This is a genomic window from Streptomyces sp. NPDC127097 (assembly GCF_042724075.1).
In the GTDB taxonomy this organism is placed as follows: Bacteria; Actinomycetota; Actinomycetes; order Streptomycetales; family Streptomycetaceae; genus Streptomyces.
The window spans coordinates 1-48,827 of record NZ_JBHXFI010000058.1 but is presented as its reverse complement, the minus strand read 5'-3'; the positions used below and the strand labels follow the sequence as shown (position 1 = coordinate 48,827).

Here is a 48,827-nt window from a genome sequence, read left to right as displayed (position 1 = left end):
TGTCCGTACTAAACGCTAAGCTGCCCGCACACCCGGCCCCGGAGGTCCGTCACCGCACCCCGACAGCCCCGCGCAGCGGACCCCGCCCGCCGCAGGCGCAACGGCGAGAACCCACCACGGCGGGGAAGCCGACCACGTGGGGACGAGGGCAAAGCGCAGCGAACCGGCTACCCCGACGGCATGCGCCCACGTACGGTGAACCCATGACGAGCATCGGTGGAACCGAGATGGTCGACTGGAACCTCGCGGTCGCGACCGCGACCCGGTTCGTGCGGCCGGGGCCAGAGGTGAGCCGGGACGAGGCGCGGGCGATCGTCGCCGAGCTGCGCAAGCACGCCAAGTCCTCCGAGGCGCATGTCCGGGCGTTCACGCGGATGGCACAGCCCGACGCGACGGGCGAGGAGCCGCATGACACGCCGGTCCTCGTCGTGGACCGGCCCGGCTGGATCAAGGCGAATGTCGCGGGGTTCCGGGCCGTGCTCAAGCCGCTGCTGGCCAAGATGGAGGACCGCCGCTCGACGGTCCCCGGGGGCGCGGTGCTCGGCGCGGTCGGCGGCAAGGTGACCGGCGTGGAGCTGGGCATGCTGTTGTCGTTCCTGGCCTCGCGGGTCCTCGGCCAGTACGAGACGTTCGCCCCGGCCTCCCGGGATCTGCCGGCCGCGGCGCAGGGCGGCCGGCTGCTGCTCGTCGCGCCGAACATCGTGCATGTGGAGCGCGAGCTCGAAGTGGCCCCGCACGACTTCCGGCTGTGGGTGTGCCTCCACGAGGAGACCCACCGCACCCAGTTCACCGCCGTCCCGTGGCTGCGGGACCACATCGAGGGCGAGATCCAGTCGTTCCTCGGTGAGACGGACATCGACCCGGGCGCCCTCCTGGAGCGGCTGCGCGAGGCCGCCCAGTCGCTGGCCGGTGCCAAGCCCGAGGGCGAGGAGGGCGAGGACGAGGGCCGCTCCCTCGTCGATCTCGTCCAGACGCCCGCGCAGCGCGAGATCCTCGGCCGGCTGACCGCGGTGATGTCCCTGCTGGAGGGGCACGCGGATTATGTGATGGACGGTGTCGGGCCCGATGTCGTGCCGTCGGTCGCCGAGATCCGGGAGAAGTTCCAGAAGCGCCGGGCCAGCGGCGCCGGCCGGCTGGACCAGGCGCTGCGCAAGCTGCTCGGCCTGGACGCCAAGCTGCGGCAGTACCGCGACGGCGAACGGTTCGTCAGCGCCGTCGTCGAGGAGGTGGGCATGGAAGGCTTCAACCGCGTGTGGACGTCGCCGAACACCCTCCCGACCAAACAAGAGATCGCCAAACCGGCGGACTGGATCGCGCGGGTGCACCGCAAGACGGACGGGGCACCGTAAGCGAATGGTGTGAGCTGGGCACGCCACGTGGCAGTAGAGCGCCCCTTCAATCACCCGTCTGAGGGACCGTTACCGAGGGATAGGCGTGCAATGCTCGGGGAACCGCTCGCCTCTGTCACCATCTAGGCACTCTGTGTGACGAAGCCGTCCACGGCCCGAGGCTCCCCAGCTGAACGATTGGAAACGGACATGGGTCCCCATCCAGCGGTCGCCGCGATACGCCTGGCGGTCCGCCGCGTACTCCACGACGTGCTCACCCACCACTCCGCGCACGACCGGCACGAGCCCCCGCTCGTGCTCGTCGCGTGCTCCGGCGGCGCCGATTCGATGGCGCTCGCCTCCGCCCTCGCCTTCGAGGCCCCCAAGCTCGGGGTCCGCGCCGGGGGCGTGACCATCGACCACGGCCTTCAGGAGGGCTCGGACCTCCGCGCCGCCGAGGTCGCCCTGCGACTGCGGGCCCTGGGACTCGACCCCGTAGAGGCCGTCGCCGTCGACGTGGACGAACCGAACAGGGTGGCGCACGGCACCGGTTACCGCGGGAGCGGCGGCCGGCAGTCGGGCGGGCCGGAGGCCGCCGCCCGGGACGCCCGCTACGCCGCCCTGGACGCCGCCGCCGAGCGCCATGGCGCCACCGCGGTCCTCCTGGGCCACACCCGCGACGATCAGGCCGAGACGGTGCTGCTCGGCCTCGCCCGCGGCTCCGGGACCCGCTCGCTCTCCGGTATGGCCGCGACCAGCGGCCGGGACGGGCGCTATCGCCGGCCCTTCCTCGACGTGGACCGCCAGACCGCCCGTAAAGCCTGTCTGATCCAGGCGCTGCCCGTCTGGGACGACCCGCACAACGCCGACCCCGCCTACACCCGCTCACGGCTGCGGCACGAGGGCCTGCCCGCCCTGGAGAAGGCGCTCGGCAAGGGCGTCGTCGAGGCGCTGGCCCGTACCGCCCAGCTCTCCCGTGACGACGCCGACGCCCTGGACGCCTGGGCCGCCGACGCCGAGGGCTCGGTCCTCGACGACAGCGGCTCCCTCGACATCGCCGCCCTGTTCGCGCTGCCCCCCGCGGTGCGCCGCCGGGTGCTGCGCCGGGCGGTCATCGGCGCGGGCTCACCGGCCGGTTCGCTCTTCGCCCGCCACATCGAGGAAGTGGACCGGCTGATCACCGCCTGGCGGGGGCAGGGGGCCATCAACCTCCCCGGGCGCGTAGGTGTGCGACGGCAGGGTGGCAGACTGGTCATTCGGCAGGGCTGAGCCGCAGACGCTGCCCCGCACCGAAGTCTCACGACTGACGCGAACACCGAACAGAGCGAGAGTGGCACGGGTGGACGACAAGGACATGGGCTCCGACCTTCAGTCGGTACTCATCAGCAAGGAAGAGATCGACGCGAAGCTGGCGGAGCTGGCCGCGAAGATCGACGCGGAGTACGCGGGCAAGGACCTGCTCATCGTCGGCGTCCTCAAGGGCGCCGTGATGGTGATGGCGGACCTGGCGCGCGCGCTGTCCACCCCCGTCACGATGGACTGGATGGCCGTGTCGTCGTACGGCGCGGGCACCCAGTCCTCCGGTGTGGTCCGCATCCTCAAGGACCTCGACACCGACATCAAGGGCAAGCATGTCCTGATCGTCGAGGACATCATCGACTCCGGTCTGACGCTGTCGTGGCTGCTGTCGAACCTCGGCTCGCGCGAGCCGGCCTCGCTGGAGGTCTGCACGCTGCTGCGCAAGCCGGACGCGGCCAAGGTCGCCATCGACGTGAAGTGGATCGGCTTCGACATCCCCAACGAATTCGTCGTGGGATACGGGCTCGATTTCGCGGAGAAGTACCGCAATCTGCCGTTCGTCGGTACCCTCGCGCCGCACGTCTACGGCGGCTGAGGGCGTTCCGCGCTCGTCCGGCCGTGGCGGCCGGGCGGGCCTCGGACCGTCCGCTGCGGCCCGGCGGGAACCCTTCGGGGCCTCCCGCCGTTGGAGCAGGGAGAGCGGTTTCCCCGGCTGCATGTTCACCCTCGGCGCAGGCGCCGGGTGACAATGCTGGGGTACCGTCCGAAGGCAGTTCTTTTTCGGGCCAGTAATACACCGTACGCAACGCACGACCAGCCCTCCCGAGGGCGTTGTGCCTCACTGTGGCAGGAGGGACGGGGCCTCAGCGGCTCCGTATGGATGGACGTGAAGCGATACTTCCGTGGGCCGGTCATGTGGATCGTGCTGGCCGTCCTCGCCGTGGTCGTGTTGATGCAGGTCGTCGGCTCGTCCGGCGGCTACAAGACGGTGGACACCGGTCAGGTCGTCAAGGCGATCGCTGACAACAAGGTGAAATCCGCCGAGCTGACGACCGGTGACGAGAACAAGATCAAGATTGAGCTGTCGGGCTCCAACAAGATCGACGGCTCCAACAAGCTCCAGGCGAGCTACATCGGCGACCAGGGCGTCGACGTGGCCAAGAACCTTCAGGCCAAGTACCAGACGGGCGAGATCAAGGACGGGTACACCGTCGAGCCGTCGAAGCAGAACCCGTTCGTCGGTGTGCTGCTCTCGCTGCTCCCGTTCGTCCTCATCGTGGTCGTCTTCCTGTTCCTGATGAATCAGATGCAGGGCGGCGGCTCCCGGGTGATGAACTTCGGGAAGTCCAAGGCGAAGCTGATCACCAAGGACACCCCCAAGACGACCTTCACGGACGTCGCGGGGTCGGACGAGGCCGTCGAGGAACTCCACGAGATCAAGGAGTTCCTCCAGGAGCCGGCGAAGTTCCAGGCCGTCGGCGCCAAGATCCCCAAGGGCGTGCTGCTGTACGGCCCGCCCGGAACGGGCAAGACGCTGCTCGCGCGAGCCGTCGCCGGCGAGGCGGGCGTCCCGTTCTACTCGATCTCCGGTTCCGACTTCGTCGAGATGTTCGTCGGTGTCGGTGCCTCCCGGGTCCGTGACCTCTTCGAGCAGGCCAAGGCGAACGCCCCGGCGATCGTCTTCGTCGACGAGATCGACGCCGTCGGCCGGCACCGCGGTGCGGGTCTGGGCGGTGGCCACGACGAGCGTGAGCAGACCCTCAACCAGCTGCTGGTCGAGATGGACGGCTTTGACGTCAAGGGCGGCGTGATCCTGATCGCCGCCACGAACCGCCCGGACATCCTCGACCCGGCGCTGCTGCGTCCCGGCCGTTTCGACCGGCAGATCGCCGTCGACCGTCCGGACCTCCAGGGCCGTCTGGAGATCCTCAAGGTCCACCAGAAGGGCAAGCCGGTCGCGCCGGACGTCGACCTCTCGGCCGTCGCCAAGCGCACCCCCGGCTTCACCGGTGCCGATCTGTCCAACGTCCTCAACGAGGCCGCGCTGCTGACGGCCCGGAGCGACGAGAAGCTGATCAACAACCACTTCCTGGACGAGGCGATCGACCGCGTCGTGGCCGGCCCGCAGAAGCGGACCCGGATCATGTCCGAGAAGGAGAAGAAGATCACCGCGTACCACGAGGGCGGACACGCCCTGGTCGCGGCGGCCTCACCGAACTCCGACCCGGTCCACAAGATCACGATCCTGTCCCGCGGCCGGGCGCTGGGCTACACCATGGTCCTGCCCGACGAGGACAAGTACTCCACCACCCGCAACGAGATGCTCGACCAGCTGGCGTACATGCTGGGCGGCCGCGCGGCGGAGGAGCTGGTCTTCCACGACCCGACCACGGGTGCCGCCAACGACATCGAGAAGGCCACCGCCACGGCCCGCGCGATGGTCACGCAGTACGGCATGACCGAGCGGCTCGGCGCGATCAAGTTCGGCACCGACAACTCCGAGCCCTTCCTGGGCCGTGAGATGGGTCACCAGCGCGACTACTCGGAAGAGGTCGCCGCGCTGGTCGATGAGGAAGTCAAGAAGCTCATCGAGACCGCGCACAACGAGGCGTGGGAGATCCTGGTCGAGAACCGCGATGTGCTCGACAACCTCGTGCTGACGCTCCTGGAGAAGGAGACCCTCGGCAAGGAGGAGATCGCCGAGCTCTTCAAGCACGTGGTCAAGCGCCCGGCCCGCCCGGCGTGGACCGGCTCGTCGCGCCGTACGCCCTCCAGCCGTCCGCCGGTGCTGTCGCCGAAGGAGCTGGCCCCGGCCAACGGCGCGGTGACCACCACCGCCACCGTTTCCACGGAGAAGGCGGAAGTACCCGAGGAGCAGCGTCCCGAGAGCTGATCCCGTGGCCCTCAGGGGCCCCGGAATAAATGCCGCGCCCCCCAGGTTTAGCCTTGGGGGGCGCGGCATTCCGTGCTTCACCGCGATTCGAGCGGGCGCAGAAGGAACGAGGCACCACATGACGGACCCTGTGACGCTGGACGTCGGCGGCAAGATCGGCACTTTCGACGAGAAGCGCGCCGAGAACGCCGTGCGAGAGCTGCTCATCGCGGTGGGCGAGGACCCGGACCGTGAGGGGCTGCTGGAGACGCCGGCGCGGGTGGCACGGGCGTACCGGGAGATCTTCGCCGGGCTGTGGCAGAAGCCGGAAGACGTGCTGACGACCACCTTCGACCTGGGCCACGACGAAATGGTGCTGGTCAAGGACATCGAAGTGGTCTCCAGCTGTGAGCACCACCTCGTCCCGTTCGTCGGTGTGGCCCATGTCGGCTACATCCCGTCCACCGACGGCAAGATCACCGGTCTGTCCAAGCTGGCCCGGCTGGTCGATGTGTTCGCCCGTCGCCCGCAGGTCCAGGAGCGGCTGACCACGCAGATCGCGGACTCGCTGATGCAGATCCTGGAGCCGCGCGGCGTGATCGTCGTCATCGAGTGCGAGCACATGTGCATGACCATGCGCGGGGTGCGCAAGCCGGGTGCCAAGACGACGACCTCGGCCGTGCGCGGCCAGCTGCGGGACGCCGCCACGCGCGCCGAGGCGATGAGCCTGATACTGGCCCGCTGAGGCCCCGGGCCGCGGGCCCGTACGGCCGGTCCGTCGCGCGTCCTTCCTCATAGACGACCGGACGGCCGGGCCCCTCCCAGGAGGGACCCGGCCGTCGTCGGTGCCGGGGCGCGACGCCGGCCTCAGGCCCGGAGGTGGTTGCCCAGCCACTCCAGGGCGGCGGGGATCTCCCGGCGCCAGGTGTTGAAGTTGTGGCCGCCGCTGTCGAGGATGATCGACGAGACCCGGCTCGGCGACTTCGTCTGCTGGATGAACCGCAGCGTCTCCTGGTAATTCCCCTCGCCCTGCTTGCTGCTGGTGACCAGCAGGTTCACCGGGGGCGCGGGCAGATGCCGCTGACGCCACAGCAGATTGTTCTCGCGCTCCAGCTGCCGGCTGCCGCCGAAGAGGTCGCCGGTGGTGGCGTCCCGCGGGGCCTTGTAGGCGCCGGAGAGGGCGACGGCGCTGGAGTACGCCTCGGGGTGGCGCATGGTCATCTTCAGCGCGCAGTAGCCGCCGGTGGAGTCACCCACGACACCCCAGCTCTTGGCCTCGCGGCCTATTCGGTAGTGCTCGGAGATATCCGCGCGCAGATCCTTCGTGAAGAAGGTCTCGGTCTGCGGGCCGTTCGGTATGTCCATGCACTCCGTGTCGCGCGGCGGTGCGACGGTCGGGCGCATCATGACCAGGACGGTCGGCCGCATCTTCTGGTTCTTGAGCAGTTCGTGCTGGGTCTGCGGGAAATGCAGCTTTTTGTAGAGCGCCTCGGCGGTGCCGGGGTAGCCGGTGAGCACCAGGGCCGCCGGGAATTTCTTCCCGGCGTATTTCTTCTGGAAGTACTGCGGCGGCAGATAGACATACGCGGGGCTGGCGATCTGCGAGTGTTCGCCGCGGACCAGCACCTTGTCGATCCGGCCGCCGGTCGCCGGCCGGGAGCCGTTCTGTACGCTGACCCGCTCGGTGCCCAGCATCCGCAGCTTGGTGCCGCCCGGCCCGGTCTGGTAGTCGGTCACCACGCCCGGCTCCTGCTCCTGGCCGAAGAGGTCGGCCCAGGACGCGTAGAAACCGAAGGAATTGTTGGCGTACAGACCGATGGCGGCGAAAAGGGAGAGCTGCGTCGCCACCAGGAGCCCGATGCGCCCGAGCACGGTGCGCCAGTTCCCCTTGGAGAGGCGCGGCCAGAGCCAAATGGTGAGGACGAACAGTGCCACCGCTACGAGGACGGCAAGAAGCAGCACTTTCTGACTGGTGAGACCCATGTGGTGCTTTCTTCCGGGCGGCCGGGCCATCCGTACCGCTGGTGGAACCCCGAGCCCTGAAACGCCGTCATACAGGGCGCAAAAAGTCCAGATGCTGCGACAAGGCTCGCACGTTCTCTCGACCGGGGCGACGGGAAAGTGATGTCTGACAGGCTAGATGGCGAAAAGTCGGAGACGGTTGCGTGGCGTGGACCACGCTGGCTCCGCGGCCCGCGGCCCGAAACGGTGCCGCGGATCGTCGGTACGGCCGGCGCGGTCGTCGGCCTGCTGAACCTGGCGGCAGGGGTGTTCCCGCGGTTCCGGCACAGCCGGATGCACGCCCTGGCGGAGGTGCTGCCGGGCGCGGTGAGCCCGCTGGCGGCCGCCGCCTCCATCGTCGTCGGCATCCTGCTGCTCCTTCTGGCCCACGGGCTCAAGCGGCGTAAGCGGCGGGCCTGGGGGGCGGCCGTGGCGCTGCTGCCGGTGGGGATCGCCGCCCAGCTGGTCTACCGCCACTCCGTGTTCGGGGCGGTGCTCTCGCTGGCGCTCCTGGTGTTCCTGGTGTGGCACCGGCGGGAGTTCGCGGCCCTGCCCGACCCGCGCAGCCGCTGGAAGGCGCTGGCCAACCTCGTCGTCCTCGGCGGGTTCAGCTTCGGCATCGGGCTGGTCATCGTCAGCTCGCACCCTCACAAGACGATCGGCTCGCCCTCCCTCTGGGAGCGCGCCGAGCACGTCCTGTGGGGCCTGTTCGGCTTCGAGGGCCCGGTCGCCTACACCCACCACGTCGACTACACCGTCGGCTACTCGCTCGGCGCGCTCGGCCTGCTGACCGTCGCCACCACCGCGTACCTCGCCTTCCGCCCCGAGCACCCGGCGGCCCGGCTGACCGACGAGGACGAGCAGCGGCTGCGCGCCCTGCTCGACCGGCACGGCGCCCGGGACTCGCTCGGCTACTTCGCGCTGCGCCGTGACAAGGGCGCGGTCTTCTCCCCGACCGGCAAGGCCGCGGTCTGCTACCGGGTGATCTCCGGGGTGATGCTCGCCAGCGGCGACCCGATCGGCGATGTCGAGGCATGGCCGGGCGCCATCGAGCGCTTCATGGAGGAGGCGAAGGCGCACTCCTGGACCCCGGCGGTCACCGGTTGCAGCGAGACCGGCGGCCAGGTGTGGACCCGGGAGACCGGCATGGACGCGCTGGAGCTCGGCGACGAGGCGATCGTGGACGTCGCCGACTTCACCCTCACCGGCCGTGCGATGCGCAACGTACGGCAGATGGTCAAGCGCATCGAGCGCAACGGCTACGAGACGCGGGTGCGGCGGGTGCGCGACCTGGCGCCGGACGAGCTGGCGCAGCTCCAGAAGGCCGCGGACGCCTGGCGGGACACCGACACCGAGCGCGGCTTCTCCATGGCGCTGGGCCGGATCGACGCGGTGGCCGACGGCGACGCGGTGATCGCCACCGCGCATCTGCCGGCGGCCGAGGGCGAGGAGCCCGGCCCGTACGGCGACCTCAAGGCGATGCAGCACTTCGTGCCGTGGGGCGACAGCGGCATCTCCCTGGAGCTGATGCGCGCGACCGCAGCGCCGACCCCGGGATGAACGAGCTGCTGATCGTCGCCGCGCTCCAGGCCGCCCCAGACCTCCGGATCAAGCAGGTCTCGCTGAACTTCGCGGTCTTCCGCTCCTCTCTGGAGCGCGGCGAGAAGCTCGGCGCGGGGCCGGTCATCCGGGTCTGGCGCGGGATGCTGATCTTCCTGTCCCGCTGGTACCAGATCGAGTCGCTGTACAAGTTCAACGACAAGTTCCGGCCGCGCTGGGAGCCCCGCTTCGTGGTCTTCCGCAACAGCCGCGACATCCCCCGGATCGGCCTGGCGGCGCTCCAGGCCGAGGGCTATCTGGAGCTGGGCCTGCCGCGCGTACTGCGGCGCCGGAAGACCGTGGAGCCGCGGCCGTGCGCACACATGCCGCGGCCGGCCGCCGCGCCGGGCGCGGTCGAGCGGGCCGCCTGACCGAAAGGCCCGCCGGCCGGCCCCTCCGGCACGGCCTCCGGGGGGCCGGCGCCGCTGAAGTCCCCGCATGCGGTGGCCGCAATCCGGCCGGTCGGCACACGGCCTACGCTGGTGCCATGAGTACCTTGCGTGGCCGGGTGGCCGGACTGCCGGACTGGGACCGCTGCGCGGTGCTGGGCGTCGTCAATGTGACGCCCGATTCGTTCTCCGACGGCGGCGACTGGTTCGATACCGAACTCGCCGTCAAACACGGTCTCGACCTGGTGGCGCAGGGCGCCGACATGGTGGACGTGGGCGGTGAGTCGACCCGGCCGGGCGCGGCGCGGGTGGACGAGGCCGAGGAGCTGCGCCGGGTCGTGCCGGTCGTCCGGGAGCTGGCCGCGGCCGGTGCCGTGGTCTCCGTGGACACCATGCGGGCCTCGGTCGCCGAGCAGGCCGTGGCGGCCGGGGCGCGGCTGGTCAACGACGTCAGCGGGGGCGCCGCCGACCCGGCGATGGTGCCGGTGGTGGCCGCCCACCATGTCCCGTTCGTCGTGATGCACTGGCGCGGCCAGTCCATCGACATGAACAACCGCGCCGTCTACGGGGACGTGGTCGCCGAGGTCGTCGACGAGCTCGGGCGGAGCATGGAGCGCGCGGTGTCCGGCGGGATCGACCCGGACCGGATCGTCATCGACCCGGGCCTGGGCTTCGCCAAGGAGGCCGGGCACGATCTCGCGCTGGTCGCCCAGCTGGCGCGGCTGCGGACGCTGGGCCGCCCGCTGCTGGTGGCCGCATCGAGGAAACGGTTCCTGGGCAGGGTGCTGGCAGGTGGCGAGGGAGCCGCCCCACCGCCGGCCCGGGAGCGGGATGCCGCGACGGCGGCGGTGTCGGCGATCGTGGCGCGAGAGGGGGCCTGGGCGGTGCGGGTGCACGAGGTCAGGGCGAGCGCGGATGCGGTACGGGTGGCCCGTGCCGTGGAGGGCGCGGCAGCGGCCGGCGGCAGTGAAGCGAGCGGGACGACGGCGAACACGACGGGAACGGTGTGAGCGGCTTGGGCCCTCAGACGGACATCGAACTGGTTGAACAGGCGAACACCACCCTGTACGAGACCATCGAGCGCGGTGATCACGAGGCGCTGTCCGAACTGTGGCTGGACGGCCAGGTGAGTGTGGTCCACCCGGGGTGGCCGGTGTTGCGGGGGCGCGGCGAGGTGCTGCGCTCGTACGCCCTGATCATGGCGAACACCGAGTACATCCAGTTCTTCCTCACGGACGTGGAGATCGACGTCGTCGGGGACACCGCGCTGGTGACCTGCACCGAGAACATCCTCAGCGGCGGGCCCGCCGAGGACGACGGCTCGGTGGGGCCGCTGATCGGCCAGCTGGTCGTGGCGACCAATGTCTTCCGGCGCACGGAGGACGGCTGGCGGGTGTGGTCGCACCACGGCTCGCCGGTGCTGGCGGACCGCGAGGACGAGGACGAGGACGACGAGGGCGGGGGAGCCGGCGAGGGCGGCGAGGAGGCCCTCTGAGCGCCTTCCCGGGAGTCGGGGCGGGGAGCCCCGGCCGGCTCCCGGAGAGCGTGGCGGGCGGCCCCCGGCGCGGGCCGGTGTGAGCCTTGCCATGGCCGCCCGCCCTTGCGTCCGGGGCGCGGGCCTGTGCGGCCTTCCTGGGCGGACGTCAGCCGTCCGGGTGAGGGCGCACCCGTTCGAGCCAAGTGCGGCACGGGTAGGGGTGGGGCGTGGGCAGGGGGGTAAGAGGGCCGCGCGGACGATCTCCCGGCCCGCTGGCCGCTGCCCCGCCAGGTAGCGCTTAGCAGCAGGACGGGGTCTTGTCCATAGCCCCCGTGGGCGAGGACTGCCGGTACTCGAAGGTAGATTCGACGGCGGGGCAGTGTTGCCGGATCGCTCCGGCGGCTGCCCGGAATCCGACGAACAGTGGCGCCAGAGGTGCCGTGGACCAGTGGGAGTGATTCGCGTGGATCGTGTCGCGCTGCGTGGGCTGAAGGCCCGAGGCCACCACGGGGTGTTTCCCCGGGAGCGCGAGGAGGGTCAGACCTTCATCGTCGACGTGGTGCTCGGTCTGGACACCCGCCGGGCCGCGGCGAGCGACGATCTCGCGAAGACCGTGCACTACGGCGTCGTGGCCGAGGAGGTGGTGGCCGTCGTCCAGGGCGAGCCCGTCGACCTCATCGAGACCCTGGCTGAGCGCATCGCCGAGCAGTGCCTCAAGCACGAGGGCGTGCAGGAGGTGGAGGTGGTGGTGCACAAGCCGGACGCGCCGATCACCGTCCCCTTCGACGACGTGACCATCACCATCACTCGGAGCCGAGTATGAAGCCCACCCGCCACCCGACCACCACTCCGCACGGGGCCGCCGCCGGGCATCCCGGTATGGGTGATCCGACCGTGCAGCCGGTGCCCGCCTCCGTAGTGGAGCAGGTGGACGCCGCCGATGTGACGCTCTCCAACCCCAAACGCGCCGTGATCTCCCTCGGCAGCAATCTCGGCAACCGCCTGGAGACCCTCCAGGGCGCCGTCGACGCGCTTGAGGACACCCCGGGGCTGCGGGTCAAGGCCGTCTCCCCGGTCTACGAGACCGTGCCGTGGGGCGTGGACCCCGGCTCCCAGCCGTCGTACTTCAACGCCGTGGTGCTGATCAAGACGACGCTGCCGCCGTCCTCCCTCCTGGAGCGCGGGCAGGCGATCGAGGAGGCTTTCGAGCGGGTCCGCGACGAGCGCTGGGGCCCGCGCACCATCGACGTCGACATCCTGGCGTATCAGGACGTGGTCTCCGACGACCCGCGGCTGACGCTGCCGCACCCGCGCGCCCATGAGCGGGCGTTCGTGCTGGTGCCGTGGCACGACATCGACCCGGAGGCCGTGGTCCCCGGGCGCGGCGCGGTGGCCGAACTGCTGTCCGCGGTGGGCCGCGACGGTGTGGAACCGCGGGCGGACCTGGAACTGCGGCTGCCGGAGTAGTCGTTAAGGTTGCGGGCCGGCTCCCTGCGGGATGCATCCGTACGGACCGGACGAGGCGGCCAGGACGACAAGGACGGCCGTGACGGCACAAAAGGTCATGACGGCGCGAGGGGCGATCGCTCGGTGAAGCAGCTACACATCAAGGTGCTGGTCGGGCTGTTTCTGGCGGCCGGGGTGCTGGCCTGGGGCGGCGCCCGGCTGTGGGACTCGTTCGGCACCCTGCCCAGCGTTCCGGTGGCCGCCCCGATCGTGCTGGCGCTGATCGCCGCGGTGCTCGCCGCCACCGCGTTCTCGCTCCGCTCGCGGCTGCGCGCTCAGCGGGAGCGCCGGCCGGGCGCCAAGGGCGTCGAGCCGATGATGGCCGCCCGGGCGGTGGTCTTCGGGCAGGCCAGCGCGCTGGTGGCGGCGCTGGTCGCGGGGCTGTACGGCGGCGTCGGCGTCTTTCTGCTGACCGCCGGGCTCGATGTCGCACCGCGCCGGGACCAGGCGATCTACGCCGCGCTGTCGGTGGTCGCCGGAGCGGCGGTGGTCGCCGCGGCGATCTTCCTGGAGCGGGTGTGCAAGCTGCCCGAGGACGACGGCAACGGGAACGGCGGGGTCGACGCCTCGGTGTGACGCCGGTCGGGGCCCGTGGGCGTGGTCCGGGCCCGCGGAGGCGTGCTCCGAGCCCGTGGAGCGGCGCCGCGGTGGGCCGCCGCGCGGATCAGCCGGCGGAGCCCTGGGCCGGGACGCCGGGGCCCGGGACCGTATCGAGTGACACCTCGCCGCGCGGGACCCGCGCGGCGTCCGCCGTGGTGGCACGGCGCAGCGCGGTGTGCAGCCGCGCGGGGGTGAGGACCCCCAGGAAACGGTCGCCGTCCTGGACCGCGACCCAGCCCGCGTCGTGCTGGAGCATCGTGCTCAGCGCCTGCCTGAGCGGGGCGCCGAGCGGGAGCCGGGCGTCCATCCGCCGGGCGTGCGCGCGGACGGTGGTGCCCCGTGGGGCGCGCTTCTCGAATGCCGGCCCGGCTCCGTCCGCCGGCGCCGCGCCGGCTCCGGTGAGCGCCGCGGCCGGGACCCAGCCGTGCAGCGCCCCGTCGGCGTCCAGGACGACCGCCCAGGAGGCCCCGTCGGCGGCGAGCAGCGCGGCGGCGCGGTCCGCGGGGTCGTCGAGGCGGACGACCGGGGGCCGTTCCAGGTCGCCGGGCTCGACGGGCGTGACGGAGAGCCGCTTCAGGCCCCGGTCGGCGCCGACGAACTCGGCGGTGTAGGGGGTCGCGGGGGCGCCCAGCACCGTCGCCGGGGTGTCGAACTGCTCGATGCGCCCCGCCCCGTAGACGGCGATCCGGTCACCGAGCCGGACCGCTTCCTCAAGGTCGTGGGTGACGAAGAGGACCGTCTTGCGGAGCGTGGACTGAAGCCGCAGGAACTCGTTCTGGAGGTGCTCGCGCACGACCGGGTCGACCGCGCCGAACGGCTCGTCCATCAGCAGGACGGGCGGATCGGCGGCGAGCGCGCGGGCCACTCCGACGCGCTGGCGCTGCCCGCCGGAGAGCTGCTCGGGGTAGCGGTCGCCGTAGGCGGACGGGTCCAGGCCGACCAGGTCGAGGAGTTCGGCGGCGCGCGCCCGTGCCTCCTTGCGGGGCCGGCCCAGAAGGTGCGGGACGGTGGCGGTGTTGTCCAGGACGGTCTTGTGGGGGAACAGGCCGACCTGTTGGATGACGTAGCCGATACGGCGCCGCAGTTGCACGGGGTCCAGGGTGGATATGTCCTCGCCGTCGAGGAGGATGCGGCCGCTGGTGGGCTCGATGAGCCGGTTGACCATCTTCATCGTCGTGGTCTTGCCGCAGCCCGAAGGCCCGACGAGCGTGACGAGTTCGCCCTCGGCGACCTCGAACGAGAGGTCGTCCACGGCCGTGGTGCCGTCGGGGTAACTCTTGGTGACGTGCTCGAAGCGGATCATGCATCCCCCCAGTGGTGTACGGCCCATTGTGGCCGGGCGGTCGTGAACGCGGTGTTGCGGGTGCATGGCGAAGCGGCCGGTGAGCTGCGGGAGCGGGCCGGTTGTCAGTGGTCGGGGTTAGGGTCGCAGACAGTCACCGGATCGGTGAGCGACCGGGGCGGGGGAGGTGACGCGCCATGCGTGGTGGTGCTGCCGGGCCGAGCTGCCTGGAGACGAACGACTGGATCTGCGGTGAGTATCTGCGCACCCGCAGCCAGGAATTGGTGGACGCGACGGTCCAGCATCTCGGTATCACGGCCGTGTCCGTGCTGCTCGGCCTGCTGGTCGCCTTTCCGCTGGCGCTGGTGGCCCGGCGGTGGCGGGGCGCCGCGGGGCCGGTCCTGGGGCTGACGACGGTTCTCTACACGGTCCCCTCGCTGGCGATGTTCGCGCTGCTGACCCCGGTCTTCGGGGTCTCGGCGGCCGTGGTCGTGACGGGCCTGGTGCTGTATTCGCTGACGATCCTGGTGCGCAACATCCTCGCCGGTCTTCAGGCCGTGCCCGCCGAGGTGCGGGAGGCCGCCCGGGGGATGGGCTACGGTCCGGCGCGGCTGTTGTACGAGGTCGAACTCCCGCTCGCCCTGCCCGCGTTGGTGGCCGGACTGCGGATCGCCACGGTCTCGACGGTGGCGATGACGACCATCGGCTCCGTCGTCGGCTACGGGGGCCTGGGCAATCTGATAGCCGACGGCATGGCGGGCTTCTTCAAGGCGGAGGTGCTGACGGCCTCGGCGCTGTGTGTGCTGCTGGCGCTGCTCGCCGATCTGCTGCTGATGGGGCTCCAGCGGCTGCTGACGCCCTGGACGCGGGTGCCGGGACGGGCGGCGAAGGCCGGTGCGCGGCGCGGCGCCCGTACCGCGAAGGTGGTGGGCTGAGCGATGGGGGCGATCACGGGCGCGTGGCAGTGGCTGGCGACGGCCGCCAACTGGGCCGGGGAGAAGGGGGTGTGGCACCGGCTCGCCGAGCATCTCTGGCTCAGCGGGCTGTGCCTGGTCCTCTCCTGTCTGATAGCCCTGCCGGTGGCGCTCTGGCTGGGGCACCTCGGCAAGGGCGGGGCGCTGGCGGTCAATCTCTCCAACGTGGGGCGCGCGGTACCGACCTTCGCGGTCCTGGTGCTGCTGACGCTCAGTCCGCTGGGCAGGCAGGGCGACTGGCCCACGGTCATCGCGCTGGTGCTCTTCGCGGTGCCACCGCTGCTGACCAACGCCTATCTGGGCATGCGGGAGGCGGACCGCGATGTGGTCGAGGCGGCGCGCGGGATGGGCATGTCGGGGCCGCAGCTGCTGCTGCGGGTCGAGATACCGCTCGCCTATCCACTGATCATGACCGGTCTGCGGTCGGCCACGGTCCAGGTGATCGCGACCGCGACGCTGGCCGCGCTGGCCGGCGGCGGAGGGCTGGGCCGGATCATCACCGCCGGCTTCGGCAACTACGACACCGCGCAAGTGGTCGCGGGCGCGGTGCTGGTGGCCGTGCTCGCGCTGGCCGTGGAGGGCGTGCTCGTCCTGGCGGAGCGGCTGCTCGACCCGATGCGGGGCCGGCGGCGCGCGGCGCGTACGGCGTCGCGGCCCGCCAAGGGAGCGGGCACGGGCGCGGCCCCTGGTGCACCGGGTGCCGGCGTACCCACGCCTGGCGTACCCCCGCCTAGCGCACCGGCCCCTGGCCCCGCGACCGCTGGCGCACCGACCCCCGGCGCACCGACTTCGGCGAGCGCCCCCCGGGCGACGACCCGACCCGATCCGGCACGACTCGACCGGACCTGATCCGAACGGACTGAATGGTGGCATCCATGAGCAGCACGTCGCGTGTGGCGCGCACCGCGGTGGCCGCGGGCGCAGTGATCACCCTGGCGGCCGGCCTGGCCGCGTGCGGGGGCCAGAGCCTGGAGGAGAAGGGCGGCGGCGGGAAGGGCGGTGGCAAGGGCGAGCTCGTCATCGGCTCGGCGGGTTTCACCGAGTCGAAGGTGCTCGCCGAGATCTATTCCAGGGTGCTGACCGATGCCGGATACCGCACCCGGGTGCAGACCCTGGCCAATCGCGAGCTGTATGAACCGGCCCTGGAGAAGGGCCAGATCGATGTCGTTCCGGAATACGCCTCCACCCTCGCCGAATTCCTCAACGCGAAGGCGAACGGCAGCAAGGCGAAGCCCGTCGCCTCCAGTGACATCGGCAAGACGGTGACGGCCCTGGAGAAGCTCGCTTCGCCGCGTGGGCTGAAGGTGCTGCCGGCGGGCGGTGCGACGGACCAGAACGCGTTCGCGGTGAGCCGGGAATTCGCCGCCGAGAACAGCCTCAAGAACCTCTCCGACCTCGGTAAATCGAAGCAGAAGGTGAAGCTCGCGGCGGGGGAGGAGTGCGAGACCCGGGTGTTCTGCAAGCCCGGCCTGGAGAAGACGTACGGCATCGACATCACGGCGCTGGATCCCAAGGGCGTCGGGACCCCGCAGGCCAAGCAGGCGGTCAAGGACGGCACCGATCAGCTGGTGCTCACCACGACCACGGACGCCACGCTCGGCACCTTCGGTCTGGTGCTTCTGAAGGACGACAAGAAGCTTCAGAACGCCGACAATGTGCTGCCGGTGGTGAATGCCAAGAGCGCCGGTGACAAGGAGATAGCCGGCGCGCTCGGGAAGCTCACCCGGACGCTCACGACCGAAGACCTGATCAACTTGAACCGCAAGGTCGATGCCGAACGACTCAAGCCCGCGGATGTCGCACAGGCTTATGTGGAGTCCAAGAATCTGGTCAAGAAGTAACCAGCGGGAAACGGATCGGCGTGCGGGGCCCCACAGGTCCCGCACGCACGGTAAGTTTCTGGCCATGCCACGAGGACGCCACCGCCAATCACCACCCCTCCACCGGCTGCTTCCTCCCGCGACGGTCGCCGGTGCGTCAATTGCCTGCGCCGCGGGCGCGTGGTTTGTCGGCGACGATCTGGTGCAACGGGTGCTCGCCGCGGGCGCGGCCGCCGCCGCACTGACCGGCGCCGTCCTTCTGCGGACCTGGGACCGTACGGCCGGCCGGCAGGTCGCCGAGCTCCACCGCGCCCGGGTGCGCGACGAGTGGCGTACCGAGGAGCGGATAGCCGAGCTCGAAACGGACGTCGAGGAATCCCGCGAGATCCGGGCCGGCCTGGAGGCCAAACTCCGCGCCAAGCGCGCCGAGTTGGCCCGACTGCGCAGCGAACACGCCGATCTGCTCCGCCGCTACGCCACCGCCGAGACCGAGCGGGCCAGCGCCCTGGAGGGCCGTCGGCTGCTCGCCATCGAGGCCGCCGCCCCTGCCAAGGCGCTGCCGGCCGTCGCCGGTCTCTCCCTGGCGCTCCACGCGTCCCCCAAGCTCGCGACCGCGCACCCCAGTTCCCCCCTGCGTCCGGACAAGGGCGACGGCCCCGCGCAGGGCGGAGCGTCCCGCGCAGGGGCGACCGCCGTCCCGGCCCGGCGCGCGCCCGCCACGACCCCGGACCGCCCGGCCCCCGCCACCTTCGCGCAGGCCGACCAGGCGCTGCGCCGGCTGGCGCGCAACGCCGCCCGGCAGCGCGCCGTCCAGAAGGCCGCGCAGCTGTCGAAGACCGGTGCCGGGGCCGACGGGGCCGGCCGCTCCGGACCGCCCGCCGCCCGCGACGCCCAGGGCGGCCAGGATGGTGAGCAGGGCCGGGGGAAGGCCCCGGCGGCAGCCGCACCGCGCGCGGGCGAGACCGACCCCGCCCGTACGGCCACCGCCGCCGGACCCGCGCTCCGCCCGGTGCCGGCCACCGCCGCTGCCATCGCCCCGTCCCGCCCCACCACGTCCCGTGCGACGGGCGGCTTCGACTTCTTCGGCAACGCGACCGACGCCGGCCCCCGGCAGCTGACCGCCCCGCTGGAGGAGGACCTGGCGGACGTCGTCGGGGAAGAGGCCCTCGCCGAACAGTCCGCCCGTACGCGGCCGGTGGAGTCCGACGCGGCCGAGGACACACGGACCGACGGGGCGACGACCACCGGCAGCGGCGAGGTCATCGACCTGACCGCCCACGACGAGACCGAACAGCTCGACCTCGCCCCCCTGCGCACCGCCATCTCCTGACCCGGCCGCACAGGCCGGCCGCACGGCTCGACCGCAGAGCTCGACCGCACAGCCACCCGGCCCCGGAGCGTTCCTCAGCTCCGGGGCCGGACCGGTTTCCGGGGCGGCGGACCGCTGTCCACAGGCTGTGGACGGCCGTCGGCGAATGCGGACGCCGAGCAGCGGCCCCCTACTTGTCGATGTCCCCGACCACGAAGAACAGCGAGCCGAGAATGGCGACCATGTCGGCGACCAGGGTGCCCGGCAGAAGCTCCACCAGGGCCTGGATGTTGTTGAAGGACGCCGAGCGCAGCTTGAGGCGGTAGGGCGTCTTGTCGCCCTTGGAGACGAGGTAGTAGCCGTTGATGCCGAGGGGGTTCTCGGTCCAGGCGTAGGTCGCGCCCTCGGGGGCCTTCAGGACCTTGGGGAGCCGCTGGTTGACCGGGCCCGGCGGCAGCTCCGCGAGGCGGTCCAGGCAGGCGTCGGCCAGATCGAGCGCATTGTGGCTCTGTGCCAGCAGGCACTCGAAGCGGGCCAGGCAGTCGCCCTCCTCCCGGGTGACGACCCGGAGCGTGGAGCGGAGCTCCCCGTACGCCAGATACGGCTCGTCGCGCCGCAGGTCGAAGTCGACACCGGAGGCGCGGGCGATCGGCCCGGAGACCCCGTACGCATGCACCGTCTCCGGCGCGAGCACCCCGACCCCGCGGGTCCGGCCGCGGAAGATCTCGTTGCCCAGGACCAGGTTGTCGTAGACGTCCATCCGGGAGCGCACATCGGCCACCGCCTGCCGGGCCCGGCCGAGCCAGCCGGCCGGCAGATCCTCCTTGAGGCCGCCGACGCGGTTGAACATGTAGTGCATCCGGCCGCCGGAGATCTCCTCCATGACGGTCTGGAGTTCCTCCCGCTCCCGGAAGGCGTGGAAGACGGGGGTGATGCCGCCCAGCTCCAGCGGGTACGAGCCGAGGAACATCAGATGGTTCAGCACGCGGTTCAGCTCGGCGAGCAGGGTCCGCGTCCAGACGGCACGCTCGGGCACCTCCATGCCCAGCATCCGCTCGACGGCCATCACCACGCCCAGCTCGTTGGAGAACGCCGACAGCCAGTCGTGCCGGTTGGCGAGCATGATGATCTGGCGGTAGTCGCGCGCCTCGAAGAGCTTCTCGGCGCCGCGGTGCATATAGCCGATCACCGGCTCGGCGTGCTGGATGCGCTCGCCGTCCAGGACGAGGCGCAGCCGCAGCACGCCATGCGTCGAGGGATGCTGCGGGCCGATGTTCAGCACCATGTCGGTGCTCTCCGCCGCGCCGCCGATGCCGACCGTCGTCTCCGTCATGGGAACAGTCTTGCAGGACGCCCGCCGGGCAGAAGCCCTGGCCCTCAGGCGTCCCACCCCTTGAGCAGCCCCGCACACTCCCCGCCCACCGGCTCCACGAGCCAGCCGAAACCACCCAGGCCCGCCGGGTCGGTCAGCTCCGCCGCCGCGCCGGCCGCGCCGAGCGCCCGCACGTACCCGGCAGGGTCACTGGAGGCCAGGGTCAGCGGCGGGCGCCGGCCCGTCACCCCCAGGGCGTGCAGCGCCGCGCGCTGGGTCAGCCGCTCCGCCGACGGCCCGGCGCAGGCGTCCAGCGCCACATGTGCCGTGATGTCGCAGCTGCCGTCCGGGACGGGCGGCACCTCGCGGCCGTCCCGGAAGCCGGTGAGCGTGCCGAACAGCGGACGGTCGCCCCGTTCGTGCGCGTAGTCGGCGGCGACGGCCAGTCCGGCGCGCAGCGTACGGACGGCCCGTGCCCAGGCCGCGTCCCGGGGGCGGCCGATTTCGGCGCGCAGCCCGGGGGCGCCGCCTCCGGTGGCGTCGGCAGACAGGGGCGGGGCCCACCAGCGGCGGAGCCAGTCCGCGTCCGCGCCGTCCACCGGCTCGCCCAGCCGCTCCGTGCCGTCGGCGCGGACGAGCACCCGGCGCGCCACACCGTTCTCATCCGTCTCGACGACCTCGACCGGCACATTGTCGAGCCATTCGTTCGCGAACAGCAGCCCGGTGACCGAACTCGGCGCGGGCAGCTCGCCCCGCCAGTCGATCCGCGGATCGAGCCCCTGGGGGCGCGACGCGCGCTCGACGGCATACGGGCGCACCCGTGCGGACACCTCCGCGGGCAGCGCCGCCAGCACGCCCGTGAGCAGTTCGCCGCGCCCCGCGCCCACATCGACCAGCGCCAGCTCGTCCGGCCGGCCGAGCGCGGCGTCGACACGTCCCAGAAGTGCGGCGACGGCGCCCGCGTAGAGCGGCGAGGCATGCACGGAGGTGCGGAAGTGGCCGGCCGGGCCGGGGCCGCCGGGCCGGGTGTAGAAGCCGTTGTCCGGGCCGTACAGCGCCCGCTCCGTGGCCTCGCGCCACCCGCACCACTCGTTCGTCATCTGCCCCACGGTACGGGCGGGCGCCGGGCCGGCCGACGGCACGAGGTGCCGGGCGTCCAGCGGTCCACCACACGTGGTGCAGGGATTCTCCACCTTGGGGAGTAGGCCCGGCGCACAGGATCGCTCGTGCGGTTGACTCGTACACGTATTCACGGTGCCTACGCTGGGTTACGTGCAGCGCCTCTACGACTTCCTCCGCAGGCACCCGACAGGGGTGGACACCTTCTGGGCCGTCCTCCTCTTCGGGTTCACCAGCCTGTGGGTCGGGTTCCGGTTCTCCGGCGCCCATCAGGCCATCGGCATGATCTTCACGATCGGTCTGTGCGTCGTCGTCGCGCTGCGCCGCAAGGCCCCCGTGAAGATGCTGCTGCTGACGGCCGCCATCGGCGTCGGCCAACTGGTCTTCAGCATCGGGACCTACCCCGGCGACGCCGCGATGTTCGTGATCACCTACACCGTCGCGTCCGGGCCCACGGTCCCCCGCTGGGCCTCCCGCTGTGCGCTCGTCGGCGCCATCTTCGGTCCTGCGCTCTCCTACTGGCGCTTCGGTGAGTTCGCCGACGGCCGGCGGATGGTGACGAACCTGTTCGTCACCGTGCTGCTCACCGTGCCCTTCGTGCTGGCCTGGGTGCTCGGCGACTCCATGCGCACCCGCCGCGCCTACTGGGCCCAGCTGGAGGAGCGGGCCGCCCGGCTGGAGAAGGAGCGCGAGGCACAGGCCCGGATCGCGGTCGCGGCCGAGCGCGCCCGTATCGCCCGCGAACTGCACGATGTCGTCGCCCACAACGTCTCGGTGATGGTCGTCCAGGCCGACGGCGCCGCCTATGTGCTCGACAGCGCACCCGACCAGACCCGGCAGGCCCTGGAGACGATCTCCGGCACGGGCCGCCAGGCACTGGCCGAAATGCGCCGCCTGCTGGGCGTCCTCCGCACCGGCGAGCAGCCCGAGAGCGGCGAATACGTCCCCCAGCCGGGCGTCGAGCAGCTCACCGACCTCATCGACCAGGTGCGCAGTGCGGGGCTGCCGGTCGACTTCCGGCAGGTGGGCGAGCCCCGCGAGGTGCCCAGCAGCGTCGAGCTGACCGTGTACCGCATCGTCCAGGAAGCGCTCACCAACACCCGCAAACACGGCGGCCCCGATGTCGGCGCGACCGTCCGGCTCTGCTACCGGGACGACGAACTCGATCTGCTGGTCGAGGACGACGGGCGCGGCGCGCAGCGCGAGCTCTACGAGGAGGGCGGGGCGGACGGCCTCGGCCACGGCCTCATCGGGATGCGCGAGCGGGTCGGCATGGTCGGTGGCACCCTGACCGCGGGGCCGCGGCCGGGCGGCGGCTTCCGGGTCAGCGCCGTGCTCCCGTTGAAATCGGCCCGGTGAGGAGGCCAACCGGTCCGGCCGGGACGGCGTCCTTTGGTGCGGACCACCGACGCACCCGCCACCCGCACCCACCCCGTACGCTCAGCCCCACTCCTGTCCGAAGGGACCCTTGCACATGACCATCCGCGTGATGCTCGTCGACGACCAGGTGCTGCTGCGCACCGGTTTCCGGATGGTGCTGGCCGCACAGCCCGACATGGAGGTCGTCGCGGAGGCGGGCAACGGTGTGGAGGCCCTGGAGGTGCTGCGCGGCACCCAGGCCGACGTGATCCTCATGGACGTCCGCATGCCGCATCTGGACGGGGTGGAGACCACCCGCCGGATCTGTGAGGGCGGGCAGAAGAAAGACGCCCCCAAGGTGCTCATCCTGACCACCTTCGACCTCGACGAGTACGCCTTCTCCGCGCTGAAGGCCGGGGCCAGCGGCTTCATGCTCAAGGATGTGCCGCCGAGTGAACTGCTCGCCGCGATCCGGGCGGTGGAGAGCGGCGACGCGGTCGTCGCGCCGTCCACCACCCGCCGGCTCCTCGACCGGTTCACGCCGATGCTGCCCGCCACCTCCGGCGAACCGTCCCGCCCCGAACTGGACCGGCTGACGGACCGCGAGCGGGAGGTACTGCTGCTGGTCGCCCAGGGCCTGTCGAACGGCGAGATCGCGGCGCGGCTGGTGCTCTCGGAGGCCACGGTCAAGACCCATGTGGGCCGCATCCTGACCAAGCTGAGCCTCCGCGACCGGGTCCAGGCGGTGGTCCTGGCCTATGAGACCGGGTTGGTCCGGGCGGGAGGGACGGGGGCTTAGGGGGCTGCCTGTGGGGGCCGCCTGTGGGGGCCGCTGGGCCCTTGGCTCTCAGCGGAGCACGCCTTCGAGGAAGTCGCTGCCCAGGCGGGCCACCACCTGGAGGTCCAGTTGGTGGAGCACATAGCGCCCGCGGCGCCGGGTCTGGATCAAGCCGGCCTTCTTCAGCGTCGCGATGTGCCGGGACACCTCCGGCGAGGTGATGCCGAACGCCTCCGCCAGCTCCCCCGTCGAATGCGGCCCGCGCGACAGCGTCCGGCACAGCTGCATCCGCATCGGGTGGCCCAGGGCCTCCAGCCGCTGCTGGACGAGTTCCAGGGCGGCCGGCGCAGGCAACTCCGGGCTCGCGACGGGGTACTGGAGCACCGGGCGCCAGCCCTGGGCATGGGCGAACACCAGATGCGGCCAGCCGAACGACGTCGGCAGGAAGGTGACGCCGGGATCCGCAGGGTCCGCGAACGCCGTCGTACGCCCCTGGGCGAGCTTGTCCAGGACGATGCGGGTGCTGCTGCCGCCGCCACCGTCCCGGGCGTCCTCCAGCCACAACGCCCGCGAGGTCGCGGACAGCGTCTCGGCCAGGCCCTTGCGGCGCAGCAACTCGGTCTTGTGCCGGGCATCGGCCGCCAGCTGGATGCCCACCCGTCGCCAGATGTCCCCGAAGAACGCCTCCTCGCAGTCCTCGAACAGCCGGCGCAGCCACACCCGCAGGCCGTCGGGGTCGGTGAGCATCCGGTCGGTGAAGGCCGCCTGCCGGGGGCCGCGCGCGGCGGCCATCTCCCGTATGCGCGCCCGCTCGCCCGCGTCGACCAGGGGCGACGGGGTGGGCTGGGTGTAGCGCGGCGAGCAGGTGATCTCGAACGCGGCGGCCACGAACCGCTCGTCGTCGATCTTGTCCAGCTCGTCCAGGTCCTCGGCCAGCGTCGCCCCGGGGCGGGCCGGCAGCAGGATGTCGGAACGGGAGGACCGCCACAGGATGTCCGCCTCGCACAGCCGGTCGGCGAGGTCGGTCTTCAGCGCCGCGTTGGTGGCGGTGACCCAGCCGTGCAGCCCGGGGTGGTGTCCCGGCTCGGACAGCGCATGCAGCGCGGCGCCCAGCTCCGCCAAGGGGGACGGGGTGAACACGACGCGCTCCGGCGGCAGCCCGGTGATGTCGATGACGTTGGCCATGCGCCCATCATGCGCGAGGCCCCCACCTGCGCGGACGCCGATTGACGGCTCTCGTCAATCGACGCGCCCCGAGCGGCCGGACCGCCGCACAGTGAGGCACATGAACGCCGGTCAGCAGCACCTCCTCGACCTCTACCGCGCCGCCCAGCGAGGCGAAGCCGCACCGCCCGCCCCGGGCACCCACACCGTCCGCACCGCCCGCGAGATCCGGCAGTGGCACCGCTTCCGAGCCGTCGTCACGGCCCCCGCCGGCCACCTGCCGTCCCGCATCCGCCGCGCCGTACGCTCAGCCGCCACGGCCCTGCTCCACCGGGAGGCCGGCGCCGCGGGTGCCCGGGACGGCGCACCCGCCCGCCTCGGCTCCTGAACGCCCCCTCTCGGCTCCTGGCCGCGCGCACTACCTCGTGACGACCCACCTCACCTCCTGGCCACGTGCCTCACCTCGTGATCACTCCCCAGCTCCTGACACCCCCTCATCTCCTGTCGACACGCCTTGCCTCGTGACGACCCGCCCCGGCTCCTGACGCCCCACCTCCCCGCCAGCCGTGCCCACCCACCTCAGCTCTCGCCAGGCCCGTTCACCTCACCCGCCTCGTGCCGTACGAAGTCCATGAACTCCCCGGTCGCCGACCTGATGTCCCCCTCCGCCCAGTCCAGGGCACCGGCGCCGACCGTGAGTTCCGTCATCGACACCCCCGGCGGGCCGGCCGGCCCCGCCTCGTCCCAGGGCCCGAACAGCGCTGTGCCGGTTTGCTCCGCCTGGCGCACGACGGCCTCGTTCAGCAGCTCGGGCGGGTGCGGCAGCCACACCTGGAACTGGTGGGTGTGCGGCACCGCGGGGTGCACCCGGAACCACGGCACACCGGCCGCGGCCAGGCCCTCGCCCAGCGCACGGGCCACCACCTTCGCGTGGGCCACGTACGCGGGCAGCCGCGGCAGCTCACGGTCCAGCCCGGCCAGGGCGGCCAGCGCGACCGGCCACTGCTGGAACAGCCGGCCGCCGTACCGGTGGCGCCAGGCCCGCGCCTCCTCGGCGAAGTCCTCGGTGCCCGCGAGCGCCGCGCCCGATATGCCGCCCAGCGACTTGTAGAAGGAGACGTACACACTGTCCGCGAGGGCCGCGATCTCCGGGAGCGGGCGGCCGAAGTGCGGGCCGCACTCCCACAGGCGCGCGCCGTCGAAGTGCACCACCGCCTCGCGGTCCCGCGCGGCCTCCACCGTCGCGGTCAGCTCGTCCCACGTCGGCAGCACGAATCCGGCGTCCCGCAGCGGGAGTTCGAGGGCGAGGGCCCCGAACGGCTCCGGCAGGTCGTAGATCTCCGCGGCGGTCGGGGGCCGCGGAGCGTGGGTCGGATGCACCATGCGCAGCCCGCTGACCACCGCCCAGGCATCGCCCTCGTGCACCTCCATGTGCGACAGCGGATGGCCGGCGACCGTCGCATTGCCCGTACGCCCCGCCCAGCAGCGCAGTGCCACCTGCTGGGCCATCGTGCCGGTCGGGAAGAAGACGGCGGCCTCGGTGCCCAGGGCGCCGGCGGTCCGGCGCTCCAGCTCGCCGATGATGCCGTCGTCGTTGCCGTAGAGATCCGTCCAGCAGTCCAGGTCGTAGGCGGCCGGGGCGTCGGCCACCAGGCGGTCCAGCCGCTCGCGGACCGTCTCCCTCCGCGCGCCGGCCGGCAGCACCCGCCGCGCGCCGCGGAACGCCGCACGCATCCGCTCCCGCCGCCCTACGCGAGCGCCACCCGCCCCGGCCGCCGCGGCACCGCGGGGCGTACCGACCCCGCCGGCCCCGCCGCCCTCCGAGCCCCCGCCTGACTCCTCCCGCGCCACGCCGCTCGCCGAACTCCCCGAGCCCTGCCGAGTCACCCCGCTCGAAGCCCCGCCCGAAGCTCCCCCCCGAGCCCCCGTCCGTGCCGCGTCCGCCTGCTTCCCTCATCCGCCTCACACCCCCCGGTCCTGCCCTCGCCCCGCGCCTTCGCGCGCCGTCGCATCGATGGTCGCCCAGCCCCGCGCGGCCCCGCGACCCCTGTGGATAACTCCCGGGCGAGACCCAGGTCTCACCTTCCGCACAGCTCTGAAGTCACCGGAAACACTCGCGTAGCATGGCGAGGAATCGTCCGGTACCCCCCGCGGACTGGAACGGAAGGCCATAGCCGCGTGAATGCACCCCCACCCCTCGAGGCCCAGGACCGACCCGCCCGGCTGACCGTCGGGGTCGTGGGCGCGGGCCGTGTCGGGCCCGCCCTGGCCGCCGCGCTTCAGCTCGCAGGTCATCGCCCGGTTGCCGTGTCGGGTGTGTCCGACGCCTCCGTACGCCGCGCCGCCGAGCTGCTGCCGGACGTTCCGCTGGTCCCCCCGGCCGAGGTCCTCGCCCGCGCCGACCTGGTCCTGCTGACCGTCCCCGACGACGCCCTGGCGGGCCTGGTGAGCGGCCTCGCCGAGACCGGTGCCGTACGGCCCGGCCAGCTGCTGGTGCACACCTCGGGGCGGTACGGAACGGGGGTCCTGGACCCGGCCACCCGGGCCGGCGCCCTGCCGCTCGCCCTGCACCCGGCCATGACGTTCACCGGCACCTCCGTGGACGTCCAGCGGCTGGCCGGCTGCTCGTTCGGGGTGACCTCGCCCGACGAGCTGCGGATGGCCGCCGAAGCGCTGGTCATCGAGATGGGCGGGGAGCCCGAGTGGATCGCGGAATCCGCCCGTCCGCTCTACCACGCGGCGCTGGCCATCGGCGCCAATCACCTGGTCACGCTCGTCGCCCAGTCCATGGAACTGCTCCACGAGGCCGGGGTGCAGGCCCCGGACCGGATGCTGGGACCGCTGCTCGGCGCCGCCCTGGACAACGCGCTCCGGTCCGGTGACGCGGCGCTCACCGGACCGGTCGCACGGGGCGACGCCGGCACCGTCGCCGCCCACATCGCCGAGCTGCGCCGGCACGCGCCGCAGAGCGTCGCCGGGTATCTCGCCATGGCCCGTACGACCGCGGACCGGGCGCTGGTCCACGGTCTGCTGAAGCCGGAGCTGGCCGAGGACCTGCTCGAAGTGCTCGCGGACTCCGGCGACGGCCCCGGCACCACCCCGGGCGCCCCCGACACCTCCGGCCCGGACCCCGACGCCCCCGGCCACGGCCCCGAGGGAGGCGACCGATGACCGCCTCGCCCCTGAGCCCGCCCCCCGAACCGGGCCCCCACCCGGACGCCACTCCGGCACCGGACACGTCCGTGCCCCAGGAGCCCGTGAACCAGGAGCCGGACCAGCCCATGGACGAGAGCCGCCCCACCCAGCCGGCCCGCCCCGCCCAGCCCGTGCGGCTCCTCCACACCGCCGCCGCCCTCCGCGAGCAGCCCCGGGGCAGCGGAGCCCGCGCCGTCGTCATGACCATGGGCGCGCTCCACGAGGGCCACGCCACCCTGATCCGCGCCGCCCGCCGCCGGGTCGGCCCGCAGGGCCAGGTCGTCGTCACGGTCTTCGTCAATCCGCTCCAGTTCGGGGCGGGCGAGGACCTGGACCGCTATCCGCGCACCCTGGACGACGACACCGAACTGGCGGCCGCCGCCGGCGCGGACGTCGTCTTCGCCCCGTCCGTCGACGAGGTCTACCCGGGCGGAGAACCGCAGATCCGGGTCGCCGCGGGCCCCATGGGCACCCTCTTGGAAGGCGCCAGCCGCCCCGGGCACTTCGACGGGGTGCTGACCGTCGTCGCCAAGCTGCTGCATCTGACCGCGCCGGACCTCGCCTTCTACGGGCAGAAGGACGCCCAGCAGCTCGCCGTCATCACCCGCATGGCCGCCGACCTCAACTTCCCCGTCGAGATCATCGGCGTCCCCACGGTGCGCGAGGAGGACGGCCTCGCCCTCTCCAGCCGCAACCGCTACCTCTCCGCCCCGGAGCGGCGCACCGCGCTCGCGCTGTCCGCCGCGCTGTTCGCGGCCCGCGACCGGCTCACCGCCGAGGAGGCGCTGCGCGCCCGCGCCGCCTCCACGGGCCACGCGGCACAGGACCGGGCCGCGGCGCTCGCCGCCCTCGGCGAGGACCGGGCCGCCGCCGACGCGCACGCCGTCGCCTACGCCGCCGCGGGACCCCCGCACGGCCCGTCCGTGGCCCGCGCCGCGGCCCGCGCCGTCCTGGACGACGCCGCCCGGCTGGAGCCGCCGCTCACCCTCGACTACCTGGCCCTGGTCGACCCCTCCGACTTCACCGAGATCCCGGACGACTACGAGGGCGAAGCCATCCTCGCGGTCGCCGCCAAGGTCGGCACCACCCGGCTGATCGACAACATCCGTCTCGACTTCGGAGCCGGGCGCTCCGGGCCGGCGCCCGCCCACCAGGACGGCACCCGCACGGACACCGCCCCTTCCGACGCACCCGCCACACCTCCCCCCACTCCCCAAGGCCCCCTCGGAGCGACCCGATGACCGGCACCGGAACAAGCACCGACCTCAGCCCCGCAGCAGGCACCGGCATACGCCTGACCGCCCCCGCCCCCGGCTGGTCCATCGCGGCGGATGTCGTCGTGGTGGGCTCCGGGGTGGCCGGGCTGACCGCCGCGCTGCGCTGCGCCGCGGCCGGCCGCCGGACCGTCGTCGTCACCAAGGCCCGTCTGGACGACGGCTCCACGCGCTGGGCACAGGGCGGGATCGCGGCCGCGCTCGGCGACGGCGACACCCCGGAGCAGCATCTGGCCGACACCCTCGTCGCGGGCGCCGGACTGTGCGACGAGAACGCGGTACGCACCCTGGTGACCGAAGGCCCGGACGCCGTCCACCGGCTGATCGGCACCGGAGCCCGCTTCGACACCGCACCGGGCAGCGACGAGATAGCGCTCACCCGGGAGGGCGGCCACCACCGCCGTCGTATCGCGCACGCCGGCGGCGACGCCACCGGGGCCGAGATCTCCCGGGCGCTGGTCGAGGCGGTCCGCACCGCCGGGCTGCGCATCATCGAGAACGCGCTGGTCCTCGACCTGCTCACGGACGCCGAGGGCCGTACGGCCGGTGTCACCCTGCACGTCATGGGGGAGGGCCAGCACGACGGGGTCGGGGCGGTACACGCCCCGGCGGTGGTGCTCGCCACCGGGGGCATGGGGCAGGTCTTCTCCGCGACCACCAACCCGGCGGTCTCCACCGGCGACGGGGTCGCCCTGGCGCTGCGGGCCGGCGCCGAGGTCTCCGACCTGGAATTCGTGCAATTCCACCCCACCGTCCTGTATTTGGGGCCGGAAGCGGAAGGCCAGCAGCCGCTGATCTCCGAGGCCGTACGGGGCGAGGGCGCCCACCTCGTCGACGCCGACGGCACCCGCTTCATGGTCGGCCGGCACGAACTCGCCGAGCTGGCCCCGCGCGACATCGTCGCCAAGGAGATCATGCGCCGGGCGCACGAACAGGGCGTCGAGCACATGTATTTGGACGGCCGGCACTTCGGCGCCCAGATGTGGGAGACCCGTTTCCCGACCATCCTCGCCGCCTGCCGCAGCCATGGCCTCGACCCGGTCACCGAGCCGATACCGGTCGCCCCGGCCGCGCACTACGCCTCCGGCGGCGTCCGCACCGATCTGCGCGGGCGCACCACCGTCCCCGGCCTCTACGCCTGCGGCGAGGTCGCCTGCACCGGCGTGCACGGCGCCAACCGGCTGGCCTCCAACTCCCTCCTGGAGGGCCTGGTGTTCGCGGAGCGGATCGCCGCGGACATCGCCGCGACCCCGGCCCCGCAGCCCGCGGCGAGCGGCGCGCCCGGCGCACCGGCGGACGGCGCACGCACCGCCCCGCAGACCGCCCCGTCCGCGCCCCGCACCACCCTTCCGCTGCTCGCCCCGGAGACCCGTACGGCCGTGCAGCGGATCATGGCCGCCGGTGCCGGTGTGCTGCGCAGCGCGGAGAGCCTCGCCCGTGCGGCCGCCGAACTGGACCGCCTCCAGCGGGAGGCGACCGTGGTGGGCGGCCCGTCGGGCCGTGGCGAACCGGCCGGTGCGGCCGCCACCGGGAGCGCCGCCGGCCGCGCCGACCGCAAGGCCCCCGAGCCCGGCGTCGATGCCTGGGAGGCCACCAACCTCCTGTGCGTGGCCCGGGTGCTGGTCGCCGCGGCGCAGCGCCGGGCGGAGACCCGCGGCTGCCATTGGCGCGAGGACCACCCGGACCGGGACGATGTCTCCTGGCGCCGCCATTTCCGCATCACCCTGGATGCGGACCGCGCGCTGACCCTGCATACGACGGAGACCGCCGAGTTCCCGCCGACGGCCACCTCGTAGCCACCGATCCCACCGCCCGCCAAGACACACCGCACCGCACACCCCACCTCCCCAAATACGGAGCGCACCCCGTGAGCAGCACCCCCGACGACCTCCCCCTCCTCCAGATCGGCGGGCCCACCGGCGGCGCCTCCGCCGGTGGCTGCGGCGATGCCTGCGGCTGCGGCGGCGACGACGGCTCGTTCGACCTCGACCCGCTGAGCTGCGGTCTCGACCCCGACCTGGCCGCGCTCCTGGTGGCCGCCGGTCTCGACCCCGTCCAGGTCGAGGACGTCGCCCATCTCGCCCTTGAGGAGGACCTCGACCAGGGCGTGGACGTCACGACCGTGGCGACCGTCCCCGAGGACGCCGTCGCCACCGGCGACTTCACCGCCCGCGAGGCCGGTACGGTCGCCGGTCTGCGGATCGCCGAGGCGGTGCTGTCCCTCGTTTGCACCGAGGAGTTCGCGGTCGAGCGGCACGTCGAGGACGGCGACCGGGTCGCGGCCGGCACCAAGCTGCTGAGCGTCACCACCCGCACCCGCGACCTGCTCACCGCCGAGCGCAGCGCGCTCAACCTGCTGTGCCTGCTGTCCGGCATCGCGACCGCGACCCGGGCCTGGGCGGACGTCCTGGAAGGGACGAAGGCCAGGGTCCGCGACACCCGTAAGACGACGCCGGGGCTGCGCGCCATGGAGAAGTTCGCGGTGCGCTGTGGTGGCGGCGTCAACCACCGGATGTCGCTGTCCGACGCGGCGCTGATCAAGGACAACCACGTGGTCGCGGCGGGCGGCATCGCCGAGGCGTTCACGGCCGTACGGACCGAGTTCCCCGGGGTGCCGATCGAGGTGGAGGTCGACCGGATCGACCAGATCCCGCCGATCCTCGCCGAAGGTGCCGACCTGATCCTGCTGGACAACTTCACCCCCGAGCAGACCCGGGAGGCCGTGGCCCTGGTCGCCGGCCGGGCGATGCTGGAGTCGTCGGGCCGGCTGACCCTCGACAACGCCCGCGCCTACGCCGAGACCGGCGTCGACTACCTCGCGGTGGGCGCGCTCACCCACTCCTCCCCGATCCTCGACATCGGCCTCGACCTGCGCGAGGACGACGGCGAGGGCGAGCGGGGCGCAGCCGACGATGTGCGTGAGGACCGCTGACCGCCATGCTCCTGACCATCGACGTGGGCCCACCCGTCGCCCCACCCACCACCCCAGGCGAGCCCTTCGTGCGTGACATGAACCGGAGGCGGTGCGGAGCATGCTCCTGACCATCGACGTGGGAAACACCCATACGGTTCTCGGCCTGTTCGACGGCGAGGAGATCGTCGAGCACTGGCGGATCTCCACCGACGCCCGGCGCACCGCCGATGAGCTCGCCGTCCTCCTCCAGGGCCTGATGGGGATGCACCCGCTGCTCGGCGACGACCTGGGCGACGGCATCGAGGGCATCTCCATCTGCTCCACGGTGCCCTCCGTCCTCCACGAGCTGCGCGAGGTCACCCGCCGCTACTACGGCGACGTGCCGGCCGTCCTGGTGGAGCCGGGCGTCAAGACGGGCGTGCCGATCCTCATGGACAACCCCAAGGAGGTCGGCGCCGACCGCATCATCAACGCCCTGGCGGCCGTCGAGCTCTACGGCGGTCCCGCGGTGGTCGTCGACTTCGGTACGGCCACCACCTTCGACGCGGTCAGTGCGCGCGGCGAGTACGTCGGCGGCGTGATCGCCCCGGGCATCGAGATCTCGGTGGACGCGCTGGGCGTCAAGGGCGCCCAGCTCCGCAAGATCGAACTGGCCCGGCCGCGCAGCGTCATCGGCAAGAACACCGTGGAGGCCATGCAGTCCGGCATCCTCTACGGGTTCGCGGGCCAGGTCGACGGGGTGGTCCAGCGCATGGCGCGGGAGCTGGCCGACGACCCGGACGACGTGACCGTGATCGCCACCGGCGGACTGGCGCCGATGGTGCTCGGTGAGTCGTCGGAGATCGACGAGCACGAGCCGTGGCTCACCCTGATCGGTCTGCGGCTCGTCTACGAGCGGAATATCGCCCGCTCCTAGGGAACGCCGCCGCTCCTAGCGGAAACCGCCCGGTCCGCGGACGTCATTCCCGCGCCGGATGATCGGTGGTGCGGCTCGCGGCCGCGCCACCGTTCACGAATTAAGCGGCTTTTGTCGGAATTGGTCGTAAAGTCGCCACATGCCAATGCCAAACGGAACCCGCGGCGGCATGGCGTTCAGCGCCGATGAGTTGCGTGTGCTCCGTCGCGCCCTCGCCCATGCCCTGAAGACGACGTCCCCGTCCGCCCCGCTCGGCGCCCTCGGGCCCGAGTGGTCCCAGGACATCCAGGAATACCTCCGGCTGGCCGAGGCGGTCGACGAGGCGGTCCGCGAAGGCGGCCGGCTGCGCGCCTTCCTCCTCGCCGACCTCGCCCGCTACCGCGAAGCCCTGCCCGGCTCGGCCACCGGATATCTCGCGCAGCTCAAGGAGGCGCTGGCAGTGGGCCATGTCCCCGGCCCCGACGATCTCGCCGCCCTCCGCTCGCTGCCGGGCTCCGGCGGAACGGCCGAGTGCGAGCGCCGCAGCGCCCTGCTGCGCCACTGCGAGCAGCTCGCCGAACAATCCGTACGGACCCGGCTGCGCGCGCTGCCAGGCGGCCGCTCGGCGACCCGTGGCGGGCGGGAACCGGAGCCCGGGCGGGAGCCGAAGCCGGAGCCGGAGCGCAAACCGGAGCCCGCACCGGCGCCGCGCCCCAAGGGACCGCAGCGCGACCGGCCGATCCCCACACCGGGCGAGGTGTTCCCGCCCCGCCGCAAGCCCGCCCCGCCCCCCGAGAGCCGCACCGCCTGAGCGCTGCGTACTCTGGAATCTCACGCCCCAAAGGAGGCCAAACGCCATGGATTACGTCGCAGCGCTGCTCCCGCCCGTAGTGATGGCCGTGGCCTTCACCGCCCTGATCGTGACGATCATCAAGAGCCAGGGCGGAGAGAACAAGGCCAAGGAGGACGCCGCGGTGGACGCCGCCCTGGCGCGCGCCGAATCCGCTGGTCAGGAGCCCACGGCGCACGGCGCCTGAGCCGCCCGCCGCCCTTTCGGCGGCCCGCGCGCACCGTACGACCCGGGATTGACCGTCCCGGGTCGTACATCCTTTTTCCGGCCCAAACGCAACGAGATCAACGGGCATTCGCGACATCTCCCACTATTGTTCTTGTGTGCCGAGACGCTTGGGTGATCTGGAAGACGCGGTCATGACGCGGGTCTGGGAGTGGAACCGCCCGGTCACCGTTCGAGAGGTCCTGGAAGACCTACAGAAGGAACGGTCCATCGCCTACACCACGGTCATGACCGTATTGGACAACCTTCACCAGAAGGGCTGGGTGCGCCGCGAAGCAGAAGGCCGCGCCTATCGATATGAGGCGGTCTCCACTCGCGCCGCCTACGCGGCCGCACTGATGAACGAGGCATGGTCCGCCAGCGACAACCCCGCGGCCGCTCTTGTCGCCTTCTTCGGCATGATGTCGCCGGAACAGCGGCAGGCCCTGCGCGACGCCGTACGGATGGTCCAAGTCGACGAACCGGCGGAAGACGCGGAACAACCGCCACAAGAGACGGAAGAGAGCACGCCGGCGGAAGAACCCGCGGCAGAAGCGGCACCACAAGGGGCCGATGAAGCCGGGCCCGCCGAAGGGGATGAACCCGGGGCCGGCGCCCCCGGCAAGGGGCGATAGCGTCCCGGCATGCCTCCGCATTCAAAAGGGCTCACCGTCCGCCGGGCCAGGACCAGCGATGTACCGGCCGTACGCCGCCTCATCGACTCCTACTCACGCGACGGCATCCTGCTCGACAAAGCCACCGTCACGCTTTACGAGGACATCCAGGAGTTCTGGGTGGCCGAGCGGGACGAAGACGCCGAGGTCGTCGGCTGCGGAGCACTCCACGTCATGTGGGAAGACCTGGCGGAGGTCCGCACCCTGGCCGTGGATCCGCGGCTGAAGGGGTCCGGAGTCGGCCACCAAGTCCTCGACAAGCTGGTGCGCACCGCGAGCTGGCTCGGAGTGCGGCGCATTTTCTGTCTCACCTTCGAAGTCGACTTCTTCACCAAGCACGGCTTCGTGGAGATCGGCGAAGCTCCGGTAGACGGTGATGTCTACAGTGAGCTGCTGCGTTCCTATGACGAGGGCGTTGCGGAGTTCCTGGGCCTCGAACGAGTGAAGCCCAACACCCTGGGTAACAGTCGGATGCTTCTGCACCTGTGATGAGTGTTCTATGTCCGAATCGCTCCCCTATCTCATGGCTACGGAAGCATGCGTTCCCCGGTCTGCGGGCAAGTGAACCCTACCCAAGGGTTTGTGTTTTTCCCGGAAAAGCGGTTTGCTTTCCGTCGTAATCCGCATTCGATGAAAGGGAAACCGGTGGCACAGAAGGTTCAGGTTCTTCTTGTCGACGACCTCAACGGTGGCGAGGCGGACGAGACGGTGACGTTCGCTCTCGACGGCAAGTCCTACGAGATCGACCTCTCCGACAGCAACGCCCAGAAGCTGCGCGACTCCCTCGCCGACTTCGTGAAGGCGGGTCGCCGTACCGGTGGCCGCGCTTCTTCGGGTCGTGGCAAGTCGCGTGGCGCGGCCTCCGGCGGCAGCCAGGACACCGCGAAGATCCGCGCCTGGGCCAAGGAGAACGGCTACAACGTCAATGACCGTGGCCGTGTCCCCGCCGACATTCGCGAGGCATTCGAGAAGGCCAACGGCTGATCGCCGTACGCGCGGTCCGATTGGGCATTACCAGCACGCATCAACCGGGCACGGTGGCACTCCGTCGCCGCCGCGCTCACGAGTCGTACGAGGTCGGGGACGCCCCTGTCGTCCCCGTTTCCCGCCCCGAACCCCGTGGTGGGCAGGGAATTCTCCGCTTCGTACCCGGGCCGGGGAGGTCGCACCCATCGCGCGGCCTCCCGGGAACCGAATCCGTATGACGGTGCTGCGCCAGTGGGGAACGCCGGCGCGGGCATCCGGTCTCCGGTCCCACGCGCCGTGAGATCGGGGACAAGCGCACCCCACTCCAGCCATTCCAGGATTCCCGGGAGTTCCTCGGCGCCGCCGGCCGCGATGAGCATGAGCAATTTCGGCCGATCCCCGGGGTGATTCCCGTCGCATCCGGCCCGAACGAGCGCCACCGGGCCGGTGTGCGGCAATCGCCGGAGTACGGCACTTCCCGCCCCGGCCGGCATCTCCAGCGCATCGAAGCGCCGCCCCGTCAGCAGCTCCACCGGCTCCGTTCCGGTGGTCGGCCAGCCCAGCTCCTCCTCGTACCACCGGCGAACGGCGGCGAGGGGGCTGCGGGGGCGCGGAAGCACGCGGGCCATGCCCGGTGCAACTCCCGAAAACCCAGGAAGTTACGCTGGGTAGAGGCGCGGATACGCACTGTGCCAGGGGGAGGGGCGCGGAGGGGTACTCGATGGCGTGCGGGTGTTCGCCCGTAGCGGATGGAAGCGGCCCGCGCCGCATGGAGTGTCAGTGGCAGCGGGTAAGACAGTCTCAGTGGGAAGAGACGCTGTGACCGGCGCCCGAGGCGTTCCGCCCCGGCCGAAGACCGACGGCGGACGGCGTGTCGGTGACGGGCGCGTTCGCCACGGGCGTAGTGGCAGAGGGCGTATATGCCTGGCCTGCGGGAACATCGTCTCGCACCATCGAGTTGGAGCAGATGTCAGCTGTTCGGCAGTAAATTTCCCCGCCGGAGCGGGGGTGATCCGGACGGGTGTCGGCAGTTGGAATGAGCTGTCCCGCCCCGCGGGACTAGCATGCGGAAGGACAGGGAGGGGACCGACCCCTAACTGCCTGACCGCTCTGAGGAGCGATTAACGATGTTCGAGAGGTTCACCGACCGCGCGCGGCGGGTTGTCGTCCTGGCTCAGGAAGAAGCCCGGATGCTCAACCACAACTACATCGGCACCGAGCACATCCTCCTGGGCCTGATCCATGAGGGTGAGGGTGTCGCCGCTAAGGCCCTGGAGAGCCTCGGGATTTCGCTCGAGGCGGTCCGCCAGCAGGTGGAGGAGATCATCGGGCAGGGCCAGCAGGCTCCGTCCGGGCACATTCCCTTCACCCCCCGTGCCAAGAAGGTCCTGGAGCTGTCGCTCCGCGAGGCCCTCCAGCTCGGCCACAACTACATCGGTACGGAGCACATCCTGCTCGGCCTGATCCGCGAGGGCGAGGGCGTCGCCGCCCAGGTCCTGGTGAAGCTGGGCGCCGATCTGAACCGGGTGCGGCAGCAGGTCATCCAGCTGCTCTCCGGCTACCAGGGCAAGGAAGCCGCCACCGCCGGCGGCCCCGCCGAGGGCACGCCCTCGACCTCCCTCGTCCTGGACCAGTTCGGCCGCAACCTGACGCAGGCCGCTCGCGAGACCAAGCTCGACCCGGTCATCGGGCGCGAGAAGGAAATCGAGCGGGTCATGCAGGTCCTGTCCCGCCGTACCAAGAACAACCCGGTCCTCATCGGCGAGCCCGGCGTCGGCAAGACGGCGGTCGTCGAGGGCCTGGCGCAGGCCATCGTCAAGGGCGAGGTGCCCGAGACCCTCAAGGACAAGCACCTCTACACCCTCGACCTCGGTGCCCTGGTCGCCGGCTCCCGCTACCGGGGTGACTTCGAGGAGCGCCTGAAGAAGGTGCTCAAGGAGATCCGCACCCGCGGCGACATCATCCTGTTCATCGACGAGCTCCACACCCTCGTGGGTGCGGGCGCCGCCGAGGGCGCGATCGACGCCGCCAGCATCCTCAAGCCCATGCTGGCGCGAGGCGAGCTCCAGACCATCGGTGCCACGACGCTCGACGAGTACCGCAAGCACCTGGAGAAGGACGCGGCCCTGGAGCGCCGCTTCCAGCCCATCCAGGTCGCGGAGCCGTCGCTGCCGCACACCATCGAGATCCTCAAGGGCCTGCGGGACCGCTACGAGGCGCACCACCGCGTCTCCATCACGGACTCCGCCCTGGTCGCCGCCGCCACCCTGGCCGACCGCTACATCTCCGACCGCTTCCTGCCGGACAAGGCGATCGACCTGATCGACGAGGCCGGCTCCCGGATGCGTATCCGCCGGATGACCGCGCCGCCGGACCTGCGCGAATTCGACGAGAAGATCGCCGATGTGCGCCGGGAGAAGGAGTCCGCGATCGACTCGCAGGACTTCGAGATGGCCGCGGGCCTGCGCGACAAGGAGAAGCAGCTCCTGGCCGCCAAGGCGAAGCGGGAGAAGGAGTGGAAGGCCGGCGACATGGACGTCGTCGCCGAGGTGGACGAGGAACTGATCGCCGAGGTCCTGGCGACGGCCACCGGCATCCCGGTCTTCAAGCTCACCGAGGAGGAGTCCTCCCGGCTGCTGCGGATGGAAGACGAGCTGCACAAGCGCGTCATCGGCCAGAAGGACGCCATCAAGGCGCTCTCCCAGGCCATCCGCCGTACCCGTGCCGGCCTGAAGGACCCCAAGCGTCCCGGTGGCTCGTTCATCTTCGCCGGCCCGTCCGGTGTCGGTAAGACCGAGCTGTCCAAGACGCTGGCGGAGTTCCTCTTCGGCGACGAGGACGCGCTGATCTCCCTCGACATGTCGGAGTTCAGCGAGAAGCACACGGTCTCGCGGCTGTTCGGTTCGCCTCCCGGCTACGTCGGCTACGAAGAGGGCGGCCAGCTCACCGAGAAGGTGCGCCGCAAGCCGTTCTCCGTCGTGCTCTTCGACGAGGTCGAGAAGGCCCACCCGGACATCTTCAACTCGCTGCTCCAGATCCTGGAGGACGGTCGTCTGACCGACTCCCAGGGCCGGGTCGTGGACTTCAAGAACACGGTCATCATCATGACGACCAACCTCGGCACCCGGGACATCTCCAAGGGCTTCAACCTCGGCTTCGCGGCCCAGGGCGACACCAAGTCCAGCTACGAGCGGATGAAGAACAAGGTCAACGAAGAGCTCAAGCAGCACTTCCGCCCCGAGTTCCTCAACCGTGTCGACGACACCGTCGTCTTCCACCAGCTGACCGAGGACGACATCATCCAGATCGTCGACCTCATGATCGCCAAGGTGGACGAGCGGCTCAAGGACCGCGACATGGGCATCGAGCTCAGCGGCGAGGCCAAGTCGCTGCTGGCCAAGCGCGGGTACGACCCGGTGCTCGGCGCCCGTCCGCTGCGCCGCACGATCCAGCGCGAGATCGAGGACGCCCTCTCGGAGAAGATCCTCTTCAGCGAGCTGCGTCCGGGCCACATCGTGGTCGTCGATGTCGAGGGAGAGGGTGAGACCGCCAAGTTCACCTTCCGCGGCGAGGAGAAGTCGGCGCTGCCCGACGCCCCGCCGATCGAGTCCGCGACCGGCGGTTCGGGTCCGAACCTCAGCAAGGACGCCTGAGCGGCACCGCACCACCCGCGGATAACCGCCTGAGGCACTGCCCCGGAATCGTTTCTTACGGTTCCGGGGCAGTGCTGTTCCGTAGGGGAGTCCGCTCTTTCCCGCCCCGTTCTTTAGGCGCCGGAAATACAGCACATATTCGCCAGGGGCCATTTTCGGTCATTCGTGCACAGCCGCCATACGGCCCAGCAGCGCGTACGCCGGCCGCACGCTACATCTGCACGACGCGAATGCCCTCGGGAACACCGGTCACCGGCGGAATACGACGGCCGATCCGAAGCGTGTCCAGCCGCGGAAAAGCAGCCAGCCACTCCATGGAAACGCCCAGGTCATAGGCGAGCCACAGCCGCGTCAGCCCCTCGGCCGGGGCGATGCCCGCCACCAGCTGGTCCGGTGTGAACGGCCCGGCGATCCGCAGATGCGGGCGGCCGCCCAGCCGGCGCAGCGTCTGCAGCTCCTCCAGGTCGGCGACCGGGAAATACAGCTCGGCCGGTTCGAGGTGGGCGATGATCTCGCGGGCGTAGCGCGCGGTGTCATGGCGCCGCCAGGCCCCGGCGAGCTGCGCCCGTACGTCGTGATGCGCCCGGTCACGCAGCCCCGTCAGATAGTCGATCGCCCTGTCGTCGGCGATCGAGGTGGCGGTGATCGCGAGCAGATACGCCTCATGATCGGAGACCTGGGTGGGATCGGGCAGCATCTCCAGCACGATCGGCCCGATCCAGCCCAGCGCACGGGCCGCGGCCGGGGTGCTCGGCCGCACCATGTCACGGGTGAAGCGCTGCACCCGCGCCCGCACCGCCGGATCCAGCTCCGTGGCGTGCTCCAGGCAGGCCGCCGCGAGCAGCTTGCGGTGCCGGGCCTCGGAGGCGCGTACGCCGGGGTGCGGGGCGAGCAGACCGTCCAGGAGCGCCGCGCACTCATCGGGGCGGGCCAGCGCCACCGCCATCCGCACCACGTCCTCCCAGTCGTCGTGGTGGGCATGGTCCAGCAGCAGCCCGAAATCGTGCCGCTGCACGGCCGCGCGGGCCGCCAGATAGTCCTGGAAGGTCCGGTGCACGAAGTCGACGGTGCCGGGGGTGGGCTCGCGCAGCAGCCCGGTGCGGTTGAGCAGATGCCGGAAGACGTCCTCGGGGCCGCCCTGCCGGGCCGCGACCGGTATCGACGGCAGATACCGGGCGAGGGTGTCGACCGCGGTCGTCCGGTCCATTTCCGAACGGCCGTTGACCAGCATCCAGTGGGCGAGCTTCTGAAGCAGCTGGATCTTGGGCTGCCGGGTCAGCTCCACCCCGTCGGTGGCGACCATGGCCCGCTCCCGGTCCCGGCGCTCCAGCAGCATCGACAGCGCCGCGTCATACAGCTCTTTCCGGCCATGCGGAAGATAGCCCCGGCGGTCACGGTGCAGGGCACACAGCAGCCCGCACATCAGCGGATTGGTCGCCAGCCGCCCCAGATCGCGGGTGATCCGTACGGCATTGAGCAGCGTGCGCTCGTACTGGCCGAGCCGGTCGAGATCGGCCGGACACCGCTGCGCCGCGGCCCGGTGCCAGCGCTGAATGAACGCGGCGACGTCCTCGCGGCCCATCGGCGCCAGCGACAGCTCGCTGAACCCCTCACCGGCGAGCCAGTTGCCGGGGACCGCGGACGGCCGGGACGTGACGATCCAGACGTTCTCCGGATAGCGCGCGGTCCACTCGGCGAGCTTGCGGCGCACCTGCTCGCGCTCGCTCTCCGGGGCCTCGTCGATCCCGTCGATCAGCAGCAGCGCGCGCCCCGCGTCGAGCACCCGCTCCGTCCAGCCAGCCGGCGCCGCCCCGGCGTCCCGGTGGCCGACGGCGCTCAGGAACGTGCCGGGGGAGGGCAGGCCCTCCCGGGCGAAGCGGCGTACCGGCAGCAGGAACGGCACCCGGCCGCGCAGCCCCGCCAGCGCCTCGGGCAGCTCGTCCCGGGCGGTGGCGACGGCCAGCCACTGAAGCAGGGTCGTCTTGCCCGACCCGGCCACCCCGCGGACCAGGACCTGCCCGCGCCCGGACAGCGCCTGCTCCGCGGGAAGCGGCGGGTCGTCCTGCCCGGCGGCGTCCGGCGAGCCCTCGGCCTCCGGAGGACCGGGCTCGCACTGGAGCCCCAGATAGGCGGCGTCCAGCGGCCAGCTGTCCGGGGAGTGCGTCAGATCGATCCCGAAGATCGTCAGATGGTTGTGGAGGGCGGCGGTGTCCTGGGCGTAGCGGGCTTCGAAGGCGGCGTCTTGGGAGGTGGGGGCGGGGTCGGTGGCTAACGGGGCGGCGTCAGGGACGGTGTCGGTGGTGGGGGAGGCTCCTGCGGTACGGGACGGCTGCGCGGCGGTGGAGAAGGCGGCGCGCTGCCTGTGGATCAGCTCGGTGAGGGTGCGGGTCTGCTCCACGAGCGTCCGGGCGACAAAGGGCGACCGCTGGGTGAAGCGGTGCAGCAGGTGCAGGGCGGCGACGTCCAGCAGCAGGCCGTGCAGCCGGGCGCCGTCATGCGTCAGCTGCCGGGTGACGCCGGGCACCGTCCCGCAGAGGCGCCGGGCGAACTCGGCCGGGAGGAGGCGGGCGGCATCGAGGTCGTCCATCTCGATCTCGGCGAGCGCGCGCAGAGTGCGGGCCAGGGCGGTGGCGACGGCTTCGTTCTCGGCGTCCGTCCGGCCGGCCGACGCCCGCTCGACGAGGGCCGCGGCGATGCCGTGCAGCTCCTCCTCGCTCAGCGTCGGCTTCTCGCCGGTGAAGGACAGCAGCCGGGAGATCCGCACGGGCCGGTCGACCGGCTCGGCGACCGCCCCGTCCGGGGCGAAGAGCTTGCGGATCAGCGGATCGACGACCTGGGGAGTGAGGCGGGCAACGATGTTCGTGGGATCCATGGGTTCCCCGTAACTGCGGTGCTGAATATGGGGGTTGAGGGGCGCGCTGCCGGCCAGCCTATGCGCGGGGGCGGGGGTAGTGGGTGAGTTTGATGTGCGGGGGGAGGGCGTGGCCGGGTTCCGGGCGGAGGTAGGAGAGATGGATCTCCTGGAGTTCCGGCAGTACTGCTGCGGGGGAGAGATCGATGAAGCCAGCGATGACGCCGTAGAGCTGGAGTTTGCGGACACCGGGGAAAGCTGGGAGGGCGGCGCGCAGCAGGCGGCTCATTTCGGACAGGGGAAGGTGTGCCGCGTTGAGCAGGCTGAGCGTTTTCACCTGCGGAATCCGAAGTCCGGCCGGCAGGTGCAGGGGTCCCCCTTCCCTCGCCAGGCCGAACGAGAAATCCTCCAGCTCGCTCAGCGAGGCCAGCGCACCCCATTGATCCTCGCCGAAGTCATCGCTGAGACGCGGAAGTTGGATGCCGCGCAAATGGGGCCAGCGGGTGATGCCGGTGAATTCGGCGCCGACGGATCGGCTGAGGGTCATGTGATTCAACGGGGCATCCACGGGGAGCGCCGCCAAGCCCTCCGGGGGGAGCGTGCAGTGGAGCAGCAGGGTGCGGGGGTGGCGCAGCCGGCGAAGCCCGTGCGGAATCGGGATGTCTTTCTGGGGCGGCCCGGAGACGCTCAAGGTGTGGAGGCGAAGGTCCGTGATCGGGGCGACGCTTTCGACCGCCGGGCAGTCCCAGAGTGACAGCCACTCCAGTGCGGGGAATTCGCGGAGGAAGGTGAGGTCGGCGATCTCCGGGTTCTCCGTGATCGACAGACTTTCGATCAGGTCGAGCGGCAGCGCGCCGAGGAGTTCGGCAGCCGTGAAGGAGCCGCTCACCGAGACACGTGCCCGGCCGAGTGTCCGGAGTGCGTGCAGTTCGGCGGTGGATGTCGCGGTGACGGTCACCTTGGCATCGAGGTGCCGGATGACCTCCCGGGCATAGGTTTCGGTATCGAATTGCTGCCATGACAGGGCGAGTTGATGCTGAGTGCCCGTCGCCGGGTGATTCCGGAAGCGCTTCATGACTTCCAGCGCCGCGTCCGACCCGATGAGCGCCGCGGTCGCCACCACCTCCTGCGCCTCGTCCTCCGCCAGCGCCTCGTCGTTCGCCGGCCCCTCCGGACCGGGCAGCAGCTCCAGTACCAGCGGCCCCACCCCGAAGAGCGATCGCGACTCCTCACGGCTGCGCGGCGGCAGAAACGCCCGCGCGCGCTCGTTCACCTTGTCCCGTACTTGCGGATCGATCTCCGTCGCATGTTCCAAACAGGCCATGGCCAGCAGGTCGACCCGCAACCGGGCGAGGGGGCCATCGATACCGTCCGCGCGCGTCATCAGCCCCCGCAGGATCTCCGCCCGCTCCCGCGGCCTGGCATGCGCCACCGCCATCCGGATCACGTCCTCCCACTGGGAGTCCTCCGCATGCGCCACCAGCAGTCCGAAGTCACCGTCCTCCACGGCCGCCTTGGCGCCCAGGTAGTCCTGGAACGTCCGGTGGACGAAGTCGACCGAGCCGGGGGCCGGTTCGCGCAGCAGACCGCTGCGCAGCAGCAGATGGCGGAAAATCGCCATTGCATCACCTTGCTCCGCCGCGGCGGGCACGGACGGCAGGGCTTCGCCGAGGATGCGTTCGGCGCGCTCCCGGTCGAGTTCGTTGCGCCCGTTGCGGATCAGCCAGTAGGCCAGCCGCTGGAGCAGTTGGATCTGCGGCCCGTCGCTCAGCTCGATGCCCGTGGGGGCGGCCATATCGCGTTCCCGGTCGCGGCGGGAGAGCAGCATGCCGAGCGCCGCGTCGTACAGCTCCTTGCGGCCGGTGGGCAGATAGCCGCGGCGGTCCCGGTGCAGGGCGCAGATCAGGCCGCACATGAGGGGGTTGGTGGCGAGCCGGGCGAGGTCCTGTTTGGTGTGGACGGCGGCCAGGAGGGACTGCTCAAGGGCGTCGAGGAGTGCGGGGTCGTCGGCGTCGCAGCGGGCCGCGGCGTGCCAGCGGCCGATGAAGGCGGCGACCTCGGTGCGGCTCATGGCGGACAGCGTCAGCTCGCCGAAGCCGTCCGCGGCGAGCCAGTCGTCGCGTACGGCGGAGGGGCGGGAGGTGACCAGCCACAGGTTGTCCGGGAAGGCGTCGAGGAGATCGCGCAGCCAGTGGCGGGTCAGCTCGCGCTCGCGCTCGGGGATCTCGTCCAGGCCGTCGATCAGCAGCAGCGCCCGCCCGGAGGCCAGCACGCGGTCCGCCCAGCCCTCGGGCTGCGAGCCGGACACCGGGCAGCCGACGGACGCCAGGAAGCGGTCGGGGGTGGGCAGTGGCGCCCCGTCGCGGGTGAGGGTGCGCAGCGGGAGGACGAACGGGATCCGGCCGTAGAGGTGGGGGAGGGCCGTGTCGCCGGGGGCCTTGGCGCAGGAGACGGCCAGCCACTGGACGAGGGTGCTCTTGCCGGAGCCGGCGACGCCGCGCAGCAGCACCCGGTCGCGGCCGGCCAGGGCCTGGTCGGCGGGCACGGGGACCGGGACCGGCGGCGCGCCTCCGGGGCCGCCCACCCCGTCGAAGGGGCCGACGGCGGTCACCTCGCGGGCGTCCGGGGCCGTCGCCTCCAGGCTCATATACGCGGCATCCAGCGGCCACCGGTCGGGGGAGTGGGCCAGATCGATGCCGTAGATGGTCAGCCGGCCGTGCTTACGGGCGATGTACGCGAGGTAGTCGCGCTCGAAGGCGGCGTCCGCGGCGCGCGGGGACGGATGCCGCTCCAGGAACTCGTCGATGAGCGCGATCAGGCCGTCCAGGCTCCTGCTCTGCTGGACCAGGGTGCGGGCCACGAAGGCCGACCGCTGGGTGAAGAAGTGCACGATGTGCAGGCAGGCGGTGCCGAGCAGGGTGGCGTGCAGCAGCTCGGCGTCCCGGGAGAGCCCGCGGACGGCGTGCGGGCTCGCCGCCTCCAGACGTTCGGCGAGGGCGGTGGGCCCCAGGCGGACGGCCTGTACGTCGTCCATGTCGAGGTCGCCCAGTCCGCGCAGCGTGGTGGCCAGGGCCTCGGCCACCGCCCCGTCCTCGTCCGCGGCCAGGGGGCGCTCGCCGGGCCCGGCGTTCCGTACGGCCCGGTCCACCAGCTCCGCCGCGATTTTGCGCAGGTCCTCGTCGGACAGGGTCCGCCGTTCGCCCTGGAAGCTGACCAGCCCGGAGATCCGGACCGGCTTCGTCACCAGGCCGGCGCCCGGCCCTTCCTTGACGAAGAGCTTCCTGACGAGCGGTGCGACCACGCCGGAGGCGAGTCGGACACCCACTGCTGACGGGTCCATCGTGCGGTCCGCCCTCCCCCGTGGCCGGTGCTGTCGTCGGGCCAGGCTAGAGCGGGGGCCGGGGCGGCGGGTGGTGATCGGCCAGGTGCGCGCGCGGGCGGCCCGCTGTGGCCGCGGTCACGGATTCTGGGCCGCCATTACCGCCCAATTCGGACATTTGGCGGCCTCGGGTAACCCGGGTCACAAAGGTCGGGTAACCCGGGTCACAAATACCGGGTAATGCGGGTCACAAAGGCCGGGTAAGCCACGTCACAAATGCTCGGTTTGCCTGCGCTACGAGGCCCCGGAGCCTCGCGCCGGGCGTCCGGAAGGGGTGAAAAAAGGGGTTGGATCTTGGTTATCGGTGACATGGCACACAGGCGTTTTTGGGCCTACTAAAAGCATTAGGGGAATGGGGCTGCCGGGGCGCGGGGGTTTTCCGGGCCGGGCGAGGGGCTGGGGGCGGGCGGTCGGCGCGGGGGAGGTGGCGCCCGTGCGGCGCATGGGGAAACGGCCTGCTCAAGGGGCGTGTGGCAGGTCCGGACAGCATGGCAAGATGTCCGAATTAGGGGGTTTCGTGCAGAGCTTCGACGGGCGCGCAAGGGCCTCCGTCACCCGGCCTTTCGTACGGGCCGGGTTAGTAGAAAGGCCCCTTGGCGGGGCGGCGAATGCGGGTTACCAAGGAATGGCAATCCCGGTCCGCAGCTGGGAAGCCAACCAATTCACGGAGGAAAACCCGCATGTCGAAGTTCACCGCTCTCCGCAATTCGAAGAAGTCCGCGCTGCGCAATCGCGTCGCCGTTGTCGCCGCCGGTGTCGGCGTTACCGCCGCCCTGGGCGCCGGTATTGCCACCGCCGCCGACGCGGGCCTTCAGAACCTCACCTCGGGTGTCGGCTCGGCCGTCTCCGCGCAGGCCGACGCACAGGTCAAGTCCGCCGCCGACGCCAAGGCCGCCGCGGCCAAGGCCAAGAAGGACGCGGCCAAGAAGGCCGACTCCTGGGTCAAGCCGGTCGACAAGTACACCCTGGGCTCGACCTTCGGTCTGGCCGGCAGCCACTGGTCGCACAACCACAGTGGTCAGGACTTCGTCGTGCCGACCGGTACCCCGGTCAAGTCCGTCCACAAGGGCACCGTCGTCAAGGCCGGCCCCTACGGCGGCGGCGACGGCCCGGCGTACGGCAACGCCATCGTGATCAAGCATGACAACGGCATGTACACCCAGTACGCGCACCTGTCACAGATCGGCGTGAACGTCGGCCAGCAGGTCGGCACCGGCGACAAGATCGGCCTGTCCGGGAGCACCGGTAACTCCACCGGCCCCCACCTGCACTTCGAGGTCCGCACCGGTCCTGACTACGGGACGGGCATCGAGCCGACCGGATTCCTGCGGGCTCACGGCGATGCCGTCTGAGCTGAATCCGGCCGGGCTGGCCGGCGGTTCGGCGGGTTTGCCGCCGTGACCAGTTCTGTGGCGACCTCGAGGATGGCCTTGCGCTTCTCCTCGGGGTCGCCCTCCAGGTTCTGCATCGCGAACATGCCCGCGTGCATGGAGAACAGCGCGGTGATGCAGCGCACCTGATCCGCCAGCTCCGACTCGGGCTCCCTGAGCAGCCCGAAGAGGGTCAGCATGCGCGATTTGAAGCTCTCGCCGATGCTCAGATCGCGCACCGCGGCCTGGTTCTCCTGCATGAAGCGGAAGAGGGGCTCGGCCGAGCGCAGCGACTCGCTGTAGCGGCGGATCAGCTCCTGCTTCGTCTCCAGGGTCCGCGGCTGCCCCTCGGCCCAGGCGATCAGCTCGTCGATGGGCCGGCCCAGGTCCTGGAACAGGCCGATGACGATGTCTTCCTTGGTCTTGAAGTGGTAGTACAGCGCGGCCTTGGTGACCTCGAGCTTCTCCGCGATCTCCCGTAGCGACGTCTTGTCATAGCCCTGTTCGGAGAACAGCTCCAGAGCGACGTCCTGGATGCGCTGGCGGGTGTTTCCCCTGCGCGCCTGTGTGCTCATGGTGCTCTCCCGCGTCGTCGGTACTGGTCAGAGGGCTGCCCCGTGGGGCGTCAGAGAAACTTACTTGACGCCCGGCTAGTTAGTCGCCTACCTTCCTCACCGTACTGAACTAGCCGGGCGGCAAGTAAGTGGGAGTGAGTGATGGGGAAGTCGCGCCAAGCGACCCCGACGGGGGACGGACAGACCTCGGCCGTACAGGCCAGACCGGACACGGCGCCGGGCAAGGGACAGGGAAAACAGCCGGCCAGCGTGCGGATGGTGCTCTTCGCGCTGATGATCGCGATGCTGCTCGCGATGCTGGACAACATGATCGTCGGCACCGCGATGCCGACCATCGTCGGTGAACTGGGCGGACTGGAACATCTGTCCTGGGTGGTCACCGCGTACACGCTCGCGACCGCGGCCTCGACCCCGATCTGGGGCAAGCTCGGCGACATGTACGGACGCAAGGGCGTCTTCCTCACCTCCATCGTGATCTTCCTGATCGGCTCCGCGCTCTCCGGCATGGCGCAGGACATGGGGCAGCTGATCGGCTTCCGCGCCGTCCAGGGCCTGGGCGCCGGCGGTCTGATGGTCGGCGTCATGGCGATCATCGGAGATCTGATTCCGCCGCGGGAGCGCGGCAAGTACCAGGGCATGATGGCCGGCGTCATGGCCGTCGCCATGATCGGCGGACCGCTCGTCGGCGGCACCATCACCGACCACCTGGGCTGGCGCTGGAGCTTCTACATCAACCTGCCGCTCGGCGCGATCGCCCTGATCATGGTCACCGCGGTGCTGCACCTGCCCAAGAAGCGCTCGCAGACCCGCATCGACTACATAGGCGCCGCGCTGCTCACCGTCGGCATCACCTCGCTGGTCCTGATCACCACCTGGGGCGGCACCGAATACGCCTGGCTGTCGAGCCAGATCATCGGCCTCGGCGTCCTCGGCGTGATCGCGCTCGCCCTCTTCGTGGTCGTCGAGCGCAAGGTCAGCGAGCCGGTGCTGCCGCTGCACATCTTCCGCAACGGCAACTTCTCGCTCGTCACGCTCATCGGCTTCCTGGTCGGCTTCGTGATGTTCGGCTCGATGACGTTCCTGCCGCTGTTCCAGCAGACCGTGCAGGGCGCCTCGGCCACCAACTCCGGTCTGCTCCTGCTGCCGATGCTGCTGGCCATGATGGCGGTCTCGCTGTTCGCCGGCCGGGTCACCACCAAGACCGGCAAGTACAAGATCTTCGTCGTGGTCGGCGGCGGGCTGATCACCGCCGGCCTGATCCTGCTGTCCCTGATGGACACCGACACCACCCGCTTCACCTCGGGCGTCTACATGGCGGTGCTCGGCGCCGGTATGGGCTTCCTCATGCAGACCACGATGCTGATCGCGCAGAACAGCGTCGAGATGAAGGACATGGGCGTCGGCTCGTCCTCGGCCACTCTCTTCCGTACGATCGGCGGCTCCTTCGGCGTCGCCATCCTCGGCGCGATCTTCACCCACCAGGTGCAGGCCACGATGGTCGAACGGATCGGCAAGGCCGGCGAGAAGATGACCAGCGGCGGCGCCCAGATGGACCCGAAGGGCCTGGCCCAGCTCCCGCCGATGATCAAGGACGCCTACTCCCACGCGGTCGCCACCGGCACCCACCACGTCTTCCTGTGGGCCGCGCTGATCAGCATCGCCGGCTTCGCCGCCGCCTGGTTCCTCAAGGAAGTCCCCCTCCGCGGCGCCCCGACCACCCCGCCCGAGAGCACGCAGCAAAACGACGCTCCCAAGGACCGAATAGCAGTCCCTGAGTCCGTCTGAGAGTCCGTCTGAGCAAAAGGCCGGTGGGGGGGGCGGGGTGACCGTCCCCCCCCC

Annotated in this window: 40 protein-coding genes and 1 pseudogene; 31 read left to right on the top strand and 10 right to left on the bottom strand. The window is 71.4% G+C overall.

What is annotated here, in order from left to right:
* The first annotated feature begins 203 nt into the window (after positions 1-203).
* The 5 genes from ACFWJW_RS31355 (at position 204) to folE (ending at position 6,244) form a co-directional block, all read left to right on the top strand.
* Positions 204-1,349 carry a zinc-dependent metalloprotease gene (locus ACFWJW_RS31355; protein WP_387247555.1) on the top strand — a complete coding sequence of 382 codons (1,146 nt, stop codon included), beginning with the start codon at positions 204-206 and terminating at the stop codon, positions 1,347-1,349.
* Between the two features lie 189 nt (positions 1,350-1,538).
* Positions 1,539-2,597, top strand: a complete 1,059-nt coding sequence (gene tilS, locus ACFWJW_RS31350) for a tRNA lysidine(34) synthetase TilS (protein WP_386686328.1) — start codon at positions 1,539-1,541, stop codon at positions 2,595-2,597.
* Positions 2,598-2,682: 85 nt separating this feature from the next.
* Positions 2,683-3,222, top strand: coding sequence for a hypoxanthine phosphoribosyltransferase (gene hpt / locus ACFWJW_RS31345; RefSeq protein WP_030077134.1), 540 nt, complete (start codon positions 2,683-2,685; stop codon positions 3,220-3,222).
* 285 nt (positions 3,223-3,507) lie between these two features.
* A complete protein-coding gene (ftsH, locus tag ACFWJW_RS31340) occupies positions 3,508-5,520 on the top strand; it encodes an ATP-dependent zinc metalloprotease FtsH (RefSeq protein WP_387247554.1) in 2,013 nt (670 codons plus the stop codon).
* Positions 5,521-5,638: 118 nt separating this feature from the next.
* Complete coding sequence (gene folE, locus ACFWJW_RS31335; protein WP_168480767.1) at positions 5,639-6,244, top strand: GTP cyclohydrolase I FolE; 606 nt, start codon at positions 5,639-5,641, stop codon at positions 6,242-6,244.
* 122 nt (positions 6,245-6,366) lie between these two features.
* On the opposite strand, the gene ACFWJW_RS31330 is transcribed toward folE, so the two are convergent.
* Positions 6,367-7,482 (bottom strand): alpha/beta hydrolase, encoded by a 1,116-nt coding sequence (locus ACFWJW_RS31330; protein ID WP_387247553.1) that lies wholly within the window; start codon positions 7,480-7,482, stop codon positions 6,367-6,369.
* A 141-nt stretch (positions 7,483-7,623) separates the two neighbouring features.
* Here ACFWJW_RS31330 and ACFWJW_RS31325 point away from each other — a divergent pair.
* From ACFWJW_RS31325 to ACFWJW_RS31300, 6 genes and pseudogenes are all read left to right on the top strand, one after another.
* Positions 7,624-9,470 (top strand): annotated as a pseudogene (locus ACFWJW_RS31325) (phosphatidylglycerol lysyltransferase domain-containing protein).
* Between the two features lie 116 nt (positions 9,471-9,586).
* Entirely contained in the window at positions 9,587-10,498 is a 912-nt protein-coding gene (gene folP, locus ACFWJW_RS31320) for a dihydropteroate synthase (protein WP_387247552.1), read from the top strand.
* Between the two features lie 5 nt (positions 10,499-10,503).
* Positions 10,504-10,983 (top strand): nuclear transport factor 2 family protein, encoded by a 480-nt coding sequence (locus ACFWJW_RS31315; RefSeq protein WP_387247551.1) that lies wholly within the window; start codon positions 10,504-10,506, stop codon positions 10,981-10,983.
* Between the two features lie 445 nt (positions 10,984-11,428).
* On the top strand, positions 11,429-11,788 hold the full coding sequence (gene folB, locus ACFWJW_RS31310) for a dihydroneopterin aldolase (protein WP_387247550.1): 360 nt from the start codon (positions 11,429-11,431) through the stop codon (positions 11,786-11,788).
* The gene (gene folK, locus ACFWJW_RS31305) at positions 11,785-12,432 is read left to right on the top strand and encodes a 2-amino-4-hydroxy-6-hydroxymethyldihydropteridine diphosphokinase (RefSeq protein ID WP_387247549.1); all 648 of its coding nucleotides are present in this window, start codon (positions 11,785-11,787) and stop codon (positions 12,430-12,432) included. The genes folB and folK overlap by 4 nt, the downstream gene beginning before the upstream one ends.
* A gap of 123 nt (positions 12,433-12,555) precedes the next feature.
* Complete coding sequence (locus ACFWJW_RS31300; protein ID WP_387247548.1) at positions 12,556-13,047, top strand: DUF3180 domain-containing protein; 492 nt, start codon at positions 12,556-12,558, stop codon at positions 13,045-13,047.
* An 88-nt stretch (positions 13,048-13,135) separates the two neighbouring features.
* On the opposite strand, the gene ACFWJW_RS31295 is transcribed toward ACFWJW_RS31300, so the two are convergent.
* Positions 13,136-14,374, bottom strand: coding sequence for an ABC transporter ATP-binding protein (locus ACFWJW_RS31295; RefSeq protein ID WP_387247547.1), 1,239 nt, complete (start codon positions 14,372-14,374; stop codon positions 13,136-13,138).
* A 176-nt stretch (positions 14,375-14,550) separates the two neighbouring features.
* Here ACFWJW_RS31295 and ACFWJW_RS31290 point away from each other — a divergent pair, with 176 nt between their 5' ends.
* From ACFWJW_RS31290 to ACFWJW_RS31275, 4 genes are all read left to right on the top strand, one after another.
* The gene (locus tag ACFWJW_RS31290) at positions 14,551-15,288 is read left to right on the top strand and encodes an ABC transporter permease (RefSeq protein ID WP_387247546.1); all 738 of its coding nucleotides are present in this window, start codon (positions 14,551-14,553) and stop codon (positions 15,286-15,288) included.
* A 3-nt stretch (positions 15,289-15,291) separates the two neighbouring features.
* A complete protein-coding gene (locus ACFWJW_RS31285; RefSeq protein WP_387247545.1) occupies positions 15,292-16,176 on the top strand; it encodes an ABC transporter permease in 885 nt (294 codons plus the stop codon).
* Between the two features lie 26 nt (positions 16,177-16,202).
* On the top strand, positions 16,203-17,168 hold the full coding sequence (locus tag ACFWJW_RS31280; RefSeq protein WP_387247544.1) for an ABC transporter substrate-binding protein: 966 nt from the start codon (positions 16,203-16,205) through the stop codon (positions 17,166-17,168).
* A 190-nt stretch (positions 17,169-17,358) separates the two neighbouring features.
* Positions 17,359-18,477 (top strand): hypothetical protein, encoded by a 1,119-nt coding sequence (locus ACFWJW_RS31275; RefSeq protein WP_387247559.1) that lies wholly within the window; start codon positions 17,359-17,361, stop codon positions 18,475-18,477.
* 169 nt (positions 18,478-18,646) lie between these two features.
* On the opposite strand, the gene ACFWJW_RS31270 is transcribed toward ACFWJW_RS31275, so the two are convergent.
* Both ACFWJW_RS31270 and ACFWJW_RS31265 read right to left on the bottom strand, forming a co-directional pair.
* Positions 18,647-19,789 (bottom strand): NADH-quinone oxidoreductase subunit D, encoded by a 1,143-nt coding sequence (locus ACFWJW_RS31270; RefSeq protein WP_387247543.1) that lies wholly within the window; start codon positions 19,787-19,789, stop codon positions 18,647-18,649.
* Between the two features lie 44 nt (positions 19,790-19,833).
* On the bottom strand, positions 19,834-20,868 hold the full coding sequence (locus ACFWJW_RS31265; RefSeq protein WP_387247542.1) for an SAM-dependent methyltransferase: 1,035 nt from the start codon (positions 20,866-20,868) through the stop codon (positions 19,834-19,836).
* A 172-nt stretch (positions 20,869-21,040) separates the two neighbouring features.
* Here ACFWJW_RS31265 and ACFWJW_RS31260 point away from each other — a divergent pair, with 172 nt between their 5' ends.
* Both ACFWJW_RS31260 and ACFWJW_RS31255 read left to right on the top strand, forming a co-directional pair.
* A complete protein-coding gene (locus ACFWJW_RS31260; RefSeq protein WP_387247541.1) occupies positions 21,041-22,246 on the top strand; it encodes a sensor histidine kinase in 1,206 nt (401 codons plus the stop codon).
* Positions 22,247-22,361: 115 nt separating this feature from the next.
* Positions 22,362-23,045 (top strand): response regulator, encoded by a 684-nt coding sequence (locus ACFWJW_RS31255; protein WP_387247540.1) that lies wholly within the window; start codon positions 22,362-22,364, stop codon positions 23,043-23,045.
* 48 nt (positions 23,046-23,093) lie between these two features.
* Here the strand turns inward: ACFWJW_RS31255 and ACFWJW_RS31250 are convergent, their stop codons facing one another.
* Positions 23,094-24,209 (bottom strand): DUF5937 family protein, encoded by a 1,116-nt coding sequence (locus ACFWJW_RS31250; RefSeq protein ID WP_387247539.1) that lies wholly within the window; start codon positions 24,207-24,209, stop codon positions 23,094-23,096.
* 100 nt (positions 24,210-24,309) lie between these two features.
* On the opposite strand from ACFWJW_RS31250, the gene ACFWJW_RS31245 reads away from it, so the two are divergent.
* On the top strand, positions 24,310-24,576 hold the full coding sequence (locus ACFWJW_RS31245) for a hypothetical protein (protein WP_387247538.1): 267 nt from the start codon (positions 24,310-24,312) through the stop codon (positions 24,574-24,576).
* A 191-nt stretch (positions 24,577-24,767) separates the two neighbouring features.
* Here the strand turns inward: ACFWJW_RS31245 and ACFWJW_RS31240 are convergent, their stop codons facing one another.
* The gene (locus ACFWJW_RS31240; RefSeq protein ID WP_387247537.1) at positions 24,768-25,922 is read right to left on the bottom strand and encodes a threonine aldolase family protein; all 1,155 of its coding nucleotides are present in this window, start codon (positions 25,920-25,922) and stop codon (positions 24,768-24,770) included.
* A gap of 444 nt (positions 25,923-26,366) precedes the next feature.
* On the opposite strand from ACFWJW_RS31240, the gene ACFWJW_RS31235 reads away from it, so the two are divergent.
* The 10 genes from ACFWJW_RS31235 (at position 26,367) to ACFWJW_RS31190 (ending at position 35,178) form a co-directional block, all read left to right on the top strand.
* Positions 26,367-27,359, top strand: coding sequence for a Rossmann-like and DUF2520 domain-containing protein (locus ACFWJW_RS31235; RefSeq protein WP_387247536.1), 993 nt, complete (start codon positions 26,367-26,369; stop codon positions 27,357-27,359).
* A gap of 110 nt (positions 27,360-27,469) precedes the next feature.
* Entirely contained in the window at positions 27,470-28,624 is a 1,155-nt protein-coding gene (gene panC, locus ACFWJW_RS31230) for a pantoate--beta-alanine ligase (RefSeq protein WP_387247558.1), read from the top strand.
* Entirely contained in the window at positions 28,621-30,453 is a 1,833-nt protein-coding gene (locus ACFWJW_RS31225) for an L-aspartate oxidase (RefSeq protein WP_387247535.1), read from the top strand. The genes panC and ACFWJW_RS31225 overlap by 4 nt, the downstream gene beginning before the upstream one ends.
* 71 nt (positions 30,454-30,524) lie before the next feature.
* Positions 30,525-31,589, top strand: coding sequence for a carboxylating nicotinate-nucleotide diphosphorylase (gene nadC / locus ACFWJW_RS31220; RefSeq protein WP_387247534.1), 1,065 nt, complete (start codon positions 30,525-30,527; stop codon positions 31,587-31,589).
* 100 nt (positions 31,590-31,689) lie between these two features.
* Positions 31,690-32,487: a type III pantothenate kinase gene (locus ACFWJW_RS31215; protein WP_042150267.1), complete on the top strand. Its 798-nt coding sequence runs from the start codon at positions 31,690-31,692 to the stop codon at positions 32,485-32,487.
* 169 nt (positions 32,488-32,656) lie between these two features.
* On the top strand, positions 32,657-33,277 hold the full coding sequence (locus ACFWJW_RS31210) for a hypothetical protein (RefSeq protein WP_387247557.1): 621 nt from the start codon (positions 32,657-32,659) through the stop codon (positions 33,275-33,277).
* A 46-nt stretch (positions 33,278-33,323) separates the two neighbouring features.
* Complete coding sequence (locus ACFWJW_RS31205) at positions 33,324-33,503, top strand: hypothetical protein (RefSeq protein WP_042150260.1); 180 nt, start codon at positions 33,324-33,326, stop codon at positions 33,501-33,503.
* A gap of 172 nt (positions 33,504-33,675) precedes the next feature.
* Complete coding sequence (locus ACFWJW_RS31200) at positions 33,676-34,155, top strand: BlaI/MecI/CopY family transcriptional regulator (RefSeq protein WP_387247556.1); 480 nt, start codon at positions 33,676-33,678, stop codon at positions 34,153-34,155.
* A gap of 9 nt (positions 34,156-34,164) precedes the next feature.
* Positions 34,165-34,683, top strand: coding sequence for an amino-acid N-acetyltransferase (locus ACFWJW_RS31195; protein WP_085923352.1), 519 nt, complete (start codon positions 34,165-34,167; stop codon positions 34,681-34,683).
* A 156-nt stretch (positions 34,684-34,839) separates the two neighbouring features.
* Positions 34,840-35,178 carry an Lsr2 family protein gene (locus tag ACFWJW_RS31190; protein ID WP_042150251.1) on the top strand — a complete coding sequence of 113 codons (339 nt, stop codon included), beginning with the start codon at positions 34,840-34,842 and terminating at the stop codon, positions 35,176-35,178.
* On the opposite strand, the gene ACFWJW_RS31185 is transcribed toward ACFWJW_RS31190, so the two are convergent.
* Entirely contained in the window at positions 35,109-35,789 is a 681-nt protein-coding gene (locus ACFWJW_RS31185) for an SCO3374 family protein (protein ID WP_387247533.1), read from the bottom strand. The two genes, ACFWJW_RS31190 and ACFWJW_RS31185, sit on opposite strands and share 70 nt — an antisense overlap.
* A 498-nt stretch (positions 35,790-36,287) precedes the next feature.
* Between ACFWJW_RS31185 and ACFWJW_RS31180 the strand changes: the two genes are divergently transcribed.
* Positions 36,288-38,813 (top strand): ATP-dependent Clp protease ATP-binding subunit, encoded by a 2,526-nt coding sequence (locus ACFWJW_RS31180; protein ID WP_006604016.1) that lies wholly within the window; start codon positions 36,288-36,290, stop codon positions 38,811-38,813.
* Positions 38,814-39,024: 211 nt separating this feature from the next.
* On the opposite strand, the gene ACFWJW_RS31175 is transcribed toward ACFWJW_RS31180, so the two are convergent.
* Both ACFWJW_RS31175 and ACFWJW_RS31170 read right to left on the bottom strand, forming a co-directional pair.
* Complete coding sequence (locus ACFWJW_RS31175; RefSeq protein WP_387247532.1) at positions 39,025-41,685, bottom strand: NACHT domain-containing protein; 2,661 nt, start codon at positions 41,683-41,685, stop codon at positions 39,025-39,027.
* Between the two features lie 58 nt (positions 41,686-41,743).
* On the bottom strand, positions 41,744-45,004 hold the full coding sequence (locus ACFWJW_RS31170; protein WP_387247531.1) for an NACHT domain-containing protein: 3,261 nt from the start codon (positions 45,002-45,004) through the stop codon (positions 41,744-41,746).
* 719 nt (positions 45,005-45,723) lie between these two features.
* On the opposite strand from ACFWJW_RS31170, the gene ACFWJW_RS31165 reads away from it, so the two are divergent.
* Entirely contained in the window at positions 45,724-46,395 is a 672-nt protein-coding gene (locus ACFWJW_RS31165; RefSeq protein WP_387247530.1) for a M23 family metallopeptidase, read from the top strand.
* Here the strand turns inward: ACFWJW_RS31165 and ACFWJW_RS31160 are convergent.
* Entirely contained in the window at positions 46,377-46,988 is a 612-nt protein-coding gene (locus tag ACFWJW_RS31160) for a TetR family transcriptional regulator (RefSeq protein WP_387247529.1), read from the bottom strand. The two genes, ACFWJW_RS31165 and ACFWJW_RS31160, sit on opposite strands and share 19 nt — an antisense overlap.
* A 141-nt stretch (positions 46,989-47,129) precedes the next feature.
* On the opposite strand from ACFWJW_RS31160, the gene ACFWJW_RS31155 reads away from it, so the two are divergent.
* A complete protein-coding gene (locus tag ACFWJW_RS31155) occupies positions 47,130-48,773 on the top strand; it encodes an MDR family MFS transporter (RefSeq protein ID WP_387247528.1) in 1,644 nt (547 codons plus the stop codon).
* Positions 48,774-48,827: the final 54 nt, after the last annotated feature.

Bases quoted from the DNA above. Each gene is read 5' to 3' on its own strand.
- ACFWJW_RS31245 (WP_387247538.1), top strand. From the start codon at position 24,310: ATGAACGCCGGTCAGCAGCACCTCCTCGACCTCTACCGCGCCGCCCAG.
- ftsH (WP_387247554.1), top strand. From the start codon at position 3,508: ATGGACGTGAAGCGATACTTCCGTGGGCCGGTCATGTGGATCGTGCTG.
- tilS (WP_386686328.1), top strand. From the start codon at position 1,539: ATGGGTCCCCATCCAGCGGTCGCCGCGATACGCCTGGCGGTCCGCCGC.
- ACFWJW_RS31295 (WP_387247547.1), bottom strand. From the start codon at position 14,374: ATGATCCGCTTCGAGCACGTCACCAAGAGTTACCCCGACGGCACCACG.
- ACFWJW_RS31165 (WP_387247530.1), top strand. From the start codon at position 45,724: ATGTCGAAGTTCACCGCTCTCCGCAATTCGAAGAAGTCCGCGCTGCGC.
- ACFWJW_RS31195 (WP_085923352.1), top strand. From the start codon at position 34,165: ATGCCTCCGCATTCAAAAGGGCTCACCGTCCGCCGGGCCAGGACCAGC.
- ACFWJW_RS31170 (WP_387247531.1), bottom strand. From the start codon at position 45,004: ATGGACCCGTCAGCAGTGGGTGTCCGACTCGCCTCCGGCGTGGTCGCA.
- ACFWJW_RS31205 (WP_042150260.1), top strand. From the start codon at position 33,324: ATGGATTACGTCGCAGCGCTGCTCCCGCCCGTAGTGATGGCCGTGGCC.
- ACFWJW_RS31290 (WP_387247546.1), top strand. From the start codon at position 14,551: ATGCGTGGTGGTGCTGCCGGGCCGAGCTGCCTGGAGACGAACGACTGG.
- ACFWJW_RS31175 (WP_387247532.1), bottom strand. From the start codon at position 41,685: ATGGATCCCACGAACATCGTTGCCCGCCTCACTCCCCAGGTCGTCGAT.
- ACFWJW_RS31180 (WP_006604016.1), top strand. From the start codon at position 36,288: ATGTTCGAGAGGTTCACCGACCGCGCGCGGCGGGTTGTCGTCCTGGCT.
- ACFWJW_RS31330 (WP_387247553.1), bottom strand. From the start codon at position 7,482: ATGGGTCTCACCAGTCAGAAAGTGCTGCTTCTTGCCGTCCTCGTAGCG.
- ACFWJW_RS31265 (WP_387247542.1), bottom strand. From the start codon at position 20,868: ATGACGAACGAGTGGTGCGGGTGGCGCGAGGCCACGGAGCGGGCGCTG.
- ACFWJW_RS31270 (WP_387247543.1), bottom strand. From the start codon at position 19,789: ATGACGGAGACGACGGTCGGCATCGGCGGCGCGGCGGAGAGCACCGAC.
- folK (WP_387247549.1), top strand. From the start codon at position 11,785: ATGAAGCCCACCCGCCACCCGACCACCACTCCGCACGGGGCCGCCGCC.
- ACFWJW_RS31200 (WP_387247556.1), top strand. From the start codon at position 33,676: ATGACGCGGGTCTGGGAGTGGAACCGCCCGGTCACCGTTCGAGAGGTC.
- ACFWJW_RS31215 (WP_042150267.1), top strand. From the start codon at position 31,690: ATGCTCCTGACCATCGACGTGGGAAACACCCATACGGTTCTCGGCCTG.
- ACFWJW_RS31185 (WP_387247533.1), bottom strand. From the start codon at position 35,789: ATGGCCCGCGTGCTTCCGCGCCCCCGCAGCCCCCTCGCCGCCGTTCGC.
- ACFWJW_RS31225 (WP_387247535.1), top strand. From the start codon at position 28,621: ATGACCGGCACCGGAACAAGCACCGACCTCAGCCCCGCAGCAGGCACC.
- ACFWJW_RS31280 (WP_387247544.1), top strand. From the start codon at position 16,203: ATGAGCAGCACGTCGCGTGTGGCGCGCACCGCGGTGGCCGCGGGCGCA.
- ACFWJW_RS31240 (WP_387247537.1), bottom strand. From the start codon at position 25,922: ATGCGTGCGGCGTTCCGCGGCGCGCGGCGGGTGCTGCCGGCCGGCGCG.
- ACFWJW_RS31255 (WP_387247540.1), top strand. From the start codon at position 22,362: ATGACCATCCGCGTGATGCTCGTCGACGACCAGGTGCTGCTGCGCACC.
- hpt (WP_030077134.1), top strand. From the start codon at position 2,683: ATGGGCTCCGACCTTCAGTCGGTACTCATCAGCAAGGAAGAGATCGAC.
- ACFWJW_RS31160 (WP_387247529.1), bottom strand. From the start codon at position 46,988: ATGAGCACACAGGCGCGCAGGGGAAACACCCGCCAGCGCATCCAGGAC.
- ACFWJW_RS31250 (WP_387247539.1), bottom strand. From the start codon at position 24,209: ATGGCCAACGTCATCGACATCACCGGGCTGCCGCCGGAGCGCGTCGTG.
- ACFWJW_RS31155 (WP_387247528.1), top strand. From the start codon at position 47,130: ATGGGGAAGTCGCGCCAAGCGACCCCGACGGGGGACGGACAGACCTCG.
- ACFWJW_RS31355 (WP_387247555.1), top strand. From the start codon at position 204: ATGACGAGCATCGGTGGAACCGAGATGGTCGACTGGAACCTCGCGGTC.
- ACFWJW_RS31285 (WP_387247545.1), top strand. From the start codon at position 15,292: ATGGGGGCGATCACGGGCGCGTGGCAGTGGCTGGCGACGGCCGCCAAC.
- ACFWJW_RS31210 (WP_387247557.1), top strand. From the start codon at position 32,657: ATGGCGTTCAGCGCCGATGAGTTGCGTGTGCTCCGTCGCGCCCTCGCC.
- folE (WP_168480767.1), top strand. From the start codon at position 5,639: ATGACGGACCCTGTGACGCTGGACGTCGGCGGCAAGATCGGCACTTTC.
- folP (WP_387247552.1), top strand. From the start codon at position 9,587: ATGAGTACCTTGCGTGGCCGGGTGGCCGGACTGCCGGACTGGGACCGC.
- panC (WP_387247558.1), top strand. From the start codon at position 27,470: ATGGACGAGAGCCGCCCCACCCAGCCGGCCCGCCCCGCCCAGCCCGTG.